The following is a 56796-nucleotide window of genomic DNA, read 5'->3' as shown; positions in this document are numbered from 1 at the left end:
GTCGAGGTGCGCCCACGGCCGCTTGCCCGCGAACTCGCGCAGGAACAGCGCCGCCGTGATGGACCCCGCGCCGTAGGTGGACCCGGCCTCGACGTTGGACAGATCGGCGACCTGCGACTCGAGCGCCGGCGCGTAGTCGTCGATCAGCGGCATCCGCCACAGCCGGTCGTCGCTGTCGCGCCCGGACTCGATGAGCTGGCCGGCGAGCGCGTCGTCGGAGGCGTAGACGGCGCCGATGTTGCGGCCGAGCGCGACGCTGATCGCCCCGGTGAGGGTGGCGATGTCGACGACCGCGTCGGGGTGCAGCTCGGCGTCGGCGTAGGCAAGCGCGTCGGCGAGGACCAGCCGCCCCTCGGCGTCGGTGTTGAGCACCTCGACCGTGCGTCCGCCGTAGTGCGTGATGACGTCGCTGGGCCGCTGCGCCGTTCCGGACGGCATGTTCTCGGCGGCGGCGACCAGGCCGGTGACGCGCACGGGCGCGCCCAGCTCGGCCAGCGCGCCGAGCACCGCGATCACCACGGCGCCGCCCGCCATGTCGGTCTTCTGCGTCTTCATGTTCTCGGTCGGCTTGAGCGACAGGCCGCCCGAGTCGAACGTGATGCCCTTGCCCACCAGCACGACGTGGCGGTCGGTCGGCTCGTCGGGCGTGTAGGAGAGCTGGATGAGCCGCGGCGGGTTGGCCGAGCCCTGCCCGACGGCCAGGATGCCGCCGAATCCGGCGGCCTGGAGCTGCTCCTCGTCCCACACCCGGACCGGGACGCCCTGCTCGGCCGCGCGCTCCGCGAGCCAGGCGGGGTTCTTCGTGGAGGAGGGCATGTTGGCCAGGTCGCGCGCCAGAGCGACCGCCTCGGCCACCCGCTGCGCACGGCGTACGGGCTGCTCGTCGGGGGTCACGAAGGTCAGCTCGCGGACGGGCCTCTTGCCCGGCGCGCCGATCCTGAACGTGTACGCGGCGAGCAGCGCGGCCTCCGCGAAGGCGGCGGCGTCGCCTTCGGGCAGCACCACGACCAGCCCGTCGCGGCCCTTGACCCGGCGGGTGAGCGCGGACGCGGACTTACGCAGGGCGCGCGGCGAGCCGTCGCCGACGCCGTACAGCAGCACCCGGCCGACGCCGCCACCCCGCGCCACGGGGACCTCGACGATCTCGCCGGCCTCCCCCTTGGAGTCGTAGTGTGCGAGCAGGTCGGGCACCGGCACGTGCAGGTGCAGGTCGACGCCGGGGCGCAGGTCGGGGTTGTACGGGACGGCGAGCAGCTCGGCGTCGGCGGGAACCTCTGCGACCACCGATGCAGTGGTCTCAATGGGCACGGAACGTCTCCTCGAACATCTGCGACCCTGGCGCGGACGGAACGCCAGGGTCGTGGAACACCGTTTGTCTCGGGAACTCTCAGCCGACGACGTTCTTCAACGCCTCGCCGAGCGCCTTCGCCTCGTCGGCGGAAATCTCCACGACGAGCCGGCCGCCACCTTCCAGGGGGACCCGCATGACAATGCCGCGCCCTTCCTTGGTGACCTCGAGCGGACCATCGCCGGTCCGCGGCTTCATCGCCGCCATGCGTGCATCCCTTCCTGCCTTGGGCTCCCGCGGCCCGCGATTTCCGACCGCCCGTGGGGGGTGGTCGGCGCATTCACGTCTTCTGTGATGTCCTATTCTCCCGCATCGAGAGCCCTCATGGGTAACGATCTCCTCCCAGAATGCGTTGTCGAGGGGGTCGAAGACGTCCAAACTGGACTTCGTGCATGCTCGTGCCGCTCTGTTCGACCTGTACGGGGACCACCTGCGATCGCGCGGTGGGCAGGCGTCCGTGGCCGCGCTCGTACGTCTGTTGAAAGCGCTGGACATCGCGCCTCCGGCCGTACGGACCGCCGTTTCACGGATGGTCAGGCAGGGCTGGCTGCGTCCGGTGCGGCTGCCGCAGGGGGCCGGCTACGGGCTCACGCCGAAGTGCGTCAGACGGCTGGACGAGGCGGCGCTGAGAATTTACCGAGCCGGAACCCTGGGCTGGCGCGGCAGGTGGCACCTGATCGTGTTCGAGCCCGTCAAGGATCGCCCGCGCAGGGAGCGGATCCGCGCCGACCTGACCTTCCTCGGCTACGCGGCGCTGTCGGAGACGACCTGGATCGGCCCGCGCTCCTCGATCGAGCTCGACAACCTGCTGGAGGCCGAGGACGTGCGCGCCGACAGGTTCGACGCGGCGCTGGAGGGCGACCCACGCGAGCTGGTCGCGCGGGCGTGGGATCTGACGGCCATCGGCGAGGCGTACGAGCTGTGGCTGGCCGAGGCTGTCACGCTGGTCGCCGGGCTGCCGGACGGGGCCCCGCCCGACCAGGTGTTCGCGACCAGGAGCAAGCTCGTGCACGGCTGGCGCAACTTCCTGTTCCGCGACCCCGGCCTGCCGCCAGAACTGCTGCCACCCGGCTGGCCAGGGGAGAAGGCCAGGGCCTACTTCGAGCAGGAGGCCGCCCGCCTGCTGCCCGCCGCCGCCGCGTTCGTCGACAGGGAGTACATGTGATCCGCTATGACGTGACCGATGCCGTCGCCACCATCACGCTCGACCGGCCCGACGCGATGAACTCGCTGACGGCCGAGGTGAAGGCGGCCCTGCTCGACGCGCTGCGCCGCGCGGCGGAGTCGCCGGAGGTCAGGGCCGTGCTGCTCACCGGCTCCGGGCGGGCCTTCTGCGCGGGCCAGGACCTGCGCGAGCACGCCGCCAACCTGGAGGCGGGCCGCGGCCTGGCCAACACCGTGCGTGAGCACTACAACCCGATCGTCGAACTGATCACCACCATGGCCAAGCCGGTCGTGGCCGCGGTCAACGGGGTCGCGGCGGGGGCGGGCGCGTCGCTGGCCTTCGCCTGCGACCTGCGGATCGCCTCGGAGAAGGCCAGGTTCGCGCTGGCGTTCGCCGGGATCGGCCTGGCCCCCGACTCCGGCGCCTCCTGGACCCTGCAGCGGCTGGTCGGCCCCGGCCGCGCGGCCGAGCTGATGCTGCTCGGCGAGCCGCTCGACGCGTCCCGCGCGCTGGAGCTGGGCGTGGTCACCCGCGTGGTGCCCGCCGACGAGGTGCTGAAGACGGCGCAGGAGCTGGCCGTGCGGCTGGCGCAGGGGCCGACGCTGGCCTACGCGGCCACCAAGCGCGCGCTGGCCTTCGCGGCGGCGCACCCGCTGCGGGAGTCGCTGGCCCTGGAGGCGGACCTGCAGGACGCGTGCGCGGCCTCCCAGGACCACCTGGACGCGACCAGGTCCTTCCTGGCCAAGGAGCGCCCGGTCTTCCACGGCCGCTGAGACAGCGCGGGCTTCGCGGCCGGCGAGCCGCCACGGCGGCGCGGCGGCGCGTGCCGCCGTCAGCCCGCGGCCGGGACGACGCCGCCGTCGCGGGCCACGCAGCCCTTGATGTGGTCGTTGACCAGGCCGATGGCCTGCATCAGCGCGTACGCGGTGGTCGGGCCGACGAACCTGAACCCGTGCTTCTTCAGCTCCTTGGCCAGCGCCTTGGACGCCGGGGTGACGGCGGGGATGTCGGCCATGGTCACGGGGACCGGCGAGCCGGGGTCGGCGTACCGCCAGACCAGCTCCGACAGCCCGTCGGCCAGCTCTAGCGCGGCCCTGGCGTTGCTGATCGCGGCCTCCACCTTGGCCCTGTTGCGCACGATGCCAGGGTCGCCGAGCAGCCGCTCGACGTCCTGCTCGGTGTAGGCGGCCACCTTGGAGATGGAGAACCGGTCGAAGGCCGCCCGGAAGTTCTCCCGCTTGCGCAGGATCGTCAGCCACGACAGGCCCGACTGGAACGCCTCCAGGCTGACCCGCTCGAAGACGCGGTCGTCGCCGGTGACCGGCTTGCCCCACTCCTCGTCGTGGTAGGTCATGTAGAGCGGGTCGGTCATGCCGGCCCAGGTGCAGCGGATCATATCCGTCACGAACGCTCGTCCCCGTCCTTGCCCAGCGCGGCGCGCACGGGCTCCGCTTCCTGTTCAGGCTCGACGTCGGCGGCCGCGGGTGTCGCGGGCTCGGGCTCGACGTCGGCGGTCACAGCCGCGGGCTCCGGGTCGCCGTCCTCTGGGAGCTCTCTCGGCGCGGCGGGAGCCTCGGGCTCGTGGTCGGTGCGCGGGCCGCTGCCCGGGGCCGCGTAGACCTCCTGGCGGGCGTACAGCCTGGCGGACAGCAGTTCGGAGACCCGCTGTTCCAGCACGGCGATCCGGGTGTCGCGGGCGCTGATCGCGTTCGCGGCCCTGCGCAGGGCCTCGTCGACGCTCTGCGTGTGATAGCCCACCAGGTTCACCGGCAGCTGCAGCGCCATGAAGTCGACGGCCGTGAGCTGCCCCGGCTCGGGGAGGTCGAGGGGTGGCACGTCCGGCGGGAACTCGGTCAGCTCACCGCCTTTGCCCAGGGAGACCAGGACCACGGCGGCCAGGATGGCGAGCGCGGCGATGGCGAGTACGACCAGCACATTGGCATCGTACTCATACCATCGAGGCACGAGCCCCGCACTTACCGCGACCGGTACCTCTCCGGACCCGTCTCGCCGCTCTGTCAGCCCGCGGCCTCGCCCAGTTCCGCCACGCTCGGACGCACCGGCTGGGCCCGCCGCTCCAGGTGGGTGAACGCGTCGTCGATCGTGGTCGTCCACGAGATCGCGTCGAAGACGTTGGCCCTGGTGAAGCCCTCCTCGTACATGTTCTCCACCAGTTGGCGCAGCGGCGTGTACAGGCCCCACGGGTCGAGGATCACCAGGGGGCGGTCGTGGATGCCGAGGACGCGGGACGTCCACATCTCGAACAGTTCCTCAAGGGTGCCGATGCCGCCGGGCAGCACCAGGAAGGCGTCGGAGCGGGCGTCCATGACGCCCTTGCGCTCGCGCATGTCGGCGGTGACGATCAGCTCGTTGGAGTCCCTGTCGGCGACCTCGATGTCCACCAGCACCTGCGGGATCACGCCGATCGTGCGGCCGCCCGCCCGTCTGGTGGCCGCGGTGACGGCGCCCATGCAGGAGACGGTGGCGCCGCCGCTCACCAGCGTGTGACCACGCCTGGCGAGCTCGGCGCCGACCTCTGCGGCGAGGGTGAGGTACTTCTGGTCGATCTTCAGACTGGAGGCGCAGTAGACGCAGATATTCACGAAATATGAGCCTATTGGGGTTCGGCTTCCTGGGCCGCAGCGGCTTCCAGCTCCTCCAGTTGCTGCTTCGACCGGGCCAGGTCGGCGTCCACGATTATGCGCACGGCCTCGTCGACGTCGTCGGTGAGGGAGATGAGGTCGAGGTCATGGGCGGCGATCTTGCCGGTGCCGAGCAGCGACTCCTTGATCCAGGTCAGCATGCCGCCCCAGAACTCCGAGCCCATCAGCACCACGGGGAAGGAGGTGACCTTGCGCGTCTGCACCAGCGTGAGGGCCTCGAACAGCTCGTCGAGCGTGCCGAAGCCGCCGGGCAGGGCGATGAAACCGCACGAGTACTTCAGGAACATCGTCTTGCGCACGAAGAAGTAGCGGAACTCGATGCCGAGGTCCACGAAGTCGTTCAGGCGCTGCTCGAACGGCAGCTCGATGCCCAGCCCCACCGAGACGGCGCCCTCGACGTCGGAGGCACCCCGGTTCGCCGACTCCATGACGCCGGGCCCGCCACCGGTGATCACCGCGTACCCGGCCTCCGCCAGCGCCCTGCCCAGGCGGCGGCCCATCGCGTAGTCGGACGAGCCCTCGTGGGTGCGGGCCGAGCCGAAGACGGTGACGGCCCTGGGCAGCTCGGCCAGCGCGCCGAAGCCCTCCACGAACTCCGCCTGGATGCGCAGCACCCGCCACGGGTCCTGGTGCACCCAGTCGGCCGGGCCCTGGGTGTCGAGCAGGCGCTGGTCGTAGGTCGATTGGGGCACGAGACTGCCGCGGACCACGGCCTGCCCCTGACGACGCTCAGGACGTGTCTGTTTCATGCCGACACGCTAGCCCGCTTCACCCGCTCCCCGCGTCGAACGGCCGTTTTCCCTGCTCAGCTAACCTTTTCAAGCATCTAAAAATTCTTGAAAAAAGCAGGGAACCGAATTTCGACCTGCCCGCGTCTAACTGCCGAGGGTGCTGCTCGGGACTGAAAGTGGCTTTCCCCGCCAAATGGCCGGCGAGGAAGGCCACTTTCACGTTGTGAGCCAGTCGACCATCGCTCGCTCGCTCTCCACGATCTTGGCGAGCGACACGTACTCCCCCTGCTGATGCGCCAGGTTCGGGTCTCCGGGGCCGTAGTTGACGGCCGGAATCCCCAGGCCCGAGAAGCGGGCGACGTCCGTCCAGCCCAGCTTGGCGCGCGGCTCGCCGCCGACCGCCGCCGTGAAGGCCGCGGCCACCGGATGGGTGAGGCCGGGCCTGGCGGCAGGAGCGGCGTCGACGAAGCGGATCTCGAACCCGTCGAACACCTCGCGCACGTGCTGGCGCGCCTGCTCGGCCGACAGGTCGGGCGCGAAGCGGTAGTTGACCGTGACCACGCACTCGTCCGGGATCACGTTGCCCGCCACGCCGCCGTGCACGGCGACCGCGTTCAGCCCCTCGTGGTACTCCAGCCCGTCGACCACCGGCAGTCTGGCCTCGTAGGCGTTCAGCCTGGCCAGCACCGGCTCGGCGCGGTGGATGGCGTTGAGGCCGAACCACGACCTGGCGCTGTGCGAACGCTTGCCGGTCACCACGATCTCGGCTCTCAGCGTGCCCTGGCAGCCGCCCTCGATCACGCCGTCGGTCGGCTCCATCAGCACCGCGAAGTCGGCGGCCAGCCAGTCTGGGTGGTCGCGGGCGACCCTGGTCAGCCCGTTCCGCTCGGCCTCGATCTCCTCGCAGTCGTAGAAGACATAGGTGACGTCACGGTTCGGCTCGGCGAGGCCGGCCGCGAGCCGCAGCGCGACCGCAACCCCCGCCTTCATGTCGGACGTGCCGCAGCCGTAGAGCCGGTCGCCCTCGACGCGGCTCGGCAGGTTCGCGGCGACCGGCACCGTGTCGAGGTGGCCGGCGATCAGGACGCGCTCACCGCGCCCCAGCTCGGTGCGGGCCACGATCGTCTCGCCCGACCTGTCGACGGTCAGGTGCGGCAGTGTCCGCAGCGCCTCGTCGACCTGGTCGGCCAGCTCCTTCTCCGCGCCGCTCACCGACTCGATGTCCACGATCGCGGCGGTCAGTGTCCGCACGTCCTGCGTCAGGTCAAGCATCAGGTGTTCACTCCGTGTTCGCGCAGCACCTCGTTGAGCGCCGCCTTGTCATGCCGCTGCCCCGGCTCCAGCCGCTTCATCACCAGCACGCAGGGCAGGCCGAACGTGCCGCCGGGGAACTCCTTCTGCCGGGTGCCGCCCACGGCCACGCACCAGTCGGGGACGCGCCCGCGGGCCAGCTCCTCGCCGGTCTGCACGTCGATCACCGGGATGGACGCCGAAAGGATCGTCCCGGCCCCCACGACCGCGCCGCGGCCCACCCGGGCGCCTTCCACGATCATCGCCCGGCTGCCGATCAGCGCGTCGTCCTCCACCACGACCGGCACGGCGTTGGGCGGCTCCAGCACGCCGCCGAGCCCCGCCCCGCCCGACAGGTGGACGTTCTTCCCGACCTGGGCGCAGGACCCCACCGTGGCCCACGTGTCGATCATCGTCCCGGAGTCGACGTACGCGCCGATGTTCGTGAACGACGGCATCAGCACCACACCGGGCGCCAGGTAGGAGCCCCAGCGGGCGATCGCCCCCGGCACCACGCGCACCCCGTCGAACCGGGACTTCAACGGCACTCTGTCGTGGTGGTGGAAGTCGCCGACCTGCGACCTGGCCATGCCGAGCACCTTGAAGGCGAGCAGAATCGCCCGCTTGGCCCGCTCGTCCACGACCACCTCGCCGTCGTCCGACACCCGGGCGACCCGCGCCTTGCCCTCGTCGAGCAGGTCGACCGCGCCGACCACCACGGCCCGCGCGTCGACGTCGCGCGGCGAAAGCTCCGCGCGGCGCTCCCATAGCTCGTCCACGGCGGCGGGCAGCGGTGACGGGACGCTCTGGTGGCTCATGGCCACGGAGCCTATCTGGCCAGGTAGGTTTCTCAGGGTGCACGTGCGCTTCTCTCGCGGGGTCATCACGATCGCGGTCATCGTCATCGTTCTCGCGATCGGCGTGTCCATGGCGCTGTACACCCTGCTCAAGAAGGCGAAGCCGCTGGCCGTCCCCGAAGCCCACTGCATCGTGAAGACGCCCAGGGGAGAGCGCGACCTCGACCCCGAGCAGGCGGAGATCGCGGCGACCATCGCGGCCGTAGCCGAGCGCAGACGGCTGCCCGAGCGGGCCGTGATGATCGCATACGTCACCGGGTTGCAGGAGTCGAAGCTGTACAACCTCGACTACGGCGACCGCGACTCCGTCGGCGTGTTCCAGCAGCGCGAGTCGCAGGGGTGGGGGACGAAGAAGCAGCTGATGGACCCGGTCTACGCGACGAACAAGTTCTTCGCGGCGCTGGTGAAGGTGAAGAACTACCGCAAGCTCAAGCTCGAGGACGCGGCCCAGGCCGTGCAGCGGTCCGCGGCCGGCTACGCCTACGCCCAGCACGAGGAGGACGCGCGGATCCTCGCGGCGGCGTTCACCGGGCGCATCCCCAAGGCCGTGCGGTGCTGGTACCCGCCGAGCAAGACGCAGACCCCGGCTCCGCAGCCGAAGACCGACGAGGCCCGCCGCCAGCTCGCCAGGGCGCTCGGCGACACCTCGGTCACCACGCCGAAGCGCGGCTGGCTGATCGCCGCCTGGTCGGTGGCCCACGCGCAGAAGTACGGCCTGCGCCAGGTCGGCTTCAGCGGCGCGACGTGGTCGAACAGCATCTCGAACAACCTGGAGGCCGACGGCTGGCAGTCGGGCGGCAAGGCGTCCGCCAAGCAGGTGGAGCTGTCCTAGCGGGCGCGGCTGACGATGGCTATCGAGCCGGGCGCCAGCGGCCTGGCGTAGCCGGCGGTCCATGAGCGACCCTGGACGCGTTCGAAGGAGAGCAGCCGCCCGTCGGAGGCGCGGTAGTCGGCGAAGTCGAGCAGCCCCCTTTCGGGGTAGCCGGTGTCACCCTCGGACCTGAAGGCGGCCGTGCCGCGCTCGATCGGGAAGAACTCGACGCCGTCCATGATCAGCATGCTCTTGGCGGGCACCATGCCCTGGGTGGGCACGTCGGTCCAGACCAGCACCTCCAGGTGCGGCGGCTCGCCGGGAGCCTGGCCCTGGTGCACCTGCACCGACAGCCACTCGTGGCGTCGGGTGCGGCGGTCGCGCAGCAGGAACTCGATCCATTCCTGCCCCTGCCAGGAGATGTACAGGGCGCCGAGCGCGCGAAACTGCGAGCCGTGCACCTCGATCCGATCGCCGACCTTGATCGTACGGGGATCGGCGTAGTCGGACCCCGCATGCCCCGGTGCGCTCACCGGCGCCGACAGCGGAGCCTCTCGTGAGGCCGGCTCGACCGGCGGCGCGCTCGGGCGGCCCTTCCTGTCCTGGCGCATGGTGGCCATGAAGGCCCCAAGCAGGAGGAGGACGGTGGCGATGCTCAGCCCGAGTACGACCATGGAGGTCCCGCTCATCGTTCAGCTCGCTCCACTCGCGGTCTGCCCCGGCTAACGCTCTATGTTGCTGTACGTCTGCGTATCTGCCGCGCGATCCTACTGGAGGCGGCGCACCGCCGCAGCGACTCGTTCGTCCGTGGCGGTCACGGCTACGCGAACGTGCAGCTCACCGGCCGTTCCATAGAAATCACCCGGCGCGACCAAAATCCCGATTTCGGAGAGCTTGCTTACCTGGTCCCAGGCGTTCTCCCCGTTGGACGCCCACAGGTACAGCCCCGCGGTCGAGTGGTCGACGCGCCAGCCCGCCCGCTCCAGGGCGGGCCGCAGCAGCGCCCGGCGCGCGGCGTAGCGCTCGCGCTGCTCGACGGCGTGCGCGTCGTCGCCGAGCGCGGCCGTCATCGCGGCCTGGACGGGCGCCGGCATGATCATGCCCGCGTGCTTGCGGATCTCGAGCAGCCGCTTCACCAGGACGGGATCGCCGGTCACGAAGCCGGCGCGGTAGCCCGCCAGGTTCGAGCGCTTGGAGAGCGAGTGGACGGCGAGCAGCCCCTCGTGGGAGCCCTCGCACACGTCGGGGTGCAGGATCGAGACGGGCTGTTCCTCCCAGCCCAGCTCCAGGTAGCACTCGTCGGAGGCGACGACCGCGCCGCGCTCGCGCGCCCAGGCCACCACCTTGCGCAGGTGCTCGACGGGCAGCACCTTGCCCGTCGGGTTGCCCGGCGAGTTCACCCAGACCAGGTCGACCCGCTCCGGGCCGAGCGCCAGCAGCCCGTCGGACGCCACCGCAGAGGCCCCGGCCAGCCGGGCGCCCACGTCGTAGGTCGGGTACGCCAGCTCGGGGAAGACCACCCGCTTGGCGCCCAGGTAGGTGGGCAGCCAGGCGACGAACTCCTTGGAGCCGATCAGCGGCAGCACGTCGCGCTCGTCGACGGTGACGCCGTGCCTGCGCGCGAGCCAGCCCGCGGCGGACTCGCGCAGCGCCCGGGTGCCGTGCGTGAGCGGGTAGCCGGGACTGTCGGCGGCCCCCGCCAGCGCGTCCTGGACGATCGCCGGCACCGGGTCGACGGGCGTGCCGACCGAGAGGTCGACGATGCCGTCGTGGTGCGCTCGCGCGCGTTCCTTGTACGGCTCCAGCCGGTCCCAGGGGAAGTCAGGCAGTGTGTTCACGATTCTCCAGGTTTCGGTGGTGCGAGCCGTACCGGGCGGGGCGCGCCCTGGGGCGGCCCCGCCAGCGGGCTAGTGCTCCTCGGCCTGCGGCGGAAGGGCGGCCACCAGCGGGTGGTCCTTCTCGACCTTGCCGACCTTGGAGGCGCCGCCGGGCGAGCCGAGGTCCTCGAAGAAGTCGACATTGGCCTTGTAGTAGTCCTTCCACTGCTCGGGAAGGTCGTCCTCGTAGAAGATCGCCTCGACGGGGCACACTGGCTCACACGCGCCGCAGTCCACGCACTCGTCGGGGTGGATATAAAGCATGCGTTCGCCCTCGTAGATGCAATCGACAGGGCATTCCTCGATGCACGCCTTGTCCAGGACGTCCACGCAAGGCTGCGCGATGACGTAGGTCACCTCGAGCTCCTTCTCTCCGCACCATGGCATGACTGACCGCGGTTTGCTACGCCCTAGTATTGCCGTGCTTGCCAACAGGCCGAAACGGAGGGTGGCAAACTCGTGGCCGGTCGCCTTGTGATCGCCGTCACACCCGCGGACATCGGCGCCCGGATCACCACGCGCAGGCGGGTTCCCGAAGGGTTTCGCGACGCGGTGGGGATCCTCGAATCCTGGTCCGGCGGCATGCTCAGTCTACGCAAACGCGACGGCACCCTGGTGGAGATCGACGAAGACTCGCTGGTGGCAGCCAGGGTGGTTCCCGCCGCGCCTCCTCGACCTGGGCGCCGGTAGCGGCGAGTATTCACTGTGTGACCGTACGTATCTGTGCCGCCGCAGCAGCCATCCTCGCCAGCGCCGGATGCGGCGCGTCCACCACGGAATCCAAGCCGCCCCCGCCCGTCAACGCCAAGGCCTCGTCGCTGAAGCAGGGCTTCGGCACGATGGACAGGCTCGTCGAGACCGCCAAGCAGGAGGGCGCGCTCAACGTCATCGCGCTGCCCCGCGACTGGGTGAACTTCGGCGAGATCATCGACACCTTCGCCGGCAAGTACGGCATCAAGGTGACCGAGCTGGAGCCCACCGCCAACAGCAGGCGCGAGATCGACGCCGCCGCGCAGCTCAAGCCCGACGTGTTCGACCTGACCCTGGACGTCGCCGTGGCCAACGCCCGCAAGTTCGCGCCGTACAAGGTGCAGGGCTGGCAGGACGTGCCCGACCACGTCAAGGACCTGTCCGGGGCCTGGTACGCGGGCTACGGCAGCTACATGTCCCTCGGGTACGACCCGCGGGCCGTCGCGGCGCCCGCGTCCTTCGCCGACCTGCTCAAGCCCGACTACAAGGTGGCGCTCGACGGCGACCCGCTGCGCTCCGTGGCGGCCTTCGACGGCGTGATGGCCGCCTCCCTGCGCGGCGGCGAGCCGCAGCCCGCACAGGGGGTCGAGCTGTTCACCAAGCTCAAGCGGGAGGGCAGGCTCACCGACCCGGCCAAGGCCAACGTGATCGTCGACTGGGACCACCTCAACGCGGCCCGCAGCGCCAAGAACGCCGAGGCGTGGAAGGTGACGATCCCCCGCGACGCGCCGCTCGGCGGCTACCACATCGAGGCGATCTACAAGGACGCCCCCCATCCGGCCGCCGCGCGGCTCTGGGAGGAGTTCCTCTTCTCGGACGAGGGCCAGAACCTGCTGCAGAAGGGCTATGCCCGTCCGGTGCGTGGCGAGGCGATGCTGATGCGGGGCACCCTCGACACCGAGCAGGCCGCCAAGCTACCGGCCGCGCCCGGCCCGCCCGTGCTGCTCACGATCCCGCAGACAGATGCCGCTAAGTCCTACCTGAAGAGGCAGTGGGCCCAACGTGTGGGATGAGACCATTGTGACTTGATATGTCGTAGAGACTTTCAGCCTCTAAAGTAAACGGACAGCACGGCCACGGGGGCCCGATGTCTGACGAATGAGAGCTGATCGTCTTGCGATACGACACACCGAGCCTGAACCGGTGGCACAGTCGCGTCCACGACAGCAGTTTCGGCTACGTCTCCACCCAGGGCGCGCCGCTGGTGGACCTGCTCGACCCGCGACCGGGCGAGCGCGTGCTCGACCTCGGCTGCGGCACCGGCGTGCTCACCGCCCAGATCGCCGCGCGGGGCGCCGACGTGCTCGGCATCGACGGCTCCTCCGCGATGATCGAGAAGGCGCTCGCCCAGCACCCGGGCATCGACTTCATCGTCGGCGACGGTCATGACTTCACCGTCGCCGACGCCTACGACGCCGTCTTCTCCAACGCCGCGCTGCACTGGATGAACCGCGAGCCCGGCATGGTCATCGCCAACATCCACCAGGCGCTCACCCCCGGCGGGCGCTTCGTGGCGGAGATGGGCGGCGCGGGCAACTGCGCGGAGCTGACCGCCGCGATGCTGACCGCCTGGCGCGAGTACGGCCTGCGCGAGCCCGACCTGCCGTGGTACTTTCCCACGCCGGCCGAGTACGCCCGCCGCCTGGAGCAGGAGGGCTTCGTGGTCCGGGTGCTCGAGTACTTCGACCGGCCGACCCCGCTCGACGAGTGCCCGCGCGGGGCCGCCGACTGGGTGCGGATGTTCGCCTCCTCGGTGCTCGAGGGGCTGCCACCGGAAATCGTCGAGCCGCTGCTCGGACGGGTCAACGAGCTGGCCGCACCGGCTCTACGCAGGGAAACCGGCTGGATGGCCGACTACGTGCGTCTGCGGTTCGCCGCTGTTCGGCGCTGATGCGTAGTCAAGGATGCGTAGGTCAGTTTTGCCAGACTATGGTCTGTTCCGTGGGCGGCGAAGTCATGGCTGCACCGCTACGGCGGCGTGAGGGGCTGGTGAACGGAACGGGATGAACTTCTGCCTGAGCGACCTCGTACCACCGTTGAGGTGGAGCGACGCGTCCACGATCACACTACTCACCGGGCAGCCGGACCTTCCGGACGCCTGGTGGCGCAGCCTGCCCATGCCGCGCGTGCTCGCGGCCATCGGCCCCGAGTCGCTGGGCGAGCTCCTGACGGAGATCGCCCTCGAGCACTGGCCGGCCGCCGCCGTGGGCGACGTCCTGCCTGCGCTGTACGTGCTCGACCCCGACGAGGCGGACGAGCCGCACATCGCGATCGCGCTCGACCGCGCGGGCTCGTGGCCGGGGCTGCTGGCGATGACGGGCAGGGAGCTCAAGGACCAGCCGTTCATCCAGGCCCGCTCGGTGCTCAACACGCTCTTCTCGGCGGTGCTGGTGCGCGTCGCCCCAGGTGTGCGTGCCACGCCGGGCCACGCACACCCCTCGGACCTCGCGCCCGCCCTCCAGCCCGCGACGGACGCGCCCACGCCACAGCCCGCCGTGACAGACGCGCCCGCACCGCAGCCGCCCACCGCCGCCGCAGCCGCCTCTGCCAAGGCCCCCGCGGCCCCCGCGGAGTCCGACAGGGCGGCCGCAGCCGTCCCGGCGGGCGACGCCGTCGTCGCGCCCCCCGCGGAGGCCGATGAGGCCCCGGAGGACCTCCTCGCCGTCGAGCACGCCGAGGGGCCTGTCGGCGAGGAGGCAGCGCCCACCGAGGAGCCCGGCGAGGAGCCCGCCGGGGAGCCCTCTGAGGAGCCCTCTGAGGCGGCCGTCGCGTCCGAGGAGTCCGCACCGGCGCAGGACGCGGCCCCGGAGGGCACGGAGGAAGACGCGCCAGGGAAGGCCGACGAGCCCGAACCAGCGCACCACGCGCACGCGGAGTCGGCGCCCGAGGAGACCCCAGAGTCGGCGCCCGAGGGCTCCCCCGCGCAGGCGCCCGACGGGTCCTCCGCGCAGGCAGTTGAGGAAGGCCCGGTGCTCGACGCGTCCGCCGAGCCGGTGTCGGAGCCCGAGGAGGCCCCGGAGCCGGAGCGGGTACTCGACGCCGTAGCGGCCCCCGCGCCGGATCGGGCCGCGGAAGAGGCATCGGAGCCGGAGGCCGACGACGCCGACCAAGCCCCCGAACCCGCCGCAGGATCGCAGACGCAGGACGAGGAGCCCGCCGACGAGCATGGACAGGCCGCCCCGGAGGGCCTGGAGCTGTTTGAGCTCATCGAGGCGGCGTTCGCCGGGCTGGACGACAAGAGCTGGGCCGTGGCGCAGAACCGGGTCTTCACCGACGAGCCGTCCGCCGTGGACCAGCTCGCGAAGCTGTTCGCCGTCCCGCCCGCGGAGATCTCCGCGACCGAGAACCGGCTGCGGGACAGGCTCGACGAGTGGCTGGCCGACGACAAGGCCGCCCCGTACCGAGCGCACCTGGGCGAGCTGCGCAGCACGATCGGCCCGTCGCCGTCCAGGGAACGCCTGATCGGCGCGGCCGACTGGCACCTCAAGGAGATCCGCGCCCTCGAGGTCCCGGCGTGGCAGTTCGTGCTGGCGACGCTCCCTGAGCGCGAGGCCGCAGGGCGAAGCGCCGAGCCGCAGGCCGCCGGGCAGCGTCCCGAGCCGCCGGCCGCCGAGCAACACTCCGAGGGAGTCGGCGCCCAGCCGCATCCGGAGCGGCACGGCGTCGAGCAGTGGGCGGTGGAGCAGGCGCAGCAGCCGCCGTCGGCGTTCGCCGCCCGGCAGGCGTCGAGCTTCCCGCCGGCCCCCTCTCCGGCCCCCTCTCCGGCGCCGCAACAGCCGGGTGCCCAAGCATCGGGCCCGCAGCCGGCCGACGGGCAGCCGGCGGGCGCGCAGTTCCAGGCGTTCGCCACGGCCACGCCCGCGGTGGAAGAGGCCAACGGGTCGTCCGAGGAGCAGGACGACAAGCCATACCAGCCGCTCAAGGACGTCTCCCAGACCAGGCGCTGCTTCCGCCAGCCCGACGGCAGGTGGTGGCTGCGCGTCGACGTCACCATCGAGCAGTTGTCGGGAGGCGAGTGCGCGCTGCCGACGGGGTTCGCGACCTACCTGGGCCTGTCCCCGGGTGAGAGCAGGACCGTCAGGAGCGCCGCAGGCGAGCTGACCATGACCTGGCACAGCAGGCCGGTGCTGGAGTCGGTGGAGCGGCTGCTGGCGGACGTGGGCGCGAAGGAGGGCGGGCACCTGTTCCTCACCCTCTCCGACGAGGGCGTGCTGCGGGCCAGGCACCTGCCGGTGGCCGCGCAGGGCGCCGAGAAGATCACCAAGGCCCTCCGCCTGGTCGGCTACACCGCCCCCGGAGGCACCAAGGACCAGGCGGCCAGGGTGATCGCCACCAGGATCGGCATGACCGGCCCCGTCGCCCTTCCCGACCTGCTCACCAGGCTCCGCGAACGCGGTGACCGCGACCTGCTCGCCCTCCTGGACTGAGCCCGTGCCGCGGCTCGCGATCGGCCCTGAGTTTCCCAGGGAGCTCAGCGCACTGGCCCAGCCGGTGCGCAGGGACGTCATGGTCGCACTGCGCCGTTTCCTGCTGAACGCGGCGGGCGCCCCGCACCCTGAGCGGGTGCGGGGCAGCAGGGACGCCCGGGTCGCGACCCTGCGCCTGGCCCAGGGGGTCCGGGGGGTGGTGGTACGCCAGCGGGACGTGTACTGGCTGCTCACGGTCTTACCTGACCCGGAGGCGTGGTCGCACGCCCAGCGCCACAGGTACGGGGTCAACCCGGTGATCGGCGTCGTGGAGGAGTGGGACGCGCAGGCGCTGGAGCGGGTCGAGCCCGCGTTACGCAGGTCCGCGGGCGAGACGCGGCTGTTCGACCCGATCTGCGACGGGGACCTGCTCGCGCTGGGCATCGACGTCCGCGCCCTGCCGCTGGTGCGGCTGATCACCACCGAGGCCGACGTGGAGGCGCTCGAACCGCTGCTGCCGCCGTCCCAGCACGTGCCGCTCGCGGTGCTGGCACGTGGCGGCTCGCTGTCGGAGGCGTGGCGCGAGCTGGACGGCTGCCGCGCGTCCGACGAGGACACCGGCCCGATCGACCCGGCCGACTTCCACGCGGCGCTGCGCCGCAGCCCGGACCGGGCGGTGTTCGCCGCGGACAAGGTGGAGCTCGACCAGGTGCTCGGCTCCCCCGACTGGTGCACGTTCCTGCATCCGCCGCAGCACCGGCTGGCCCGCGCGGCCCGCTACGACCATCCCGTCCTGGTGATCGGCGGCGCGGGCACCGGCAAGACGATCATCGCTCTGCACCGGGCCGCCCACCTGGCCAGGCACGGACGCGGCCCGGTACTGCTCGTGACGTTCTCGCAGGGGCTGACCGAGGACCTGTCGAGCCGGCTCGACCTGCTCCTCCCTGACGAGGCGGCGCGCAAGCGGGTGGAGGTGGGCAACGCCGAACGGCTGGCCATGCGCATCGTGGGCGAGGCGGAGGGGCGGCGTCCGACGCTGGTGGGGCCGGGTGCGCGCACACTGGCCGAGCTGACCGACGAGGCGCTCAGGCTGCTGTCGAGGGCCACCGGCGACCTGCTGGACGACGTGGACCCGGACCACAAGCCGTACCGGCACATCGTGGTGGACGAGGCGCAGGACGTCAGCCCCTCGCAGTGGCGGCTGCTGCGGGCGGCGGCGCCGCGCGCGCACGACGACCTGTTCATCGTCGGCGACCCGCACCAGAGGGTGACCGACACGCGGGTCACGCTCGGCGCGGTGGGCATCCCCGCCGACCAGCACTCGCTGCGGATCTCCTACCGGCTGTCGCAGGAGGTCTTGTCGTTCGGCGTCAGGCTGCGCGGCGGTGGCCCCACTGACGGGCTGGTCAAGGGCGTTTCCGGGCTGTACGGCTTCCGCGCGACGCGCAACGGCGAGCGTCCGGTGGTCCTGGCCTACGACTCGCTGGAGGCGGAGCTGGCCGGGCTGGCGCGGCTGGTGTCGTCCTGGCTGGAGAGCGGCGTCCCGAAGGAGGAGATCGCCGTCGGGGCGCGCACGGCGCCGCTGGTGCGCGCCGCCAAGCGGGCGCTGGGAGAGCTGGACGTGCGCGTCTCGACGTTCGCGAACCTCAAGGGGCTGGAGTTCGACCGGGTCGTGCTGGTCGGGGTGGCGGAGGGCGTCGTGCCCGAACCGCCGCCGGACGATCCCGGTGCCCGGGCCAGAGCCCTCCAGAGGGAGCGGAGCATGCTGTTCGTGGCTTGCACCCGAGCGCGTTCAATGCTCTATATATCCCATTCAGGAAGAGGAAGCCCATTTCTTGAACTCTGATCACATAGTCTGAACTGCGGATATCTTCCCTTTGCCGGTTGGACAGCAATGAACCTCAGCCTGAGCGACCTCGCTCCACCCCTGCGCTGGACCCCCCCTGGCCAGATCGCGCCGATCGTGGAAGAGCCCCAGCTGCCCGACGCCTGGTGGCAGGCCATCCCCCTCGACCGGGCGTGCGCCGTCATCGGGACGCAGGCCGTGGCCCGGCACCTCGCCGACCTCGCCGTGGCCTGCTGGAGCCACCTGCTGCTCGGCGACATCCTGCCGCTGCTGCGCTTCTCCGACCCCGCGGAGGCCGAGCGGACGCCGCAGATGCTGGGCAAGGACGTGGTGCAGAAGCTGTTCAGCGGGGTGTTCGAGCGGCTGCTCGAACCCGTCGCCGACGTGCCCGCCACGCAGCCGAAGCCGGACAAGCCGCTGCCCGACCTGATCGACTCCGTGTTCGTCCCCCTGGACGAGCGGCAGCGGGCCATCGCCCGCGACCGCCTCTACGCCGTGCAGCGCGTCACACTGGACGAGCTGGCGCAGCGGTTCTCGGTGACGCGCGAGCGCATCAGGCAGATCGAGCGCGACCTGCGCGACCACATCGAGGCGTGGCTGGCCAGCCCGGAGGCGGCGCCACTGGCGGCGCACGTCACCTGGCTGCGCGGCAGGCTCGGCTCCGCCGTCCCGGCCGACGAGCTGCAGGTGGCGGCGCCCTGGCACCGCGGCGACCTGCGCACGCTGGGCATTGCGGCCTGGCGGTTCGTCCGCACGCTGCTGACCGGCTACGAGCAGACGGACGGCTGGCTGGTCGCGGGCGGCGCCGACGAACTGCGCGAGAAGACCCGCCAGCTGTTCACCGACGGGCCGCGCCCGCTCGGCGAGGCGGTGACCATGGTCACCCAGCTCGGCGTCCGCGAGGACGTGGCCGAACGGTGGATCATGGCCGTACCGCAGCTGCGGGTGCTCGACCAGCACGTGGTGCCGTGGCCGCGCAGCATCAACGAGAAGGCCGAGGCGGTGCTCGCGGTGGTCGGGCGTCCGATGACGCCTGAGGAGATCCAGGAGCGCATCGGCGAGGACTACAGCCTCGTCGGCATCCGCAACCAGCTCACCGCCGACGAGCGCTTCCGCCGGCTCGACCGCAACAAGTACGGGCTGACCAGGTGGGGCGGCGACGAGTACCTGGGGATCAGGGAGATGATCGCCAGGGAGATCGAGCGGGCCGGCGGCGAGGCGTCCGTCAGCACCATCGTCACGAACCTGACCTCCCGCTACGACGTCAGCGAGAGCTCGGTGCGCGCCTACTCGGGCGGGCCCGGGTTTGAGCGGACCCAGCGGGGGTGGATCAGGGTCGCCGGGACGTCCCCCACCGGCGAGGCGGAGCCGTACCAGCCGCGCAAGGACGTCTCGGAGACCCGGCGCAGCTTCCGCAGCCGCGACGGGCGCTGGTGGCACCGCGTGGACGTCAACGCCGAGCACCTGCGCGGCTCCGGCTCGCCGCTGCCGACGGGGTTCGCGGCCTACCTGGGCATGGCGCCGGGCGGGCAGCTCACCGCGGCCACGCCGTCCGGCGACGTGGTGATCTCCTGGCACAACCAGCCGACGATGGGCTCGATCAGGAACGTCCTGGCGGAGTGCAAGGCGTCCGAGGGGGACCACATCTTCCTGACGGTGTCCGACGGCGGCGAGCTGCTGACCCGCTACCTGCCTGCCGCCCCCGCCCAGATGCCACCGCTGAACCGCGCGCTCTACCTCATCGGCTACACCGCGCCCGTCACGTCCGAGCTGGAGGGGCTGCGGCTGATCGGCGCGCGCATGGGGCTGCCCGACACGGCCACGCGCGAGGAGGTGCTGGGCAGGCTGCGCGAACGCGGCGACCGCGACATCCTCACGTTCCTGGGAGGTTCGGCCTAGGCTCAGAGGATGTTGCGGATCTACGACACGCGCACGAGGCAGGTCGAGGAGATCGCGTCCGGCCGCGTGCTGCGCATGTACACCTGCGGGCCGACCGTCTACCGTCACGCGCACGTCGGCAACCTGCGCTCCTACCTGCTCGCCGACCTGATCCGCCGGGTGCTGGAGCGCCGGCGGACACGCGTGCTGGTCTGCCGGAACGTCACCGACGTCGGCCATCTGGTCGACGACGCCGAGGCTGGCGAGGACAAGGTCCTCATGCAGGCGCGGGCGGAGGGCCGCTCGGTGTGGGAGCTGGCCCGCTTCTACGAGGACGCGTTCAACCAGGACGCCGCAGCGCTGAACCTGCGGCCTCCGGAGCACACGCCGCGGGCGAGCGAGTCGATCGACCTGATGGTCGAGCTGATCGCCAAGCTGATCGAGCAGGGGCACGCGTACGCGACGCCTGACGGCTCGGTCTTCTTCGACGTCCGAACCTTCCCCACTTACGGCGAAATTTCCGGAAATCGACTCGACGCGCTCAAGCCCGGCCCGGTGGACCCGCGCAAGCGCTTCCACGCCGACTGGGCCCTGTGGAAGGCCGCCCAGGGAGAGCTGTCCTGGGACACCCCGTGGGGGCGCGGCTTCCCCGGCTGGCACGTCGAGTGCTCGGCCATGTCGCTGCGCTTCCTCGGCGAGCGCATCGACGTCCACACCGGCGGCATCGACCTGCGCTTCCCCCACCACGAGGACGAGCGCGCCCAGTCCGACGCGGCGGTCGGGCACGAGGTCGTGCGCCACTGGGTGCATGGGGAGCACCTGCTGTTCGACGGGCGCAAGATGGCCAAGTCGACGGGGAACGTGGTGCTGCTCTCGGACGTCGCCGAGGCCGGTCTCGACCCGCTCGCCGTGCGGCTGGCCTTCCTGGAGCACCGCTACCGCCACCAGATGAACCTCAACTGGGACACCCTGCACGCCGCCGACCGCACCGTCCGCCGGTGGCGCGGCCGGGTGGCGGAGTGGTCGGAGTCGCCGAGCGCCCCGATGGCGGCCGAGTACGTCCGGCGCGCCGAGGCCGCGTTCTACGACGACCTCGACACCCCGGCGGCGCTGCGCGTCCTGCGGGAGCTGGAGCGCGACGACTCGATCGCGCCCGGGGCCAAGTTCGAGTCGTTCCTGCACCTGGACCACCTGCTGGCCCTGGATCTGTCGGCGGAGATCGGCAGACCGCGCGTGCTCCCGGCGGGCGCGGCCGAGCTCCTGGAGCAGCGGGCCCGCGCCCGCGAGTCCCACGACTGGCCCGCCTCGGACCGGCTCCGCGACGACCTCGCCGCGCTCGGCGTCCGCGTCTCCGACACCCCCGACGGGCAGAGCTGGGCGGTGTAGCTCGCTCACGGTGTTCAGAGGGGCGGACGGGTTCAGAGGGGCGGACGGTGTGGCAGGGGACCGTCCGCCCGGGTGCCGTCCTTTCGCGGGGGTGTGGACGAGAGCACCAGGGGACAGCTAGCCAGGTCCGAGGTTGCAATCGCGTTGCGCCCGGTCAGCGCCTGTGCGGCCAACCGGCGGGAAGGGCCCCGCGGAGGGGGCCGAAGACGTCAGCCCAGGACAAGATCGAAAATAGTGGGATCTACGGCGATGGCAGTGGTGAGGGGGTGCCACACTTGTTGCCGAGCATGGGGAGAGGGAGGGGTAAGTGAGGTTGAGGCCCTTTGCGTGGATGCCGTGGCCGCTGCGATGGCTCGCGCGGGTGTTGACCGTCCTTCTCGTGCTCGCTCTGGTGCTGGCCGGGGTCCTCGTCTACACCGTCCGCCGGTCGTTCCCGCAAGTGGACGGGACGGTGCGCCTGCCGGGATTAGCGGGGAATGTGGAGATTTATCGCGATAAATCGGGGATTCCGCAGATCTACGCTGACTCGGCCGAGGACCTCTTCATGGCCCAGGGCTTCGTCCACGCCCAGGACCGGTTCTGGGAGATGGACCTGCGCCGGCACATCACGTCCGGACGCCTCTCGGAGCTGTTCGGCAAGGCGACGCTCGACAACGACAAGGCCATCAGGACCATGGGCTGGCGCAGGGTCGCCGAGCAGGAGCTGCCCGAGCTGAGCGCCCGCACCCGCCGCTACCTCGACGCGTACGCCAAGGGCGTGAACGCCTGGCTCGGGGCCAACCCCAACGCGTCCGACCGCAGCCTGGAGTACTCGATACTCAAGCTGCAGAACGGCGGCTACAAGCCCGAGCCGTGGACCGCACTCGACTCGATCTCCTGGCTCAAGGCCATGGCCTGGGACCTGCGCTCCAACATGGAGGACGAGATCGACAGGGCGCTCGCCCTCACCACCCTCTCCCGGGAACGGGTCGAGCAGCTGTACCCGCGCTACCCGTTCGACAAGCACCAGCCGATCGTCACCCAGGGCGCGGTCGAGCACGGCCGGTTCGACCAGCAGGCCGCGCCGAGGATCAGGCGGAACGGCAGCCGCGCGCTCACCCAGGCGGCCAAGACGCTCGACGCGGTACCCAGCACCATGAGCACCGCCGACCGGGAGGGCATCGGGTCCAACTCGTGGGTGGTCTCGGGCGAGCACACGGTCACCGGCAAGCCGCTGCTGGCCAACGACCCGCACCTGTCGGCCTCGATGCCGTCCGTCTGGTACCAGATCGGACTGCACTGCCGGAAGATCTCGATCGACTGCTCGTACGACGTGACGGGCTTCTCGTTCTCCGGCGTGCCCGGCGTCATCATCGGGCACACCGACAAGATCGCGTGGGGGTTCACCAACCTGGGCCCCGACGTGGCCGACCTCTTCATGGAGCAGGTGAAGGACGACACGTACCTGTACCGGGGCCAGTGGACCAGCCTGGAGACCAGGCAGGAGCAGATCAAGGTGGCGGGCGGCGCCACGGTCACCCTGAACGTCAGGAGCACCCGGCACGGGCCGCTGATCAACGAGGTGATGGGCGACGTCAAACCGGGTGAGGGCGCGAACGCGGTCGCCCTGCAGTGGACCGCGCTCATGCCCGGCCGCACCGCCGACGCGATCTTCGCGCTCAACGAGGCCACCGACTGGCATGAGTTCCGGGCGGCTGCGGCACTGTTCGAGGTCCCGGCGCAGAACCTGGTCTACGCCGACACCAACGGCAAGATCGGCTACCAGGCGCCCGGGCGCATCCCGGTGCGCCAGAAGGGCGACGGCACCTGGCCGGTGCCCGGCTGGACCGGCGAGTACGACTGGAAGACCGCGCCCATCCCCTACGACCAGCTCCCCTCGGTGGAGGACCCCGCCTCCGGCTACATCGTCACCGCCAACAACGCGGTGGCCGACCCCAGGCGCTACAAGCCGCTTCTGACCAGGGACTGGGCGTACGGATACCGTTCCGAGCGCATCATCGACCGGCTCAAGCAGGAGATCAACAAGGGCAAGATCGACACGGCGGCCATGTCCAGGATCCAGCAGGACAGCCGCAACGGCTTCGCCGAGACGCTGGTGCCCGCGTTGCAGAAGGTCAGCCTGGCCGGGCCGAGCGTCCAGGCGAGAGACCTCCTCAAGGGCTGGGACGGCCCGCAGGGCCCCGACTCGGCCCCCGCCGCGTACTTCAACGCCGTCTGGCGCCACCTGCTCAAGCTGACGTTCGACGACGACCTCCCCGAGGGCGCCAGGCCGGGCGGCGGCGACCGCTGGTATGAGGTGGTGGGGCGGCTGCTCGACCTCCCGAACGACCCCTTCTGGGACGACACCAGGACCAAGGACCAGACCGAGACCCGCGACGACATCCTCCGCCAGGCGATGGCCTCGGCCTACCAGGAACTGTCCGACCGGCTGGGCGACGACGTCCGCACCTGGCGGTGGGGCGACCTGCACCAGCTCACGCTGACCAACGGCTCGCTCGGCACGTCCGGCATCGCGCCCGTCGAGGCCCTGCTCAACCGCGGCCCGTTCGCGGTGCCGGGCAGCAAGGACGCCGTGGACGCGACGGGCTGGAACGTGCAGAAGGGGTACGAGGTCACGTCCGTGCCGTCGATGCGGATGGTCGTCGACCTGAGCGACCTGGACAAGTCCCGCTGGATCAACCTCACGGGCGCCTCGGGCCACGCCTTCCACGACAACTACTGGGACCAGTCGCCCCTGTGGGCCAAGGGGGAGCTGCTGCCGATGTACTCCAAGCTGGAGTCGGTCAAACAGGCCGCAACCCACACCCTCCGCCTGACCCCCTGACCCCCTGGCCCGCTGACCCTACGGACCCGGCTCGGCGAGGAGGCGCAGATCCTGGAAGTACGTCCGCGGGCGTACTCCGACTCCAGACCCTGGGCTGACGCCAGAACGCAGCGCCTTCGCGACCATGGGCGCATGGTTCGTCTCTGGTATGCGATCGGGCTGGCGCTGATCCTCATCGGGCTCTTCCACCTGGGAGTGCTCGCGATCGACGGCGGCCCGTGGGAGGGCCCGGTGTCGTGGCGCAAACCGTTCACGTTCGGGGTCTCGTTCGGGCTGAGCGTCCTCACGCTGGCGTGGGTCGCGCAGTTCGTCCCGCTGCGCGGGCGCGCCAGGAACGTGCTGCTCGGGGTGTTCACGGGGGCGGCGGTGACGGAGTGCGCGCTCATCACGCTCCAGGCGTGGCGCGGCGTCCCGTCCCACTTCAACATGGCCTCCACCGTCGACTCCCTGGTGTCCCGCGCGCTGGCGGCCGGGGGCGGCGCCCTGGTCGTGGTGGCGATCTGGCTGACGGTGGCGTCGTTCCGTCCCAACCCGGGGGTCTCGCCCAGCATGCGGCTCGCCGTGCGGGCAGGCTTCGCCACCCTGCTGGCCTCGATGCTGTCCGGCGCCGTCATGATCGCCCGTGGCGTGATCGAGGTGTACTCGGGCGACCAGCAACTGGCCTACACCGTGGCGACGTCCCTCAAGCCCGCCCACGCCGTGCTGATGCACGGCGTGCTCCTCCTGCCCGCACTGGCGTGGCTGTCAGAGCGCCTGTTGACCACCGAAGCCGCCCGCCTCCGCCTGGTACGGCTGGCGACCTGCACGTACGTGGCCATCGCCGCCCTGGTCTCCGCCCTGACGGTGACCGGGATCACCCTCGTGGGCCCCTCGACGGCGTCGGTCCTGTGCGCGGGCGCGATATCAACGCTGGCCATCACCGCCCTCGCCCTGCGCAGGGTCGAAGCGCGACCTCCGGGCGGAAGCCGCCGCACCAGGTGACGCTCAGCAGCGCGACACACACCTCCTCCTCACCTGCGCCCTCTCCACCACAGGGGTGCGCGGGGGTAGCCGCCGTCGTCCAGACCGGCCAGCCGTTCGAACACGTTGTAGGAGGCCTGATGCCCGCAGAGCAGCACCGAGACCAGCATGGCGAGCAGGTAGAGCGGGAGCATCGGCAGCCCCGCGCACCAGGCCCACTGGGTGGCGTGCCGCCCCTCGTGCTGGATGAGGCGGTCGTCGAGCGAGCTCTGCCTGGTCAGCACCACATTGCCGACGGTGAACGCCCCCGCGATGGGGAACCGGTAACGGTAGCCGTAGGCGAGCACGAGCCCGTCAGGCCCAGGCTGCCGGGAGGCTCCGCCGACGACGGAGACCAACAGTCCGAGCGGCGTGGCCAGGTTCAGCCAGTTCGCCATCCGGCGGAACCGGTAGCGCCTCTCCATGCGTCTCAGCCTTGACCAATCTTGACAAGTCGGAATAATGATCTGCGTCCTGAAATCTCCCCAAAGAGCAGGATTATGAGATTCACCATCCTGGGAGCGCTGATCGGCACCATGGCTCTGGCCGGAGCCGGCGGATTCGCGATCACCCAGACGTCAGCGTCCGATCCCCTACGGTCCACTACTCCTCCCGACGCGCAGGTGGCCTTCCCAGCCGCGGCGACCACGACCCCGAAGCCGACGGCCAGCCCCACGATCGGGAAGTACACCGCGAAGACGAAAATCGTCAAGAAGAAGGGCGTCTCCTACCTGGACGTCTCCATCACGTACGACGGAGCCGCCAGGTTCACCGTCAAGCAGAAGGTCTGCAAGAGCAAGTCCTGCAAGACGACCTCCACCGACCTCCCCGTGACCACCGGGGCCGGCAAGTCCAGCAAGAAGGTCGGCAAGGGCAGCTACAAGGTGAAGGGCAAGCCGTCGATCAAGGTCAAGGCCCTCCCCTGGCCCACCAGGACGGTCACGGCCACCCCCACGGCGACCAGCACGGTCACCGCGTCCAGCAGCGCCTCCCCGGCCGCGACGGTGACGGTGACCCAGGCGGCGACGGTGACGGCCACGCAGTCCGTGCCCGGACCGACCACGACGGTGACGGAGGCCGTGGCGGGCCCCACCACGACGGTGACGGAGGCCGTGGCGGGCCCCACCACGACGGTCACGGCCACGGTCACCTGCCAGCCCGCCACCGGGCAGCCAGAGGGCACTCCAGAGGCGAGCACCACGGTGCCGGAGACGCCGAGCACGTCCGAAACACCCAGCGTGTCTGAGACGCCCAGCGTGTCCGATACGCCCAGCGTTTCTGGGACGCCGACCCCGACGGTCACGGCGCCCACGGACACGCCGACCCCATCCGTCACGGTCACGGACACCGGGACCCCGTCCGCGTCCGACGGAGAGCCGATTCCCACGTGCGCGACCCCGTCGGAGACCCCGACGACGGACGGCAGCACGCCGTCGGCCACTCCCAACACGACACCGTCGACCGAGTAGGGCCGCCGCCCACGGTGGCCCGGCGCCTTCAGCGAGCCGGGCCACCACGGCCTCCCTCTGGCAGGGTGTCCCCTTCGCAGGGCCTCCCCTTGCAGTGCACGCACCGTGGTGACCGCTGCCCAGAGCTGCGCGGCCTCGCCCTCGATCGGCCCGTCCAGGCCGCCGAAGCGGGTCCAGGTGAGAAGCTCCGCCGGCGGGCGCGAGCCGGTCCCGGCTGTTTTCGGATGCGGAGGCCGCGGGAGGCGTCCGGATCAGGGGTCAGAGCGTCTTGTAGTCGCCGTCGTGGTACATCAGCGGCACCCCGTCCGACGGCATGCCCAGTGAATGGACGGAGCCCACCACGATCGAGTGGTCGCCGCCGGGATGCACCGCGGTCGTGGTGGCCTCGAGGGTGGCGAGGGCGTCCTTGAACAGCGCCACGCCGAGTTCGCCCCGATAGTGCGGCCACCGGGCGACCTGCCCGTCGATGGGACGTCCGCGGCGGGCAAAGAAGCGCGAAGCCTCCTGCATGGACGCCGGAAGCACCGACACGCCCCAGACACCGGACTCCAGCACGGCGTCGTGGAAGCGCGCGAGTTTCTCCGCGCAGAACAGCACGAGCAGCGGGTCCAGCGACACCGAGGTGAACGAGTTGACGGTCATGGCGTAGTCGATGCTGCCGAGCCTGGTCGTCACGACCGCCACCCCGGTGGCGAACCGTCCGACGGCCTTGCGGTAGGTCTGCTCGTCAATGTGCCGCTCTGCGGGACCTTGGTGCACGAAAGATACTTTATGCGCCTATGTCGAATTCCCTGGAGCCTGCCCACGCAGCAACCACGAACCCCCCGAGGACGGCGACTTCAGGATGGCCACCACGACGGCCGCCATCCCGCCGTACAGGTACACGTACCCGGCGGGCCCGCCAGAGATCACCAGATCGCCCTGGGCGAGCTGGAACGAGAACGGCATCGACACCAGCAGCCACCCGATCGCCGTCACCGACGCCCCGAGCCGCGACCGCATCAGCTTGCCCGCCCCGAGGCAGACCCCGAAGAGCGCGGCCAGCCACCCGATCGCCGCGACCGGGACCGGCCCGACCTGCCATGCCTGAGTGAACCCGCCCACGACGCCCATGACCAGGCCCAGCACGAACAGCATGCCGTAGGCGGCTCCGCCGAGCGCTGACTCGCCCTGGCTGCGTTGCTCCATGCCGCTGAGGTTAGTGGATGCCGGAGAACAGATCGTTCTCGCGGTCAGCTGGTCCGCCGATGCCGCCCGACTCGGCCGGTGGCCCCGGCATCGCGGGCCCTGGCACGCCGCTGGCCAGGATGAAGTGCTCCACGCCCAGCGCCTCCTGGCCGATGTTGTTGGACAGGGCGAACCAGGGCGCGTCGACGGTGATCTGGGTGGCGTGCGCCCGCATGGCCTCCAGCTTGTTGCCGACCCAGGAGCGCGCGTCGACCTCCGTGGTGATCTCCCTGTCGTGGCTGCCGAACGGCACGTCGTCGACGTCCTCGGCGATGAACGTGACGTCCGCCTCGCGCAGCGCCTCGGCGGTGCGCGACATCACGGAGCGGGCGACGGCCGTGTGGTAGAACTTCGCGATCTGCCACGGTTCGCCCTCGCCGAAGCCGGGGGCGGCCGCCAGCTCGAACGCCCGCCGCGCGACGCGATGCGCCTGGATGTGGTCGGGATGCCCGTAGAAACCGTTCTGGTCGTAGGTGACCAGGACCTGGGGACGCACCTCGCGGATCACCTTGACCAGCTCGCCCGCGGCCTCGTCCAGGTCGGCCTGCCAGAAGGCGTTGGGACGGTCGTTGGAGGCGACTCCCATCATGCCCGAATCGCGCCAGCGCCCGGGGCCGCCGAGAAAGCGGTGGTCCTCCACGCCGAGCGCCTGGCACGCGGCGGCCAGCTCGCCGATGCGATACTGGCCGAGGGTGTCGTCGTGATCGGCGGCCAGGTGCGCGAGGTCCGCGGGGATGACCTCGCCCTCCTCGCCGAGCGTGCAGGTCACGAGCGTGACGTGGGCGCCCTCGGCGACGTACTTCGCCATGGTCGCTCCGGTGCCGATCGACTCGTCGTCCGGATGAGCGTGCACGAGCAGCAGCCGTCGGTCCGTCATGAGTCAGAGCGTAACCAATCCCTGGCTGCTGGCAGGATTGGGGCCATGAGTGAGAGTTTCCCGCGCCTGTCTGCCAGGACCCGCCGGTTCACCCTCGGGGTGCCCAGGGGCTTCACGATCTCTCCCGACGGTGGCAGGGTCGTCTTCCTGCGGACACGGTCCGGCTCCGACCCGGTGACCTGCTTGTGGGAACTCGACACGGAAACGCACGTCGAGCGCCTGGTCGTCGATCCGCGCACACTCGACGCCGACGAGGAGAACCTGCCCCCGGAGGAGCGGGCCCGGCGCGAGCGCAGCCGCGAGCAGGCGGGCGGCGTGGTCGGCTACTCCACCGACTCGGCGGTGAGCACGGCCGTGTTCGCCCTGTCAGGCAGCCTGTACGTGACGGAGCTGGCGAGCGGCCTGACGCGGCGGCTGGAGACCGCGGGCGCGGTCATCGACCCCCGCATCTCCCCCGACGGGCGACAGGTCGCCTATGTCACTGATGGCGCGTTCCACGTACAGGGCCTCACGTCCGGCGACGACCGGGCCCTGGCCACGCCCGAGTCCTCCACCGTCACCTACGGGCTGGCCGAGTTCATCGCCTCCGAGGAGATGGACCGGATGCGCGGCCACTGGTGGTCGCCGTCGAGCGACGCGCTCCTGGTCGAGCGGGCCGACGAGGCTCCCGTCCGCACCTGGTACATCGCCGACCCTGCCAACCCCGACCGCCCGGCCTCCGCCCAGCGCTACCCGGCCGCGGGCACGCCGAACGCGGTGACGGAGCTGTTCGTGCTCGGGCTCGACGGGTCGCGGGTGGCCGTCCCGTTCGAGGACGACTACCTCACGACGGCGTCCTGGGACTCGCACGCGCTGTCGATCGTGACCATGTCCCGCGACCAGAAGCGGCTGCGCCTGTTCTCCGTCGATCCGGAGACGGGGGCGTCCACGCTGGTCCGCGAGGACACCGACCCTGCTTGGGTGGACGTCGTCACCGGCGTCCCCGCCCACCTCGACGACGGCTCGCTGGTCTGGGTGGCCTCCGCCGACGGCGGCAACCGCCTGTTCGTCGGCGACCGCGCGGTCACCCCGCCGACCCTGCAGGTGCGCGACGTGCTGGACGTCGACCACGACAGCGTGCTGTTCAGGGCGAGCGGCGACCCCACCGAGATCCAGCTCTGGACCTGGGACGGCAACTCGCTGCTGCCCGTGTCCACCCGGTCCGGGGTGTTCTCGGGGCGGATGTCCGGCGGCGTCGGAGTCCTGACCGAGCAGACGCTCGACGACGAGGGCGTGTCCACCACCGTGGTGCGCCGCGACGGCATGGCGATCCCGATCCCGTCGCTGGCCGAACGGCCCGGCCTCGACCTGCGGGTCTCACTCGGCCGTTCCGGGCGCCGCGAGCTGGCCACGGCCGTGGTGCTCCCGTCCTGGCACGAGCAGGGCTCGCGCAAGCTGCCCGTCCTCATGGACCCGTACGGCGGGCCGCACGCGCAGCGGGTGCTGGCCAGGCGCGGCGGCTACCTGGAGAGCCAGTGGTTCGCTGAGCAGGGCTTCGCGGTCATCGTCGCCGACGGGCGCGGCACCCCAGGCAGGGGCCCCGCGTTCGAGCGGGCCGTGCTGAACGACCTGGCCACCCCCGCCCTGGAGGACCAGATCGACGCCCTGCACGGCGTGGCCGAGCAGTACCCCGACGACCTCGACCTGTCCAGGGTGGCCATCCGCGGCTGGTCGTTCGGCGGCTTCCTGGCCGCGCTGGCGGTGCTGCGCAGGCCGGACGTCTTCCACGCCGCCGTCGCGGGCGCGCCGGTGACCGACTGGCGGCTGTACGACACCTGCTACACCGAGCGCTACCTGGGCCACCCCGACGAGCAGCCGGACGTCTACGACAACTCCTCGCTGTTCGGCGACGCGGCCAAGCTGGAGCGTCCGCTGCTGCTGATCCATGGCCTGGCCGACGACAACGTGGTGGCGGCGCACACGCTGCGGCTGTCGTCCGCGCTGCTGGCGGCGGGGCGTCAGCACAGCGTGCTGCCGCTGTCGGGCGTCACCCACATGACGCCGCAGGAGGTCGTGGCGGAGAACCTGCTGCTGCTCCAGGTCGACTTCCTGAAGCGCTCCCTCGGGGAGTAGGCGGCACGCCGAGCCGGAGTCGCGGGCCGAGCGGGGGCGCGCCGTGCCCCCGCTGCCCGTACCCCCGCTGCCCGTGACGGCCGCGGCTCCCGTGACGGCTGTCCTGCGCCGGTGCTCTCGGACCGTGGGCTGACATCCCCTGGTCTGATCATCGGCCGCGCAGATCCAGACCGTGGGCCGATGTGCGCGGGCACCCCGTTCCGGGATCGTTGCGGCCATGCTCAAGTCAATCGCTCTGGCGCTGGCCCTCGTGAGCTCGGGCGTCCACGCGCAGCAGGCTGCCGGTCCCGACTGGGGCACCTGCCCCGACGACAAGATCGGCATGCAGTGCGCCGATCTCCAGGTGCCGTTGAACTGGCAGAAGCCCGACGGCCGCAAGATCACTCTGAAGCTGGGCCGGCTGAAGTCGACCGGCACCAGCGAGGGGTCCGTCCTGGTGGCGTACGGCGGCCCTGGCGCGCCCGGCATCGGCATGACCCAGCGGCTCGGAGACTGGTGGGCCAAGCTGCGCGAACACATGGACATCGTCACCTGGGACACTCGCGGCTACGGCGAGCAGTTCGGCGGCACCAGCACCGGCCTGCCGTGCACCTGGACCCGCGTCCCCCTGCCCGACTTCCCCGCCGACGACGCCGACTTCGGCAGGCTCTCCGACACCAACCGCGGCTACGCCGAGGCCTGCCGTAACAAAGACCCCGAACTCTTCGCCAACATGAGCTCCGCCGACCACGCCAGAGACATGGAGGCGATCAGGAAGGCGCTCGGCGACGCCGAGCTCAACTTCTACGGCGCCTCCTACGCCGGCTTCTACGCCCAGGCCTATGCGGGCCTCTTCCCCGGCCAGGTCCGCACCATGGTCCTCGACGGCACCTGGAACCACAGCGCGTCCGACTGGAACGCCGAACTGGAGGCGATGGCCAAGAGCAACGAGCAGTTCATCGACCGCTTCTTCACCTGGTGCGCCTCCCACGACTGCCAGGACGTGCCCCGCCTCTGGCGCGGCCTGGTCGCCAGGGCCGACCGCGCGCCGATCCCCGCCAAGTCGGCCGGTATCGCTTACACGGGCCGCGACCTGCAGTCCTTCGTGGTGGCCTCGTCCCGGCAGGGCCCTGACGCGTGGCCGGCCCTGGCCGAGTCGATCCGCAAGGCGAGCAAGGGCGACGCCTCCGGCTTCGTCCCCGCGCGCGGCGCCCGCTACCCCGACCAGACGACGGGCGTCACCGAGTGCGTCGACTGGCCCCGCCCCGCCAAGCGCGCAGACCTTGACGCGACCGTCGCCCGCCTCCGCAAGGTCGCCCCGAACGCGGGCACGGCCAACACCCTGGCAACGGCCGGCCTGGGCTGCATCGGCTGGCCCACCCCGGTCACCAATCCGCCGGCGGCCCTGCCCAAGGGCCTGCCACCGCTGCTCGGCGCAGGGGCCTGGGGCGAGTCCGACGCCGTCGGCCGCGTCGTCGCCCAGGTTCCCGGAAGTTCGGTGGTGTCGTTCGACGGCCCCGGCCACACCCTCTACGGCACCAACCTCTGCGCCCGCGACCACATCAACCGCTACTTCACCGACCGAACTCTCCCCAAGCCGGGCACCAAGTGCTGACCCCAGTCCCTGACCGCTTCGCCGGGGGCTCGGACGGCACGGCGCCGGGGGCGGCAGGGGCGGCAGGGCCTCGACGGTGTCAGGTGCGGGTGGAGGTCGGGGTGCCGTGCCAGCTGCTCCACAGGGCGGCGTAGGAGCCGCCCTCAGCAACCAGCTCGTCGTGCGACCCGAGCTCGCTGATCCGCCCGTCCTCCACCACGGCGACCCGGTCGGCGTCGTGGGCGGTGTACAGGCGGTGGGCGATGGCGATCACCGTGCGGCCGTCGAGCACCGCCGCGAGCGAGCGTTCCAGGTTCCTGGCCGCGCGGGGGTCGATGAGCGAGGTGGCCTCGTCCAGGACGAGCGTGTGCGGGTCGGCCAGCACCAGGCGGGCCAGCGCCAGCTGCTGCGCGTGTGCCGGGGAGATCGTCACGTTGCCCGAGCCGACGACGGTGTCGAGGCCGTCGGGCAGGGCGGCCACCCAGTCGAGGGCGTCCACCGCTTCGAGCGCCTTGCGGACGGCCGCGTCGTCGGCGTCCGGACGGGCGATCAGCAGGTTGTCGCGGAGCGTGCCCTTGAAGACATGGTGCTCCTGGGTGACGAGGGCGACGTGGCCGCGCAGGTCGTCCAGGGGCAGGTCCACGAGGGGCACGCCGCCCACCGACACCACGCCGGTGCGCGGGCCGTGAATGCCGGCGAGCAGCCGTCCGAGCGTCGACTTGCCCGCGCCGGACGGGCCGACCATCGCCAGGCGCTCCCCCGGCCTGACCGTCAGCGACACGCCGTGCAGCACGTCGTGGCCCGCCCGGTAGGCGTAGCGGACGTCGTCGGCCTCCAGCATCTCGCCGGAGGGCCGGTCGGCGGTCGCCTCGCGGTCGTCGGGAACGTTGGCGACGCCGAGCAGCCGCGCCATGGCCGCGCCGCCCACCTGGAGCTCATCGATCCACATGAGGAACCGGTCGAGCGGGTCGATGAGCTGCTGCGCGTACAACGTGGCGGCGGTGACCTGGGCGAGCGTCACCCAGCTGCTGCTGTAGAGCAGGCCGCCGACCAGCAGGGTCGACACGACCGGGATCACGTAGCCGAGCTCCACGGCGGGGTACCACCGCGTGCGCAGCCCGAGCGTGTACCGTTCGGCGGCGTAGGAGCGGCCGATGTCGCGGTCGGTGCGCTCCCTGCGCCGCCGCTGGAGGCCGAGCGCCTCGACGGTTCTGGCACCTTCAACGGTTTCGGCCAGGCCCTCCGTCATGTCGGCGTAGGCGGCGTTCTCGCGCAGGTAGCCGTCGCGGGCCCGGTTCAGGTACCAGCGGCTGGAGATCCAGATGATCGGCGCGGCGATCAGCATGGGCAGCATGAGCAGCGGCCCGACCAGCAGCAGCGCACCGATGGTGATCGCGAAGGTGACCATCGCGATCAGCGTCTCCGGCACGGCGTGCCGGACGGTCCGCGACAGCGAGTCGACGTCGCGGGACGTCCTGGTGATCAGGTCACCCGACCCTGCCCGTTCGACGGTGGAGAGCGGCAGCCCGAGCACCCGGTCCACGAACTCCTCACGCAGCTCGGCGAGCACCTGCTCGCCGAGCGTCGCGGAGGCGAGCACCGCGTACCGGATGAGCACGGACTGGAGCAGCAGGAAGCCGCCGATGCCGAGGATGACGAGGGCGACGTTCACCTGGCCGCCGTCCTGGACGTTCTGCACCAGCGCGCCGAGCTGCCACGGCACGGCCAGCCCGGCGATCGCCGCGAGCCCGTGCAGGGCGAGGGCGAAGGTGAGCTGGCGCGGGTACTTCAGCGTCAGCCGCCTGGCGTAGGCGCGTACCTGCTTCTCGTCTGCGACCGGCAGGATCTCACGAGCCATTCGTCAGTCCTCCCCTCGTGTCACGGTGGCGGCGTATTCGGGCGTGGAGTCCAGCAGGTCGCGGTGCGTGCCTTCGGCGAGCACCCTGCCGTCCTCCACGTAGATCACGTGCTCGGTGCGGTCGAGCACGAGCGGGCTGGTGGTGCAGACCAGCGTCGTACGTCCGGCGCGGGCCTTGGCCAGCCGCTCGGCGACGCGCGCCTCGGTGTGGGCGTCGACGGCGCTGGTGGGCTCGACCAGGATGAGCACCTCGGGGTCGGCGAGCAGGGCGCGGGCCAGCCGCAGCCGCTGCTGCTGGCCGCCGGAGAACTCGCGCCCGGCCTCGGCCACCTCGGCGTCGAGGCCGTCGGGCAGCGCTTCGACGATGTCCTCGGCGCAGGCGTTCCGCAGCGCCTGGCGCAGCTGCTCGTCGGAGGAGCCGCCGCGGACGTCCAGCTCGTCGCGGAGCGCGCCGGTGAACAGGCGGGCGGCGTTGTCGGCGACCAGGATGCGCGAGCGGACCTCGTCGATCGGCAGCGTGGCCAGGTCGACGGGGCCGAAGGTGACGTCGCCGTCGGCGTAGCGGCCGAGCCGGTCGGCGATGGCGATGGCGTCCTCGGGGGCACTGGCGGCGACGGCGGTCAGCATGCCGGGCTGGACGGTGACACCGCTGTAGGAGTCGCGCAGCACCCCGCCCTCGCTGGCGCCGGCGCCGCCGGAGACCTCGGGCTCGATCGTCAGGATGCGCACCACGCGGCGGGCGGCCACGTGCCCCTTGGTCAGCTTGTCGGCCACCTCGGTGAGCGTGCGCATCGGGCCGATCAGGAAGACCGCGTAGCCGTAGAAGGCGACGAGCTGGCCCGCAGTGATCTCGCCCCCGATGGCGAAGGACGCGCCGATGCCGGTGACGACCGCGATGAGCACGCCGGGCAGCAGGATCTGCGCCCCTTCGAGCATCGACTCGACCCTCGACACGCCGACGCCCGCGAACCGCACCCGCTGCGACTCCTCGCGGTAGCGGTCGGCGAACACCTGCTCGCCGCCGATGCCGCGGAGCACCCGCAGCCCGGCGACGATGTCGGCGGACCTGGTGGACAGGTCTCCGGTCAGATCACGCTGTTCCTTCTGCCGCTTGTGCAGGGGTTTGAGGAGCGGCGCGATGGCGACGGCCATGAGCGGGACACCGAACAGCACCATCAGCCCGAGCGGCAGCGACGTCGAGATGAGGATCACGGTGACGACGATGATCGCTACCACGGAGCCGGTGCCGCGCAGCAGGACGTCCATGGAGCTGCCGATGTGCGCGATGTCGGAGTTGCCGACGCTGACGACCTCGCCGGTCGACAGCCGCTTGGGCAGCGTCGCGCCGAGCCGGGCGGCCTGCCGCGTGGTGACCTGGACGGTCCGGTACGCGGCGGACAGCCAGTTGAAGACGGCCATCCGGTGCCGCAGGATCCCGGTGGCGGCCTGCACCAGGCCGAGCGCGAACAGGATCGCCGACCAGGTGATCAGCGCCCGGGTGTCCTTGGCGGTGACGGCGTCGACGCCCTTCCCCAGCACGGCCGGCACCAGCGCCTGCACCAGCCACCACACGGTCGCGTAGCCGATGCCCATCAGGAGGGCGGGCGCCTGGCTGCGGGCATTCCACCACAAATAGCGCAGCGGGCTGCGGATGTCGGGCACGCCGGGATCGGCTTCAGGAAGGGAGCGCATAGCTCGTCAAGGTTGACTGAGCGCTGACTGGCCGGGCAAATGATTTTCCGGCCTGAAGGCGCGCCCGACGGATCCATCCGCGTGCCGCGTCTGACGGCCGTCCGGCGGGTGTACGGCCTGTTCACCATGGGTCGCGACGGCCCGGACCGCCCGTCAGGGCGACGCGGCCCGCGCCCGGCCGCGCGGCCCACTGGACGCGGGCGGTCAGACCTTCGTAGCCGCAGAGGAAGCCCATCCCGATCACCCCCGGAACGCGACCTTGGCCCCGAGGGGTGACTCACCCCGATGGCGTCCGGAACGCGGCCTCTGCACCGATCGGATGCTGTTTCCGCATGCACCGCGCGTCAGGTAACGTCCGGCTCTCCGGTGCGCCAGAATCGGTCTCTGTGGAGCACGGGTACACCAACAGCACGGTCGGCGACGGCGCTCTGGTCGTCAAGTGTTACCAGGGCCCCGACGCGGCGACGCGGCTGCGCACCGAGAGCAGGTTCCTGCGCAGGCTGCGCGGGCGGCTGCCGGTGCCGCGCGTGCACGAGGTCACCGCGACCAGCGTGACCACCCGCTTCGTCCGCGGCGCGCACGGCCAGGACCTCCTGGACGAGGGCCGCGCGGTCGAGGTCCTGGAAGGCTGTGGTCGTACCCTGGCCCGCATCCACAGGCTGGGGATCGTCCACGGCGACTACGGCCCCCAGAACCTTCTCTTCGATCCGGCCACCTTCGAGACGGCCGCCATCCTCGACTGGGAGTGGGCCCACCCCGGCACGCCGGTCGAGGATCTCGCCTGGTGCGAGTGGATCGTCCGCACCCATCACCCCGGACACGTGCCGCTGCTGCCGCGCTTCTTCAGCGCCTACGGCGACCCCGTCCCCGGGTGGCCGGAGCGCCACGCCGCGATGCTCGCCCGCTGCCGCGCCCTCCTCGACTTCACCAGCAGCTGGGAGCCAGGCGGCGAGGGCGAGAAACTCTGGCGCGGACGTCTCGACGCGACCGCCGCCTGGGCGTCCACACCCGACGACCACACCTGACGACACCCGCGCACCGACCCCTGCGAAGCACCCGAGCCTGACGGAACCCGCACGCCGCACCCGACCTGCCTGAGCCCGGCGAAACCCGTGACGCCGCATCCAACCCGCACCAAACCCGACAAAACAGCCGAACCGGCCCCGGCAGACCGCGTGCACCGGATCTCCACATCGGCGCCGCAGGACCTGCACACCGATCTGTTTGACTGCCCGCATGGCCACCATCGACTACCTCGACCAGCTCGCCGCCAGCGCCCCCGGACGGGCCTACAAGCAGGACGTCCTCGCAGCCCTGGACCTCCAGCCGGGTCAGACCGCGCTCGACATCGGCTGCGGCCCGGGAACCGACCTGGCCGACCTCGCGGCGGGCGTCACCCCGACCGGTTCGGTGATCGGGCTCGACCACGACCTGGTCATGGTCGACCAGGCCCGTGCCCGGCTGGCCGCGTCCCCGAACGTCGAGGTGCGGGTCGGGGACGCGCACGCCATGCCGCTCGACGACGGGACCGTGGACCGGGCGCGCGTGGACCGGGTGTTGCAGCATCTGGCCGATCCGGTGCGGGTGATGGCCGAGTTCGGCAGGGTCGCGCGTCCCGGCGCCAGGATCGTGATGGCGGAACCCGACTGGGACGGCCTGCTCATCGACTCCCCCGACCTGTCGCGCAGCCGGGCCCTCACCCGGTACGTCACCACCGAGGTGATCAGGAACCCCGACATCGGCCGCAGCCTCGCCCGGCTGGCCACCCGGGCAGGTCTGACCGTCCGGTCCGTCACCGCAGTGACCCCCGTGATCAGCGACTTCGACACGGCCGACCAGCTCTTCGGGCTCCGCCGCACGACGGCCAGAGCCGTGGACGCCGGCTACCTGGACACCAACGCGCCCGCCTGGCTGGACAGACTCGCCTCGGAGCCGTTCCTGGCCAGCTGCACGATCTTCATCGCCGTCGCCGAAGCCTTCTGATGGCGCACGCTGGGATGCCCAGTGGATATCCTCCACGGCTCGGCGCGTTAGTGATAGCTGCAACGATCATAGTTGTAGCTATCATTCCGACGGGGTGACCAGGGGCTCCCCGAGGTCGAGCAGTGTGGGCAGTTCGACCAGCAGGACGTCCCCTCTGCGGCGAGCGGCGCTGACCAGCTCGGGTTGAAAGCCCTCCATCGAGAAGAGCGCCAGGATGGCGCGGCTTGTCTCGTGTCCGTGCTGGTCGAGAAGCGCCTTGAGGCCGTCGAGCCGGTCGAGGTCCGCTACTCCGCGCCTGGTGAGCGTCGCTTTGGCCTCGCCGATGAGGCTGATGACCCCGCGCCCCGACCTGATGTCCAGGGCGACGACGTCGATCTCGTGCTTGGCCTGCCCGTTCCTGTCGTTGACCACGGTGGAGGTGACCTGCCCGGCGCTTCCTCGAAGGGACGGGTTCGCCTGACTGCGCAACCAGTCGCGGGCACACTCCTCGAAGTGCGGACCGAGGACGCGGGAGACGAACGTGGCCTGGGCGCGGCGCCACGCCTCTGCGGACCGCCCCGTTTCGACCAGATCTCGCTGCGGGACGGTGATCAGGTTGTGGAACCGCACGATGGGATCAGCGACTGTGATCACTGGTCGCCGCTCCCACAGCGGGTCGCTCTCGTAGCGCAGGTACCCAGCGCTGACCAGTGCGTTGATGGGACGGACCAGTGCCGACCGTCCTTGCTCCAGCAGCGCACCGATCTTCGCGGGGCTGGTCGCGCCGTTCGCGACGGCGTTGATGATCGCGTAATGCAGCGCGCTTCCGGTGAAACGCGGGTCTTCACGCAGGAGATACTCCGCCTCACTCCCGGAGTAGAGCGCCTGACTCAGGTCCAGGGCGGTGGCGGCCACCCAGGAGTCCAGCTCTGCCAGCCTCCGCGGCGCGGGCACGTTGGCCAGGTTGCGATAACCGGGAGAGCCTCCATAGATCGCGTGTACCCGCAGAGCGACCGACGGATCGCCGATCCCCCAGTGGATCGCCGTGGTGGCCAGGTCGAACGGGTGCAGGTGAAGATCGATCGCAGCCCGGCCACGCAACGCCTTGGTGCCTGACAGCAGCTCGTTCATCACCGACATCGCCGACCCGCACACGATCACCCGCCCACCTTCGTGCCCGTGCCCGGCCTGCGACTGGTCGTAGAGCAACTGCAGCAGACCGGGGATCTCGGGCGAATGAGCCATCCAGTACGGCAGCTCGTCGATCACCAGTAGCCCAGACGTCCCACTATGGCGGGCGGTCAGCTCGATGGCCGTGGCCAGAAGGGTTTCCCAGTCGGAGTCGCCGACGAGCTCGGCGCCGATGCCCGCGTAACGCGCTATGTCCGCAGCGAAGCGGCGCCTCGCGGCGACCACTCCCTCCTCGGCCACCGCCGACACGTAGAGACCCCCTCTGGCTTCGGCGAGCGCGCGCAGCAGGTAGCTCTTGCCCACCCGACGGCGTCCGGACACGACACCAAGGCGCAGGTGCGGATCCGGATGCTCCACGAACTGGGCAAGCGCGCTCCACTCAGCGTCGCGGGCCAACACTCGACTAGGTTTGCGCACGGATGACTCCTCATTAGTACGTTGACAAACATACTAATCAGGTAACGCCCGGCAGCTTGCGCGCATGTGCGGCCCCGGACATCATGCGCACGGACTGTCAGCCGCGCCAGCCGACCTTGTCGACGATGACGGCCTTGAGCAGGCTGCCCCAGCCGATGATCTGGCCGCCGTAGCCCGGTGGCACCCCGGCACCAGCGGTGCGTATCGGAGGCACCACAATGGCGCGCCTGATCATCGACCGCTCGTGGCGAGCACCCGGGGACCCGGCGCGCCGAAACGCGTTCCGGCGCGCCGGGGGACGATCCAGTAGTAGACCCAGGTGCCGCGCACAGTCGACCAGACCGGCCTGGGCGCAGCGGTTTCAGGTGGTAGGAGATCGTCGAGCGGTGCTGCGTGCAGTTGCTATGCGGGATGCTCGTGCTCGGAGGACGGATGCGGCGCACTCCAGATGCTGCGCAGTGGTCGCATGCCGTCCTCGACGTAGTCGGCGATAGGGCGGTTGGCGCCGTCGAGGTACCACTGCTCGAGTGCGGCGAAGTAGCCGAAGGCGAGGGCGTTCGCGATCACGCGAGCCTGCGTTTCGTTCACCTCTCCAGTCGCCGCGATCAGCGGTGCGATCCGCTGGCCGGCGCGGTCGAGGGTGGCGCAGACGGCCATGCGCACCGATGGCTCGGCGAAGAAGTAACGGACCCTGCGCCACGGGCTCCTCTCGGCCTGAGGGCCTTCGCCTGCGTCGTCCGGGCCGGATCTGCCCTTTGACGGGGATTCGTAGGCACGGACGGCCTGCAGCAGGCTGCCGACGGGATCGCCGGGGTCCAGGATGCTTTCGAGCGCCTCCGGGCTCATGCTGTCGAACTCGACGTCGGTGACCACGATCCCTTCCTTCGTGCCGAAGATGCGGTACACCGACGACGGCGAGACCTCGGCCGCCGCCGCGATCTCCTCGATCGTGACTGCGCCGAACCCTCTCTCGTCGAACAGGTCGAGGGCGCGTTCCTGGATGGCGCGCATGGCCTTGAGTCGCCAGCGCTCACGAAGCCCGCTCATGCGGAGCATCGTATCAGAAAGTCACTCTCTCAAGCATGTTGCTGCCGTTGAGGCATTGACTGTCTGAAAACAGGACCCTAGAGTCACCTGCTAGAGACAGTGACTGTCTCGTTTGGTGGCGGCAAGCGGGCGATCTTGACCTGCGGCCGTGCACGCACGCCCGCGGGCCCGATGACGCGCTGACGCCTCCCCCCTGCCACCGGCCCCGACCTGACCTGGAAGGACTCATGCCATGACGACGCTGAAGCAGAGATCGCGCAACCGGACCGTGTTGGCGATGATGTACATCGGAGCAGGACTCACCGCGATCGCCGCCCTGTTTCCGTTCATCGACCGAGCAACCACGACCGTCTTGGCGGACCACATCAAGGCGGGCTATCCGGCCTACGAGCCCGGCGCGATCGAGGCCGCTGTCACCGCGTATCTGATCATCCTGTCCGCGGTCGGGGTGCTGGGGCTCCTCGGCTGGACGGGCACGATCTGGGCGGCCCGCTCCGGCAAGCGCTGGACTTCCTGGCTGGCGATCGGGCTGCTCGCGATCGCGCTCTGCATCGCGATCGCCGCGTTGACGATCCAGGACACCTCGGGTGATGTCGGTCTGGCGCCGCTGCTGGGCTGGCTGCTGGTCCTTCCGTGCGTTCCCGGTCTCGTCGCGGTCGCGCTGTGGAGAAGGGCGGGATGACCAACGGCTCCATGGTGGCGCGGAGCATCGGCCGCGCCGTGGCACGCGCAGTCGCGGCGCTCAAGCGTGCGATGTATCGAGGAGGGCGGCCGAACGCGCCCATGCGGCTGATGAACCGGCTTGACGTCCTGGTGTATGGGGCTCGGTGGCTGTCACCACGCCATGCCGCCGTCTTGAAGGTGGTGGGGCGCCGCAGCGGGAACATCACATCGGTCCCGGTCGCGGTCACCCACTACCGCGGCGCCGAGTTCCTCGTCTCGATGCTCGGGCCGGACGTGAGCTGGGTGCGCAACGTCCAGGCCGCGGGCGGCAAGGCCGCGCTCCACCGCCAGGGGCGCGAGTTTCCCATCCTGCTCGAGGAGATCCCGTCCGAGCATCGGGCCGAGATCCTGCGCCGCTACCTTGCCGCCGCGCCTGGTGCGCGGCCCCACCTGAGGCTGGGGCCGACGGCGCCGCTGTCGGAGTTCCACCGGATCGCGCCCTGGCACCCCGTCTTCCGTATCCATGAGCGCCCCGTTCACGTCCACACGTGAGAGGTTCAGGCCGGACCGGCATCCTCTGCGAAGTACGGCAGGACCATCTCGACCAGCGCGGTAACGTCGGCGTCGACCATCGGCTCGCCGGTCATGCCCATCCGGTGGAGCAGGGTTCCGACGACGACGTCGATGAAGAACAGGACCCGGTTCTCCGGCTCGCCGAGCGCGTCCTGGAGCGCGATCCGGTAGGGGTCCTGCAACCGCGTGGACAGGATCTCGCGCAGCTCGGGGTCGCTGACGGCGTCACTGAAGACGCCGGCGAACGCGTCACCCACCCCGGGCTCGCCGATCTTGGCCGCGATCCACCGAATGGCCGAGGACATGAGCTCGGCCCGGCTGGCGCCCTCCAGCGGCACCGGGCCGAACGCGTCCAGGAGGCAGGCCACGATCAGCGCGCCCTTGGACGGCCAGCGACGGTAGATCGTCGTCTTGGCGATGCCGGTCGCGGCGGCGATGCGGTCGACGGTGGCACGCGCGTAGCCGAGCTCGTGGACAGTGCTCAGCGTCGCGGCGAACACCACGGCGTCGACGCCGGAGCGCGGGCGACCGGGCGGCCGGGCGGATGCGGTCGAAGTCATACCCTCACGATACCGATTTGCGCTACCTTGAGTATCGAAACCTCTAGTAGCGAAACTGGTCGAGCAAGGAGAAGACGTGAGTGACATCACCGGTACGGCGTTCCCGCAGGTGGCTCCGGGAGGGGTGCCGGACTGGTCGGCGATGAAGGCTGAGGACCTGCTCGCCTACCGCGAGGCAGAGAACCGCAGGCGGTCCTCCCCCCAGGCGCGGGCGATCACCGGAGAGCCGGATCCCGGCGCCACGATCGAGTGGCAGGAAGTGGCGCTGCCCGACCGCGACCTCCCGGTCCGGGTCTACCGGCCGGTGGGCGCCGACCGGGCCGACCTGCCGCTCGTGCTCCACGTGCACGGCGGCGGCTTCGTCGGTACGGCGGTGCAGTGCGACTGGGTCAACAGCCACCTCGCCGCCCAACTGCCCGCGCTCGTCGTCTCCGTCGAGCACCGCCTCCTCGCCCCGGACACCCCGCTGTCGGCCGCCGCCGCCGACGGCTGGGACGCACTGCAGCACATGCTGCAGCACGCCGCTCAGTGGGGCATCGACCCGGCACGGACCGCCGTCTTCGGCGAGAGCTGCGGCGCGCTGATCAGCGCCCTGTCCGCCATCCGGGCCAGAGACGCCGGCCTGCACCTGCGGGCGCAGGTGCTGGTCAACCCCGCCGTCGACGTGACCGAGACGATGTTCGACCACGCCTCGATCACCCAACACGCCGACACCCCGACCCTCGCCGTGCCGCAGCTACGGCTCTTCCACCGGCTCGCCGTACCGCCGGGCGCCGATGCTCGCGCGCTGTCGCCCCTGTACGCCGACGACCTGAACGGGCTGGCCCCAGCGCTCGTGGTGCTGCCGACCGACGACCCGGTGGCCGACCACGGGCGCCGTTACGCCGAACGACTGCAAGCGGCCGGGACGCCCGTACGGCTCGCCGAATACCCCGAAACGGGCCACGCCTTCCTCAGCATGCCGGGCCTGGTGCCGCAGGCCAAGGCCGCAGGGGCGGAGATCCTGGAATTCCTCCGAGAAGCCCTCACCGCCTGACGGCCCCGGCCTGCCGGCTCCGTGGACGACGGCGCGCCCGGATGCGCCGTAGGCGTGAACGGGCGCAGGTTGGCGCCGGGGGCGGGAGTGCCCATGGATGAAAGTTTCGGGGCCGCACAGCGTGGCTGCGCGGCCCCGGGAAGGCTACTTGGCGTTGGCCTTGAGGTAGTCGCTGTTCATCTGGGCGATGGCGTCCAGGGGGATGCCCTTGGGGCAGACGGCGGTGCACTCGCCGGTGTTCGTGCAGCCGCCGAAGCCTTCCAGGTCCATCTGGTCCACCATGGCCTTGGCGCGGGTGAGGCGCTCGGGCTGGCCCTGCGGCAGCAGGCTGAGGTGGGTGATCTTGGCCGCGGTGAAGAGGGACGCCGAGCCGTTGGGGCAGGCGGCGACGCAGGCTCCGCAGCCGATGCAGGTGGCCGCGTCGAAGGCGTCGTCCGCGTCCTCCTTGCGCACGGGGACGCTGTGCGCGTCGGGGGCCGAGCCGGCGGGGACGGAGATGAAGCCGCCCGCCTGGATGATGCGGTCGAAGGAGCTGCGGTCGACCACGAGGTCCTTGACGACGGGGAAGGGCGCGGCTCTCCAGGGTTCGATGGTGACGGTGGCGCCGTCCTCGAAGTGGCGCATGTGGAGCTGGCAGGTCGTGGTGGCCCGCTGCTCGCCGTGCGCGACGCCGTTGATGACCATGCCGCACATGCCGCAGATGCCTTCGCGGCAGTCGTGGTCGAAGGCGACGGGGTCGTCGCCTTCGAGGATGAGCCGCTCGTTCAGCACGTCGAGCATCTCCAGGAAGGACATGTCAGGCGACACTTCCTCAACCTGATAAGTCACCATTCGTCCGGAATCTGTCGGACCGCTCTGGCGCCAGACCTTAAGGGTCAGGTTCACTTGTAACTCCGCTGGGTCATCTTGACGTACTCGTACTCGAGCGGTTCCTTGTGCAGCACCGTCTCACCGGACTCCGTGCGCTCCCACGCCGAGACGTGCGCGAAGTGCTCGTCGTCGCGCAGGGCCTCGCCGTCGGCGTCCTGCGACTCGGCGCGGAAGTGGCCGCCGCAGGACTCGGTGCGCACCAGCGCGTCCAGGCACATGAGCTCGGCCAGGTCGAAGAAGTCCGCGACCCGCCCGGCCTTCTCCAGGACCTGGTTGAGCTCCTCGGCCGTCCCGGAGACCTTGACGTTCTGCCAGAACTCCTCGCGCAGCTCGGGGATGCGCTCCAGGGCCTTGCGCAGCGACTCCTCGGTGCGCTCCATGCCGCAGTAGTCCCACATGAGCTTGCCCAGCTCGCGGTGGAAGGAGTCGGGGGTGCGGGTGCCGTTGACGGCCATCAGCCGGTCGATCTTGGACCGCACCTTGATCTCGGCCTCGGCCACGGCCTCCTCGTCGACCTCCCCGAACGGCCCGGCCGCCAGGTAGTCGCCGAGCGTGGTGGGCAGCACGAAGTAGCCGTCGGCCAGGCCCTGCATCAGCGCGGACGCGCCCAGCCTGTTGGCGCCGTGGTCGGAGAAGTTGGCCTCGCCGATGACGAACAGCCCGGGGATCGTGGACTGCAGGTCGTAGTCCACCCACAGCCCGCCCATCGTGTAGTGGACGGCCGGGTAGATGCGCATCGGCAGCTCGTACGGGTTCTCGCCGGTGATGCGCTCGTACATCTCGAAGAGGTTGCCGTACTTCTTCTCGACGGCGTCCCTGCCCAGGCGGTTGATGGCGTCGGCGAAGTCGAGGTACACGCCGAGCCCGCCGGGGCCGACGCCGCGGCCCTCGTCGCAGACGTTCTTGGCGGCGCGGGACGCGATGTCCCGGGGAACCAGGTTCCCGAAAGCCGGATAAATCCGCTCCAAGTAGTAGTCGCGCTCGTCTTCCGGAATGTCCCCGGGAGCGCGGTCGTCGCCCTTGCGCAGCGGCACCCACACGCGTCCGTCGTTGCGCAGCGACTCCGACATCAGCGTCAGCTTCGACTGGTACTCGCCGGAGACCGGGATGCAGGTCGGGTGGATCTGCGTGTAGCACGGGTTGGCGAAGTACGCGCCGCGCTCGTGGGCCCGCCAGATCGCCGTGGTGTTGCACCCCTTGGCGTTCGTCGACAGGTAGAACACGTTGCCGTACCCGCCGGACGCGAGCACGACCGCGTCGGCCATGTGCCGCTCGATCTCGCCGGTCACCATGTCGCGGACGATGATCCCGCGAGCCCGCCCGTCGGAGACGATCAGGTCGAGCATCTCGTGCCGGGTGTGCATGGTCACGGTCCCGGCCGCGATCTGCCGCTCCAGCGCCTGGTACGCGCCGAGCAGCAGCTGCTGGCCCGTCTGGCCGCGGGCGTAGAACGTCCGCGACACCTGCGCGCCGCCGAAGGAGCGCGTGTCGAGCAGCCCGCCGTACTCACGGGCGAACGGGACGCCCTGCGCGACGGCCTGGTCGATGATGTTCACCGAGACCTCGGCCAGCCGGTAGACGTTGGACTCGCGGGCGCGGAAGTCCCCGCCCTTGACCGTGTCGTAGAACAGGCGGTAGACGCTGTCGCCGTCGCCGCGGTAGTTCTTCGCGGCGTTGATCCCGCCCTGCGCGGCGATCGAGTGCGCGCGCCGGGGCGTGTCCTGGTAGCAGAAGGACGTGACGTTGTATCCCAGCTCGCCCAGGGTCGCGGCGGCGGACCCGCCCGCGAGCCCGGTGCCGACCACGATCACGTGCAGCTTGCGCTTGTTGGCCGGGTTCACCAGTTTGGCGCCGAACTTCCGCTTCTCCCAGCGCTCCTCGATGGGTCCGGCGGGAGCCTTGGCGTCGTGGATCTCCGACCCCTCGGTGTACTTCACTTGACCACTCCGAACGTGATGGCGAGAGGCGGGGCGAGGAACCCGATGACCAGGACGGCGGAGACCAGCGCGGCGGTCCCCTTCAGCACCCGGTACCGGTTGCGGTTGGCCCAGCCGAGCGTCTGGAAGGCGCTCCAGATGCCGTGCCGCAGGTGCAGGCCGACCATGACGACGGCCACGAGGTAGATGACCGTCACCCACCAGCGCGACGCGGCGAACCCGGCGATCATGCGGTCTGCCGGGGCCGAGTCGAACCCCTTCGGGTTCACCACGCCGAAGGTGAGGTCGAGCAGGTGCCAGATCAGGTAGAGCAGGATGGTGATGCCGCCGAACCGCATGATGTGCGTCACGTAGCCGGTGGCCTGCGACTTCTTGGCCACGTACTTGACCGGCCTGGCGTGGTGGGCGCGGCGCGCGAGCGAGATCGCCGCCCACATGTGCAGGACGACCGAGGCGACCAAGACGATCTCCACGATCGTCAGCACGGTCCGGTAGGGCGCGATGGGCTCAAGGAGGGTCCGCAGCGCTTCGGCGTACTCGTTGAACGAGTCGCGTCCCAGGAAGATCTTGAGGTTGCCCAGCATGTGGAGGACGAGGAAGAGCACCATCACGGCGCCCGTGACCGCCATGAGGGCTTTCTTGCCGTTCGACGAGCCCAGGAACCTGTCCGGCTTCTTGGGCGTTGGCACCTTCGCCGGAGAAGGCCCCTTGGGGGTGGAAACAGGTGCGGTCGAGGCACCGCGCTCTATCGTGGCTGTCACATCTCTCGACGCTAGATATACAGCGATGATCCGTCCAAGTCATGACGGGCCTGGTTTCCATAGCCATCAGCTATGATGCTTGGTTTGTACGGCTGGCATAAAGAAAACCAGTCAGCCAGTGCGAGGAAAATCACATGCAGTTGCAGCAACTTTCCTACTTCGTCGCAGTGGCGGAGACCAGGCACTTCACCCAGGCGGCCGAGCGGATGCGGGTCGCGCAGCCGTCCCTGAGCAAGCAGGTCAAGGCGCTGGAGACCGAGCTGGGCGCGCGGCTGTTCTCCCGCGCGCGCGGGAACGTGACGCTCACGCCCGCCGGCGAGGCCCTGCTGCCGCTGGCCCGCCGGATGCTGGCCGACGCCGACACGGCCAGGCAGGAGGTCGCCGAGCTGGCCGGGCTGCGCAAGGGCAGGGTCCGGCTCGGCGCGACGCCGTCGCTCTGCGCCGGGCTGCTGGCCGACGCCCTGGCCCGCTTCCACCGCGACTATCCGGGCGTCGAGCTGCTGGTGGAGGAGGGCGGCTCCCGCGACCTGGTGCGCGCCCTGGCCCGTGGCCAGCTCGACATGTCGCTGATCATCATGCCGCTGCAGAGCGACGACCCCTCGCTGGTGACCGAGGAGATCCTGCGCGAGAACCTCGTCGTGGTGGCCCCCTCGCACGAGCGGCTCCGCAAGCCGTACCTGCGCATCGAGGACCTGCGCGGCAGGCCGATGGTGATGTTCAGGCGCGGCTACGACCTGCGCGAGGCGACTCTGGCCGCCTGCCGCCAGGCCGGGTTCGAGCCGACGCTCGCGGTGCAGGGCGGCGAGATGGACGCGGTGCTGCGGTTCGTGGAGGCGGGCCTGGGCGTGGCCGTGGTGCCGTCCATGGTGCTCGACGGGCGTCCGGGGCTGACCGGCACGCCGCTCGCGCCGCCCGGCCTGAGCCGGACGATCGCGCTGGCCCACCGCAAGGACGTGGAGCCGACCAGGGCGGCGCAGGCGTTCCGGGCCACCCTGCTGGCCTTCACGGTCGAAGCCGGTCACGAGGGCACGCTTCCCCAGGGGGTCGAGCTCATCGCAGAATGAGCGACCAAGGTCTGAGAGGCCCTAGGTGACGGCGAACCTCTCCGGACGAGCCACCACCCGCTGCACGCCAACGCGTACGTCGCCAAACCGGTGGATTTCGAGCAGTTCATCCGAGTTGTACGACAGATAGATGATTTTTTCGTAACCATTGTCAAACGTCCAAGTCAAGGACTGCCCTTCTGATTGGCGGACGTGACAGGAATCACATGCAGTCCTCGAAAAAGTGAGTGACCCGGCTCACAAATCCGGATGCGGTCGTCGTAACGTATCCCCCACCAAAGCGCGCGCCTGAGCGGAGACGACACCCGCCGCACGCGCACCCAAGCGAACGACCCGGACCCCGAGCGAGCAGGGTCCGCGGGAGGTGGAGAGGTCCGCGATGACCCAGACGACGCCCGACGCTCCGGCCAGAAGGCAGCGCGCGCAAGTCAAGGTGCGAACGCTGCGCACCGACAGATGGTGGCTGGCCCCGCTGCTCACGTTTCTCGGGCTCAGCTCGTTCCTCGTCTACGGCGTGTGGGCGATCATCGACAAGAGCTTCTATATCGATCCGTACATCGCCCCGTTCTCGTCGCCCTGCCTGGCAGAGGCGACCTGCCCCGAGGGGGCCAGGCTGTTCGGCTGGGCGCCGCTCGGCGACTGGTACACGCTGCCGCCGGGGCTGCTGATCCTGGGGCTGCCCGGCGGGTTCCGGCTGACCTGCTACTACTACCGCAAGTCCTACTACCGGTCGTTCTGGCTGTCGCCGCCCGCCTGCGCCGTACAGGAGCCGCACGGCAAGTACTCCGGTGAGACCCGGTTCCCGCTGATCATCCAGAACATCCACCGCTACTTCTTCTACGCGGCGATCGTGATCGGCGCCATCCTCAGCTACGACGCGATCCTGGCGCTCGTCCACAAGCCGCTCGGGCTGGGCAGCTGGATCCTGCTGCTGAACGCCGTCCTGATCGTCGCCTACACGCTGTCGTGCCACTCGTGCCGGCACATCACGGCCGGACGGCTCAACCACTTCTCGCGCCACCCGCTCCGCTACCGGGCCTGGACGTTCGTCTCGAAGCTCAACGCCAAGCACCAGCCCCTCGCGTGGGCGTCGATGTTCTCCGTGATGGGCGCCGACCTCTACGTCCGCCTGGTCGCCAAGGGCATCATCGCCTTCCCGTACGCGTAAGGACCACCTTCAGTGTCAGTGGAAAATCTCAACACAGAGCGTCACGAATACGACGTCGTCGTCATCGGCGCCGGCGGAGCCGGGCTGCGGGCCGCGATCGAGGCCAGGCAGCAGGGCAAGCGCACCGCCATCGTCTGCAAGTCGCTGTTCGGCAAGGCCCACACGGTCATGGCCGAGGGCGGCGCCGCCGCGGCGATGGGCAACGTCAACCCCGACGACAACTGGATGGTGCACTTCCGTGACACCATGCGGGGCGGCAAGTTCCTCAACAACTGGCGGATGGCCGAGCTGCACGCCAAGGAGGCTCCCGACCGGGTCTGGGAGCTGGAGGCCTGGGGCGCGCTGTTCGACCGCACCAAGGACGGCAAGATCAGCCAGCGGAACTTCGGCGGCCACGAGTACCCACGGCTGGCGCACGTGGGCGACCGCACCGGGCTGGAGCTGATCCGCACGCTCCAGCAGCGCGTCGTCGCGCTCCAGCAGGAGGACTACGAGACGCACGGCGACTACGAGGCCTACATCAAGGTCTTCGCCGAGTGCACGATCACCAGGCTGCTCAAGGACGGCGACCGGATCGCGGGCGCGTTCGGCTACTGGCGCGAGTCCGGAAATTTCGTGCTTTTCGACTCGCCGACCGTGGTGCTGGCCACCGGCGGCATCGGCAAGTCCTACGTCGTCACCTCGAACTCCTGGGAGTACACCGGCGACGGCCACGCCCTGGCCCTGCTGGCCGGCGCGAACCTGATCAACATGGAGTTCATCCAGTTCCACCCCACCGGGATGGTCTGGCCGCCGTCCGTGCGCGGCATCCTCGTCACCGAGTCGGTACGCGGCGACGGCGGCGTCCTGCGCAACTCCGAGGGCGAGCGCTTCATGTTCAAGTACATCCCCGAGGTGTTCAAGGACAAGTACGCCACCACCGAGGAGGAGGGCGACCGCTGGTACACCGACCAGGCCAACAACCGCCGCCCTCCGGAGCTGCTGCCGCGTGACGAGGTGGCCCGCGCGATCAACGCCGAGGTCAAGGCCGGGCGCGGCTCACCGCAGGGCGGCGTCTTCCTGGACGTCTCCACCCGCCTCCCCGCCGAGGAGATCAAGAAGCGGCTGCCGTCCATGCACCACCAGTTCAAGGAGCTGGCCGACGTCGACATCACCGCCGAGCCCATGCAGGTCGGGCCGACCTGCCACTACATCATGGGCGGTGTCGAGGTCGACGCCGACACCGGCGCGGCGGCCGTGCCGGGCCTGTTCGCGGCGGGCGAGGTCTCCGGCGGCATGCACGGCTCCAACCGGCTGGGCGGCAACTCCCTGTCCGACCTGCTGGTCTTCGGACGGCGCGCCGGCGCGGGCGCGGCGGCCTACGTCGACGGCCTCGCCTCCCGCCCCCAGGTGGCCCAGGACTCCGTGGACGAGGCCAAGGCCGAGGCGCTGGCGCCGCTCGACCGTTCCGGTGAGAACCCCTACGAGGTCCACCACGAGCTCCAGCGGACGATGAACGACCTGGTCGGCATCATCCGCAGGGCGACGGAGGTGTCCGAGGCCCTGGAAGTGGTGGAGAAGCTCAAGGAAAGGGTCAAACTGGTCGGCGCGGCCGGCTCGCGCATCTACAACCCGGGTTGGCATCTGGCTCTCGACCTGCGCAACATGGTGTTGGTCTCGGAGTGCGTGGCCCGCGCAGCGCTGCTGCGCGAGGAGAGCCGCGGCGGGCACACCCGCGACGACTTCCCGGGCATGAACCCCGAGTGGCGGCGCAAGCTGCTTGTCTGCTCCACCGCCGACGGCTCGTCCGTCACCGTCGAGGAGAAGGTCCAGTCGTCGATGCGCGGCGACCTGATCACCCTGTTCGACAGGGACGAGCTGAAGAAGTACCTCACCGACGAAGAGATGGCCGAGTTCGACGGGATAGCGAAGTCATGAGCTACAAGGCAAAGTTCAAGGTCTGGCGCGGTGAGGGCGGCGAAGGCAAGCTCGAGGACTTCACCGTCGAGGTGAACGAGGGCGAGGTCGTCCTCGACATCATCCACCGCCTCCAGGCCACGCAGGCGCCCGACCTGGCGGTCCGCTGGAACTGCAAGGCGGGCAAGTGCGGCTCCTGCTCGATGGAGATCAACGGCAAGCCTCGGCTGGGCTGCATGACCCGTATGTCCACCTTCAGCGAGGACGAGACGATCACGGTCACGCCGATGCGGACCTTCCCCGTCATCAAGGACCTCGTCACCGACGTCTCGTTCAACTACCAGAAGGCGCGCGAGGTGCCGTCCTTCACGCCGCCGTCGGACGTCCGGCCCGGCGAGTACCGCATGCAGCAGGTCGACGTCGAGCGGTCGCAGGAGTTCCGCAAGTGCATCGAGTGCTTCATGTGCAACAACGTCTGCCACGTGATCCGTGACCACGAGGAGAACAAGCCGGCCTTCTCCGGCCCCCGCTTCCTCATGCGGATCGCCGAGCTCGACATGCACCCGTACGACGTGGCGGACCGCCAGGAGTCGGCCCAGCAGGACCACGGGCTCGGCTACTGCAACATCACCAAGTGCTGCACCGAGGTCTGCCCCGAGCACATCAAGATCACCGACAACGCGCTGATCCCGATGAAGGAGCGCGTCGTCGACCGGAAGTACGACCCGCTGGTCTGGCTCGGCAACAAGATCTTCAAGCGCGCGAAGTGATCCCGCCCCAGCGCTAGCCTGCGGCCGGTGGAGCTCAGCTCCACCGGCCGCCGCATTTTCCGGAGAACCGCCGTCAACCCGCTGGGAAACGCGTGAACGGCGCGCTCGGAAGACCCGCGAGCCGTCACTCACGAGGAAAGGCCGCCCTACGAGGGCGCGCCCTTCGCCCTCGTCATTCGGGGAGGGTCACTCGGGGAGGCGACGCCACGGTGGGCGCTTCGAGCCGTCCTCCGAAGGAAGGGGCTGGATCCGGGTCACGTCCTCCCCTGGCGGGGGGATCGGGATCTCCTGCTGCCAGGGCTCCGAGTCGCCCGATTCGGCGGCGGACGCGGGGCCGAGCGGCTGCTCCGGCGAGCCTTCGTAGGGGCTGGCGCCGCCGGGCGGGATGTCCGCCGGAGGCTCCGCCGGGACCAGGGGCTCGAACGGGGCCCGGTACGTCTGGCCCGCCGGCTCGTGGCTGTAGGAGGCGAACTCGTCCGGATGCAGGACGACGGGGTCCGGGGTCGTCGCCGGGTGCTGCTCGGCCGGCGGGGCAGGCTGCGTGTACGCGTTCGGGTCGCCGTAGACGGGCCCGTACTGGACCTGCCCGCTCGGGTACGTCTGCACCGGGACGAAGCTGATGATCGGCGCGTACGCGGTGCCGCCCGGGTAACCGGGGGCGGGGAACCCTCCGGCGGCGTAGCCGGGGCCTGCCGGGTAGCCGTGCGAGTCGGGCGCTCCCGGCCAACCCGGGCCTCCCGCGGCTCCCTGTGGCGGGCCCGCCTTGCGTACCGCCGCCGCGTGGGCCATCCGGCGCAGCCGTCCCTCGAAGACGAGGACGGCGAAGAGCGCGAGCAGGACCAGGACGAGCGCCGGGATGCTGAGCTTCTGCGTCAGCGTGCGCTGGTCGAACTCGGGGGCCGCGTTGCGCAGCTCCAGCTGGACCGAGTCGCTCGGCGTGGTGTCCGTCGCCTCCGTGCTGGGGAGCGGCGCCGACGGGGTGGTCTCCTGCGGCGCCACGCTCGGGAGCTGGAAGGTCGGCTCCTGCGACGGCGAGTCGCTGGTCGTCGGGAGCACCGGGATGCTCTGCGACGGTAACGGCTGGAGGTTCTCCGTGGACTCGCTCTGGACCGGGGTCTGCGGCTTCGGCGTGGGTGTCGAGGACTTCTTCGGCGTGGGAGTCGACGTCTTCTTCGGCGACTGGGTGACAGTCTTGGTGATCGTCGTTTCCGGCTGCTCGGGCGTGGGCGTGTCGAGCGTGGTGGTCACCGTGACGGTGACCTCCGGCGTGGTGTCGCACTGACCCGCGTCACACGGCTCGACCGGGTCGAACGCCGAGGCGGACGCGCTCGCGCTCTGCGCGACGAAGGGCGCGGCCCCGATGCCGGCCAGTCCGAGCGCTAACACCAGGGCGGACACAGCCGTCGCTCGGGTGCGTGCCACCTGTGCCCTCCGCGGAGTCCCGGAACTTGGTCAAGGGAATACTAGTCCGGTAAAAGTAACAGTAAAGGTACTACACCACCTTTCTCCGCAGCTTTCTTCGCTGCACCCCCGCGACCACCCACAACGCGGCGAGCAGCACCGCGATCCCGGCGCCCACCACCGGAACCCCGCGCGCTCCCGCGAGCATGGCGGACATGTGCGCCGGCTCGGCGATCCTGGGCCGCTCGCCGGACGCGGTGACCTCCAGAGGCAGCGGCGCCCCCACGGCCTCGCCCTCCTCCGACGGGACGACCGTGGGCAGCACCGGCCCAGCCCCCGCCACCAGCCCGGACGTCCCCTGGGGCGCGCCGAACACGGGATGGGGACTGCCCACCACGACAGGAGCCTGCTGCGGGAGCGTCTGGCCGAGCCGCTGAGCCTGTTCGGACGCCCCGCGCACGGCGCTCCCCTCAGGCCGGGAGGCCGTCACGGAGTTCCCCAGGCGGAGAGGCGTGGCGCCCTGATCAGGAACGGGACGTGACGCGCGCTCGCCGCCCTTCCCGGGAGCGACAGGTGTCACCCACCCAGAGGTCACCTTGGGACCGACAGGCGTACCGAGCGGCCGGGCGCGCTCGGAGCTCTCCCTCTGGGCGGGACGTGTCACGCGCTCGGCGGCCTCCTTGACACCGGCAGCTGTCGCCCGCCGGGAGTTCTTCGCCTCTTCCGCCCGGCCGGGCACCGCGGGACGCACCTCGGCCAAGGGCAGACCGGCGCGGTGGTGATCGCTGTGAGCTCGGTGCGCCTTCTCGCCTTGGACAGGCAGGTTCGCCGCCGGGAGACGTGGCGAGTCTTCGCCGGTCGCGGCGGTGTCGGGCGCGACCCCGGCGGGCGCGACCCCGGCGGGCGCCGCCTCCACGACCGAATCGCCGACCGGCAACCGCGTCGCCCTGGAGACGATCGCCATGCCGGGCCCGGTCGGCTCGCGCAGCTGCGCGACCGCGGACAACCCGACCTCCTTCGCCCCCTCCGGCACGCTGACGAGCACGTCCGCGGTCCGCTCCCCCGACACCTCGCCCAGCGGGCACACCCGCGCTCCCGCCTGGGCCGGCGTCACCTCGGCCGGCGGGATCCCGGCCTGAGGCGCCGGAGTGGCGGCCTGCGCGGGAGCGCACGTCACGGTGGAGAGCGCCGCCGCGGGGCTGGCGCTGACGGTCAGGCTGGCTTCGCGGGCCACCCCCTCGAACCGCACCCGGAACCGCATCACGTCCCCGGGACGCAACCGCGCCCCCAGCCCGTCAAGCCGCTCCAGCGCGAGGCGCACGTCGCCCTCGGCGGCCGACGGCGCCCCGTACGCCACGTCGGACCCGCTCGACGGCGGCGGGCACGCCCCCGGCCCGGCAGACGCCACGGTGGACGTCATCGCCGCAGCCACCCCTCCAGCCGCGATCCAGCCACGTTTGAACACAGCGCTCCCCCCGATGCGCGTGACACACAGTAACTGTTATGTCACACCAGGGAGCCTACTAACCACCTTGCAATGTCTTCGCCACGGCTCGCATGACTTCCAGGTCCGCGCCGAGCCAGGCCACGTCCTCGTACTCGCCCGGGCCCAGCCAGCGCAGCGCCTGGTGCTCCTTGGCCTCGGGAGTGCCGGACGCCAGGGAGGCCAGCCACACGCGCAGCACGTACCCCTCGGCCAGCGGCCAGTCTCCGCCGATGCGCTCACCGACGGAGATCTCCACCCCGAGTTCCTCGCGGCACTCCCTGACCAGCGCCTCGACCTCGCTCTCCCCCGGGTCCACCTTGCCGCCGGGGAACTCCCAGCCGCCCGCGAGCGCGGGCGGCTCCGCCCGCTGCGCGGCCAGCACCCGCCTTCCGGACGCGACGATCACCGCGGCCACCACGATCACTGTCATAGGGACGCATTCTGCAACTTCTGCAGCTGGTCGAGAACGTCGGGGTTCTGCAACGGCCGGGTGAAGCCCATGATGTTGTCGCGATCCTGGTAGGTGGTGACCTTGATCGGCCCGCACAGCCGGCAGCGTGCCTCCACCATCTTCCCCTTCGACACGACCATCCCGACATGCCCGGGACGGTCCGGCCCGGTACCGGGACCGGCGTTGAAGAACACCAGGTCACCCGCCTGCTCGGAGCCCGCGGAGATCTTCACGCCGAACGGCCACTGCCCGAACGTGGTGCGCGGGATCGACAGCCCTGCGGCCCGGTAGGCGGCGTAGATGATCCCGGAGCAGTCGAACGCGTCGGGCCCAGTGGCGCCCCACAGGTACGGCTTACCGCGCTGGGCCAGCGCGTACTCCAGGATCCGGGCCACGACCTGGCTCGGCGCGGCCTCGACCAGCGGCTCATCACACGCCTCCTCGGCCTGCGGCGGCACCTCCACGGCGCCCGACTTGGCGTACCCCTTGGCGATCTCCACCACCTGGTCGACGTACCACCAGGCCCGGTTGTAGACGAACAGCGCCTGCCGGACGTTCTCCGGGGCGCCGTTGCGCTTGAGCATCTTCGCCGCGCCGAGAATGGCGTCGGCCGGGTTGTAGATGTCGGCGATCCCGTCGCCATCGCCGTCGGAGGCGTACCCGTTGACCGGCGAGGACGTCGGGATCCTGGCCTTGCCGCCCCAGGTGCTGATCAGGAACTGCATCGGGCCCGCCGCGCCCGCGTAGTTCGTGCCGCTCTTCACGCCGGGCAGGTTGGACCGTCCGTGGTCGGTCTCCCGCTTGCCCACGGCGGCGAGGATCGTCCACTGCACGCCGATCTTCTTGCCGAACTTCTTGTACAGCTCCAGATAGTCGGCGGGGATGTCGGCGGAGCCCTTGTCGGAGACCTCCTGCACCCGGGCCCCGCTGTCGGTGCAGTCGGGCGGCTGGCCGTCGCCGCTGATGAAGGCCGGCAGCGAGGTCATGAGCAGCGGGGACACGACGATGGCGGCCAGCAGCAGCACTCCGGCGACGCCGACCGCCCAACCGATGCGTGCCTGGGACGTGTTCACCCCTGCGTGTCCCCGTCCTGGCCGTCGCCCGCGGGCTGTAAGTCGAAGACCCGCCAGTCGGAGCCGAACCGGCTGACCGTGACCGCGTAGTCGGCCACGAGCTGCTTGCCGCCGCTCTTGGCGGTGATCTGCTGCGTCCCGCCGACCACGAACACGACCGAGCTCTTGTCGATCTGCCTGATCTCCTTCATCTTGGCCGTCGCCGTGGAGACCACCTGGTCGTCGCGGTTGCGGCTGACAGTGCCCGGCGAGGTGAGGGTCCTCGCCAGGACGTTGCCGAACTCGCCGGTCGTGAACGCCTTCATCCGCTCGGCGTAGGTGGCGGGGTCCTCGTCGTACTTGAACGTCCCGTACGCGGCGGTGAAGCGCTCGGCCAGGTCGGCGGCGGCGGCGAGCTCCTGCTTGGTCATCGGCAGGAAGGCGTAGATGTCGAACGGCGCGCCGCTGGCGGTCGCCAGCGGCTTGCTCGACGTCGCCGCGGGCACGCTGCCGCTCGGACGGCCCGCGCTCTCCGGCTCGGCGGACGGTGTGCCGGAGTCGGGCCACATCGTCAGATAGAGCCCGACGGCGGCCACGACCACCACGATGGCGGCGAAGACGACCCCCCGCCTGTCACGCGCCATGGTCAGTCCCTGTCGGAGTTACGAGATCTGAGCCAGAACGGCGCGGCCTCGTCGCCGCGCGACTCGCCGCTCGCACCGCGGGGCCTGATCCAGAACGGCGGCGCCGCGGAGTCCTCGCGTCCGGAGCCGCGGTCGTGCCGCCGGGGCAGCGACAGCGGCGGCGGTTCCGCCGCGCGCGGCCTGGGCGCCCGCGCGGGACGCGGCGCGG

General features: G+C 70.7%; 54 protein-coding genes (1 of these 54 only partly in view). 24 read left to right on the top strand and 30 right to left on the bottom strand.

Annotation, left to right across the window (positions count from 1 at the left end):
- Both ABZ297_RS11040 and ABZ297_RS11035 read right to left on the bottom strand, forming a co-directional pair.
- Window positions 1-1308 carry the 5' portion of a leucyl aminopeptidase gene (locus ABZ297_RS11040; RefSeq protein ID WP_355342908.1) on the bottom strand. The gene continues 102 nt to the left of window position 1, outside the view, so 1308 of the gene's 1410 nt are visible here — the first part of the coding sequence; the start codon lies at window positions 1306-1308; its stop codon lies beyond the left edge, outside the window.
- A gap of 79 nt (window positions 1309-1387) precedes the next feature.
- Entirely contained in the window at window positions 1388-1555 is a 168-nt protein-coding gene (locus ABZ297_RS11035; RefSeq protein ID WP_020545024.1) for a DUF3117 domain-containing protein, read from the bottom strand.
- Window positions 1556-1736: 181 nt separating this feature from the next.
- Here ABZ297_RS11035 and ABZ297_RS11030 point away from each other — a divergent pair, with 181 nt between their 5' ends.
- Entirely contained in the window at window positions 1737-2513 is a 777-nt protein-coding gene (locus ABZ297_RS11030) for a PaaX family transcriptional regulator C-terminal domain-containing protein (RefSeq protein ID WP_355342904.1), read from the top strand.
- Window positions 2510-3286, top strand: coding sequence for an enoyl-CoA hydratase-related protein (locus tag ABZ297_RS11025; protein WP_355342901.1), 777 nt, complete (start codon window positions 2510-2512; stop codon window positions 3284-3286). Before ABZ297_RS11030 ends, ABZ297_RS11025 begins: the two co-directional genes overlap by 4 nt.
- Before the next feature lie 59 nt (window positions 3287-3345).
- Here ABZ297_RS11025 and ABZ297_RS11020 read toward each other — a convergent pair whose 3' ends face one another.
- From ABZ297_RS11020 to ABZ297_RS10995, 6 genes are all read right to left on the bottom strand, one after another.
- Window positions 3346-3909, bottom strand: a complete 564-nt coding sequence (locus ABZ297_RS11020; protein ID WP_355343025.1) for a DNA-3-methyladenine glycosylase I — start codon at window positions 3907-3909, stop codon at window positions 3346-3348.
- 5 nt (window positions 3910-3914) lie between these two features.
- The gene (locus ABZ297_RS11015; protein ID WP_355342898.1) at window positions 3915-4448 is read right to left on the bottom strand and encodes a hypothetical protein; all 534 of its coding nucleotides are present in this window, start codon (window positions 4446-4448) and stop codon (window positions 3915-3917) included.
- A gap of 83 nt (window positions 4449-4531) precedes the next feature.
- The gene (locus ABZ297_RS11010) at window positions 4532-5116 is read right to left on the bottom strand and encodes a TIGR00730 family Rossman fold protein (protein WP_355342895.1); all 585 of its coding nucleotides are present in this window, start codon (window positions 5114-5116) and stop codon (window positions 4532-4534) included.
- A gap of 11 nt (window positions 5117-5127) precedes the next feature.
- Window positions 5128-5925 (bottom strand): TIGR00730 family Rossman fold protein, encoded by a 798-nt coding sequence (locus ABZ297_RS11005; RefSeq protein ID WP_355342893.1) that lies wholly within the window; start codon window positions 5923-5925, stop codon window positions 5128-5130.
- A 198-nt stretch (window positions 5926-6123) separates the two neighbouring features.
- Window positions 6124-7179 carry a succinyl-diaminopimelate desuccinylase gene (gene dapE, locus ABZ297_RS11000; RefSeq protein WP_355342890.1) on the bottom strand — a complete coding sequence of 352 codons (1056 nt, stop codon included), beginning with the start codon at window positions 7177-7179 and terminating at the stop codon, window positions 6124-6126.
- Window positions 7179-8015 (bottom strand): 2,3,4,5-tetrahydropyridine-2,6-dicarboxylate N-succinyltransferase, encoded by an 837-nt coding sequence (locus ABZ297_RS10995; RefSeq protein ID WP_355342887.1) that lies wholly within the window; start codon window positions 8013-8015, stop codon window positions 7179-7181. The genes dapE and ABZ297_RS10995 overlap by 1 nt, the downstream gene beginning before the upstream one ends.
- 43 nt (window positions 8016-8058) lie before the next feature.
- Here ABZ297_RS10995 and ABZ297_RS10990 point away from each other — a divergent pair, with 43 nt between their 5' ends.
- Window positions 8059-8886, top strand: a complete 828-nt coding sequence (locus ABZ297_RS10990; RefSeq protein WP_355342884.1) for a hypothetical protein — start codon at window positions 8059-8061, stop codon at window positions 8884-8886.
- Here ABZ297_RS10990 and ABZ297_RS10985 read toward each other — a convergent pair.
- The 3 genes from ABZ297_RS10985 to fdxA all read right to left on the bottom strand — a co-directional run bounded on the left by ABZ297_RS10985 (window position 8883) and on the right by fdxA (window position 11099).
- Window positions 8883-9554, bottom strand: coding sequence for a DUF4178 domain-containing protein (locus ABZ297_RS10985; RefSeq protein WP_355342881.1), 672 nt, complete (start codon window positions 9552-9554; stop codon window positions 8883-8885). The genes ABZ297_RS10990 and ABZ297_RS10985 overlap by 4 nt on opposite strands.
- 78 nt (window positions 9555-9632) lie before the next feature.
- Window positions 9633-10703 (bottom strand): succinyldiaminopimelate transaminase, encoded by a 1071-nt coding sequence (gene dapC / locus ABZ297_RS10980; RefSeq protein ID WP_355342878.1) that lies wholly within the window; start codon window positions 10701-10703, stop codon window positions 9633-9635.
- Between the two features lie 69 nt (window positions 10704-10772).
- On the bottom strand, window positions 10773-11099 hold the full coding sequence (fdxA, locus tag ABZ297_RS10975) for a ferredoxin (protein ID WP_355342875.1): 327 nt from the start codon (window positions 11097-11099) through the stop codon (window positions 10773-10775).
- Between the two features lie 102 nt (window positions 11100-11201).
- Between fdxA and ABZ297_RS10970 the strand changes: the two genes are divergently transcribed.
- From ABZ297_RS10970 to ABZ297_RS10930, 9 genes are all read left to right on the top strand, one after another.
- Window positions 11202-11432 (top strand): hypothetical protein, encoded by a 231-nt coding sequence (locus ABZ297_RS10970; RefSeq protein ID WP_355342872.1) that lies wholly within the window; start codon window positions 11202-11204, stop codon window positions 11430-11432.
- Between the two features lie 17 nt (window positions 11433-11449).
- On the top strand, window positions 11450-12505 hold the full coding sequence (locus ABZ297_RS10965) for an ABC transporter substrate-binding protein (RefSeq protein WP_355342869.1): 1056 nt from the start codon (window positions 11450-11452) through the stop codon (window positions 12503-12505).
- A 101-nt stretch (window positions 12506-12606) separates the two neighbouring features.
- Window positions 12607-13383: a class I SAM-dependent methyltransferase gene (locus ABZ297_RS10960; protein ID WP_355342866.1), complete on the top strand. Its 777-nt coding sequence runs from the start codon at window positions 12607-12609 to the stop codon at window positions 13381-13383.
- A gap of 112 nt (window positions 13384-13495) precedes the next feature.
- Window positions 13496-15919 (top strand): hypothetical protein, encoded by a 2424-nt coding sequence (locus ABZ297_RS10955; protein WP_355342863.1) that lies wholly within the window; start codon window positions 13496-13498, stop codon window positions 15917-15919.
- Between the two features lie 4 nt (window positions 15920-15923).
- Entirely contained in the window at window positions 15924-17744 is a 1821-nt protein-coding gene (locus ABZ297_RS10950; RefSeq protein WP_355342860.1) for a UvrD-helicase domain-containing protein, read from the top strand.
- Window positions 17745-17792: 48 nt separating this feature from the next.
- The gene (locus ABZ297_RS10945; RefSeq protein WP_355342857.1) at window positions 17793-19643 is read left to right on the top strand and encodes a sigma factor-like helix-turn-helix DNA-binding protein; all 1851 of its coding nucleotides are present in this window, start codon (window positions 17793-17795) and stop codon (window positions 19641-19643) included.
- A 9-nt stretch (window positions 19644-19652) separates the two neighbouring features.
- Window positions 19653-21008 (top strand): cysteine--tRNA ligase, encoded by a 1356-nt coding sequence (cysS, locus tag ABZ297_RS10940; RefSeq protein ID WP_355342854.1) that lies wholly within the window; start codon window positions 19653-19655, stop codon window positions 21006-21008.
- Window positions 21009-21339: 331 nt separating this feature from the next.
- Window positions 21340-23832 (top strand): penicillin acylase family protein, encoded by a 2493-nt coding sequence (locus tag ABZ297_RS10935; RefSeq protein ID WP_355343022.1) that lies wholly within the window; start codon window positions 21340-21342, stop codon window positions 23830-23832.
- Window positions 23833-23964: 132 nt separating this feature from the next.
- Window positions 23965-24813, top strand: a complete 849-nt coding sequence (locus tag ABZ297_RS10930; RefSeq protein WP_355342851.1) for a hypothetical protein — start codon at window positions 23965-23967, stop codon at window positions 24811-24813.
- Between the two features lie 29 nt (window positions 24814-24842).
- Here the strand turns inward: ABZ297_RS10930 and ABZ297_RS10925 are convergent, their stop codons facing one another.
- Window positions 24843-25256: a hypothetical protein gene (locus ABZ297_RS10925; protein ID WP_355342848.1), complete on the bottom strand. Its 414-nt coding sequence runs from the start codon at window positions 25254-25256 to the stop codon at window positions 24843-24845.
- 75 nt (window positions 25257-25331) lie between these two features.
- Here ABZ297_RS10925 and ABZ297_RS10920 point away from each other — a divergent pair, with 75 nt between their 5' ends.
- Window positions 25332-26300 carry a hypothetical protein gene (locus ABZ297_RS10920; protein ID WP_355342845.1) on the top strand — a complete coding sequence of 323 codons (969 nt, stop codon included), beginning with the start codon at window positions 25332-25334 and terminating at the stop codon, window positions 26298-26300.
- A 258-nt stretch (window positions 26301-26558) separates the two neighbouring features.
- Here ABZ297_RS10920 and ABZ297_RS10915 read toward each other — a convergent pair whose 3' ends face one another.
- From ABZ297_RS10915 to mshB, 3 genes are read right to left on the bottom strand one after another with little or no spacing between them, the layout of a single operon-like run.
- Window positions 26559-27059 carry a flavin reductase family protein gene (locus ABZ297_RS10915; protein ID WP_355342842.1) on the bottom strand — a complete coding sequence of 167 codons (501 nt, stop codon included), beginning with the start codon at window positions 27057-27059 and terminating at the stop codon, window positions 26559-26561.
- Between the two features lie 18 nt (window positions 27060-27077).
- The gene (locus ABZ297_RS10910; protein WP_355342839.1) at window positions 27078-27488 is read right to left on the bottom strand and encodes a DUF6113 family protein; all 411 of its coding nucleotides are present in this window, start codon (window positions 27486-27488) and stop codon (window positions 27078-27080) included.
- Window positions 27489-27498: 10 nt separating this feature from the next.
- Window positions 27499-28404, bottom strand: coding sequence for an N-acetyl-1-D-myo-inositol-2-amino-2-deoxy-alpha-D-glucopyranoside deacetylase (gene mshB, locus ABZ297_RS10905; RefSeq protein ID WP_355342837.1), 906 nt, complete (start codon window positions 28402-28404; stop codon window positions 27499-27501).
- 45 nt (window positions 28405-28449) lie between these two features.
- Between mshB and ABZ297_RS10900 the strand changes: the two genes are divergently transcribed.
- Both ABZ297_RS10900 and ABZ297_RS10895 read left to right on the top strand, forming a co-directional pair.
- The gene (locus ABZ297_RS10900; protein ID WP_355342834.1) at window positions 28450-30516 is read left to right on the top strand and encodes a prolyl oligopeptidase family serine peptidase; all 2067 of its coding nucleotides are present in this window, start codon (window positions 28450-28452) and stop codon (window positions 30514-30516) included.
- A gap of 217 nt (window positions 30517-30733) precedes the next feature.
- Window positions 30734-32110 carry an alpha/beta fold hydrolase gene (locus ABZ297_RS10895; RefSeq protein ID WP_355342831.1) on the top strand — a complete coding sequence of 459 codons (1377 nt, stop codon included), beginning with the start codon at window positions 30734-30736 and terminating at the stop codon, window positions 32108-32110.
- 79 nt (window positions 32111-32189) lie between these two features.
- Here ABZ297_RS10895 and ABZ297_RS10890 read toward each other — a convergent pair whose 3' ends face one another.
- A complete protein-coding gene (locus ABZ297_RS10890; RefSeq protein WP_355342828.1) occupies window positions 32190-33947 on the bottom strand; it encodes an ABC transporter ATP-binding protein in 1758 nt (585 codons plus the stop codon).
- A 3-nt stretch (window positions 33948-33950) separates the two neighbouring features.
- Window positions 33951-35639, bottom strand: coding sequence for an ABC transporter ATP-binding protein (locus ABZ297_RS10885; RefSeq protein WP_355342825.1), 1689 nt, complete (start codon window positions 35637-35639; stop codon window positions 33951-33953).
- 386 nt (window positions 35640-36025) lie between these two features.
- Here ABZ297_RS10885 and ABZ297_RS10880 point away from each other — a divergent pair, with 386 nt between their 5' ends.
- Together ABZ297_RS10880 and ABZ297_RS10875 are read left to right on the top strand one after the other, a co-directional pair.
- A complete protein-coding gene (locus tag ABZ297_RS10880; RefSeq protein WP_355342822.1) occupies window positions 36026-36664 on the top strand; it encodes a phosphotransferase in 639 nt (212 codons plus the stop codon).
- Between the two features lie 211 nt (window positions 36665-36875).
- A complete protein-coding gene (locus ABZ297_RS10875; RefSeq protein ID WP_355342819.1) occupies window positions 36876-37622 on the top strand; it encodes a methyltransferase domain-containing protein in 747 nt (248 codons plus the stop codon).
- An 81-nt stretch (window positions 37623-37703) separates the two neighbouring features.
- On the opposite strand, the gene ABZ297_RS10870 is transcribed toward ABZ297_RS10875, so the two are convergent.
- The 3 genes from ABZ297_RS10870 to ABZ297_RS10860 all read right to left on the bottom strand — a co-directional run bounded on the left by ABZ297_RS10870 (window position 37704) and on the right by ABZ297_RS10860 (window position 40256).
- Window positions 37704-39209, bottom strand: coding sequence for an ATP-binding protein (locus tag ABZ297_RS10870; RefSeq protein ID WP_355342816.1), 1506 nt, complete (start codon window positions 39207-39209; stop codon window positions 37704-37706).
- A gap of 97 nt (window positions 39210-39306) precedes the next feature.
- Complete coding sequence (locus ABZ297_RS10865; RefSeq protein ID WP_355342813.1) at window positions 39307-39444, bottom strand: hypothetical protein; 138 nt, start codon at window positions 39442-39444, stop codon at window positions 39307-39309.
- A 167-nt stretch (window positions 39445-39611) separates the two neighbouring features.
- The gene (locus tag ABZ297_RS10860) at window positions 39612-40256 is read right to left on the bottom strand and encodes a helix-turn-helix domain-containing protein (RefSeq protein ID WP_355342810.1); all 645 of its coding nucleotides are present in this window, start codon (window positions 40254-40256) and stop codon (window positions 39612-39614) included.
- Between the two features lie 232 nt (window positions 40257-40488).
- On the opposite strand from ABZ297_RS10860, the gene ABZ297_RS10855 reads away from it, so the two are divergent.
- Together ABZ297_RS10855 and ABZ297_RS10850 are read left to right on the top strand one after the other, a co-directional pair.
- Window positions 40489-40938 (top strand): hypothetical protein, encoded by a 450-nt coding sequence (locus ABZ297_RS10855; protein ID WP_355342807.1) that lies wholly within the window; start codon window positions 40489-40491, stop codon window positions 40936-40938.
- Window positions 40935-41471 (top strand): nitroreductase/quinone reductase family protein, encoded by a 537-nt coding sequence (locus tag ABZ297_RS10850; RefSeq protein WP_355342804.1) that lies wholly within the window; start codon window positions 40935-40937, stop codon window positions 41469-41471. The genes ABZ297_RS10855 and ABZ297_RS10850 overlap by 4 nt, the downstream gene beginning before the upstream one ends.
- 5 nt (window positions 41472-41476) lie before the next feature.
- On the opposite strand, the gene ABZ297_RS10845 is transcribed toward ABZ297_RS10850, so the two are convergent.
- Window positions 41477-42052: a TetR/AcrR family transcriptional regulator gene (locus ABZ297_RS10845; protein ID WP_355342801.1), complete on the bottom strand. Its 576-nt coding sequence runs from the start codon at window positions 42050-42052 to the stop codon at window positions 41477-41479.
- A gap of 76 nt (window positions 42053-42128) precedes the next feature.
- Between ABZ297_RS10845 and ABZ297_RS10840 the strand changes: the two genes are divergently transcribed.
- The gene (locus ABZ297_RS10840; protein ID WP_355342798.1) at window positions 42129-43088 is read left to right on the top strand and encodes an alpha/beta hydrolase; all 960 of its coding nucleotides are present in this window, start codon (window positions 42129-42131) and stop codon (window positions 43086-43088) included.
- Between the two features lie 144 nt (window positions 43089-43232).
- Here the strand turns inward: ABZ297_RS10840 and ABZ297_RS10835 are convergent, their stop codons facing one another.
- From ABZ297_RS10835 to ABZ297_RS10825, 3 genes are read right to left on the bottom strand one after another with little or no spacing between them, the layout of a single operon-like run.
- A complete protein-coding gene (locus ABZ297_RS10835) occupies window positions 43233-43973 on the bottom strand; it encodes a succinate dehydrogenase/fumarate reductase iron-sulfur subunit (RefSeq protein ID WP_355342795.1) in 741 nt (246 codons plus the stop codon).
- The gene (locus ABZ297_RS10830) at window positions 43970-45895 is read right to left on the bottom strand and encodes a fumarate reductase/succinate dehydrogenase flavoprotein subunit (RefSeq protein WP_355342792.1); all 1926 of its coding nucleotides are present in this window, start codon (window positions 45893-45895) and stop codon (window positions 43970-43972) included. The genes ABZ297_RS10835 and ABZ297_RS10830 overlap by 4 nt, the downstream gene beginning before the upstream one ends.
- Window positions 45892-46656, bottom strand: a complete 765-nt coding sequence (locus ABZ297_RS10825; RefSeq protein WP_355342789.1) for a succinate dehydrogenase cytochrome b subunit — start codon at window positions 46654-46656, stop codon at window positions 45892-45894. Before ABZ297_RS10825 ends, ABZ297_RS10830 begins: the two co-directional genes overlap by 4 nt.
- 134 nt (window positions 46657-46790) lie before the next feature.
- Here ABZ297_RS10825 and ABZ297_RS10820 point away from each other — a divergent pair, with 134 nt between their 5' ends.
- The 4 genes from ABZ297_RS10820 to ABZ297_RS10805 all read left to right on the top strand — a co-directional run bounded on the left by ABZ297_RS10820 (window position 46791) and on the right by ABZ297_RS10805 (window position 51554).
- Entirely contained in the window at window positions 46791-47720 is a 930-nt protein-coding gene (locus ABZ297_RS10820) for a LysR substrate-binding domain-containing protein (protein WP_355342786.1), read from the top strand.
- Between the two features lie 379 nt (window positions 47721-48099).
- Complete coding sequence (locus ABZ297_RS10815) at window positions 48100-48888, top strand: hypothetical protein (RefSeq protein WP_350811131.1); 789 nt, start codon at window positions 48100-48102, stop codon at window positions 48886-48888.
- Window positions 48889-48906: 18 nt separating this feature from the next.
- Entirely contained in the window at window positions 48907-50805 is a 1899-nt protein-coding gene (locus tag ABZ297_RS10810; RefSeq protein ID WP_355342782.1) for a fumarate reductase/succinate dehydrogenase flavoprotein subunit, read from the top strand.
- Complete coding sequence (locus ABZ297_RS10805; protein ID WP_355342779.1) at window positions 50802-51554, top strand: succinate dehydrogenase/fumarate reductase iron-sulfur subunit; 753 nt, start codon at window positions 50802-50804, stop codon at window positions 51552-51554. Before ABZ297_RS10810 ends, ABZ297_RS10805 begins: the two co-directional genes overlap by 4 nt.
- Before the next feature lie 186 nt (window positions 51555-51740).
- On the opposite strand, the gene ABZ297_RS10800 is transcribed toward ABZ297_RS10805, so the two are convergent.
- The 6 genes from ABZ297_RS10800 to ABZ297_RS10775 form a co-directional block, all read right to left on the bottom strand.
- Entirely contained in the window at window positions 51741-52976 is a 1236-nt protein-coding gene (locus ABZ297_RS10800) for a hypothetical protein (protein ID WP_355342776.1), read from the bottom strand.
- A gap of 70 nt (window positions 52977-53046) precedes the next feature.
- Complete coding sequence (locus ABZ297_RS10795) at window positions 53047-54375, bottom strand: hypothetical protein (protein ID WP_355342773.1); 1329 nt, start codon at window positions 54373-54375, stop codon at window positions 53047-53049.
- A 103-nt stretch (window positions 54376-54478) separates the two neighbouring features.
- The gene (locus tag ABZ297_RS10790; protein WP_355342770.1) at window positions 54479-54871 is read right to left on the bottom strand and encodes a (deoxy)nucleoside triphosphate pyrophosphohydrolase; all 393 of its coding nucleotides are present in this window, start codon (window positions 54869-54871) and stop codon (window positions 54479-54481) included.
- Entirely contained in the window at window positions 54868-55965 is a 1098-nt protein-coding gene (locus ABZ297_RS10785) for a bifunctional lytic transglycosylase/C40 family peptidase (protein ID WP_355342767.1), read from the bottom strand. Before ABZ297_RS10785 ends, ABZ297_RS10790 begins: the two co-directional genes overlap by 4 nt.
- A complete protein-coding gene (locus ABZ297_RS10780) occupies window positions 55962-56588 on the bottom strand; it encodes a hypothetical protein (RefSeq protein ID WP_355342764.1) in 627 nt (208 codons plus the stop codon). Before ABZ297_RS10780 ends, ABZ297_RS10785 begins: the two co-directional genes overlap by 4 nt.
- Window positions 56589-56590: 2 nt before the next feature.
- Window positions 56591-56796 (bottom strand): hypothetical protein (locus ABZ297_RS10775; RefSeq protein WP_355342761.1); only part of this gene is annotated, 206 nt, incomplete at its 5' end.

Source organism: Nonomuraea sp. NPDC005983, assembly GCF_040614375.1.
Classification (GTDB): Bacteria; Actinomycetota; Actinomycetes; order Streptosporangiales; family Streptosporangiaceae; genus Nonomuraea.
Note: the sequence above shows the minus strand (reverse complement) of the source record. Positions and strands in the feature narration are given on the sequence as shown.

Coding starts and splice junctions, on each gene's coding strand:
- ABZ297_RS10995 (WP_355342887.1), bottom strand. CDS start 8,015: ATGAGCCACCAGAGCGTCCCGTCACCGCTGCCCGCCGCCGTGGACGAG.
- ABZ297_RS10795 (WP_355342773.1), bottom strand. CDS start 54,375: ATGACGTCCACCGTGGCGTCTGCCGGGCCGGGGGCGTGCCCGCCGCCG.
- ABZ297_RS10920 (WP_355342845.1), top strand. CDS start 25,332: ATGAGATTCACCATCCTGGGAGCGCTGATCGGCACCATGGCTCTGGCC.
- ABZ297_RS10845 (WP_355342801.1), bottom strand. CDS start 42,052: ATGACTTCGACCGCATCCGCCCGGCCGCCCGGTCGCCCGCGCTCCGGC.
- ABZ297_RS10855 (WP_355342807.1), top strand. CDS start 40,489: ATGACGACGCTGAAGCAGAGATCGCGCAACCGGACCGTGTTGGCGATG.
- ABZ297_RS10850 (WP_355342804.1), top strand. CDS start 40,935: ATGACCAACGGCTCCATGGTGGCGCGGAGCATCGGCCGCGCCGTGGCA.
- ABZ297_RS11005 (WP_355342893.1), bottom strand. CDS start 5,925: ATGAAACAGACACGTCCTGAGCGTCGTCAGGGGCAGGCCGTGGTCCGC.
- ABZ297_RS10780 (WP_355342764.1), bottom strand. CDS start 56,588: ATGGCGCGTGACAGGCGGGGGGTCGTCTTCGCCGCCATCGTGGTGGTC.
- ABZ297_RS10930 (WP_355342851.1), top strand. CDS start 23,965: ATGGTTCGTCTCTGGTATGCGATCGGGCTGGCGCTGATCCTCATCGGG.
- ABZ297_RS10865 (WP_355342813.1), bottom strand. CDS start 39,444: ATGATCAGGCGCGCCATTGTGGTGCCTCCGATACGCACCGCTGGTGCC.
- ABZ297_RS10790 (WP_355342770.1), bottom strand. CDS start 54,871: ATGACAGTGATCGTGGTGGCCGCGGTGATCGTCGCGTCCGGAAGGCGG.
- ABZ297_RS10925 (WP_355342848.1), bottom strand. CDS start 25,256: ATGGAGAGGCGCTACCGGTTCCGCCGGATGGCGAACTGGCTGAACCTG.
- ABZ297_RS10820 (WP_355342786.1), top strand. CDS start 46,791: ATGCAGTTGCAGCAACTTTCCTACTTCGTCGCAGTGGCGGAGACCAGG.
- ABZ297_RS10805 (WP_355342779.1), top strand. CDS start 50,802: ATGAGCTACAAGGCAAAGTTCAAGGTCTGGCGCGGTGAGGGCGGCGAA.
- ABZ297_RS10910 (WP_355342839.1), bottom strand. CDS start 27,488: ATGGAGCAACGCAGCCAGGGCGAGTCAGCGCTCGGCGGAGCCGCCTAC.
- ABZ297_RS11020 (WP_355343025.1), bottom strand. CDS start 3,909: ATGATCCGCTGCACCTGGGCCGGCATGACCGACCCGCTCTACATGACC.
- ABZ297_RS10935 (WP_355343022.1), top strand. CDS start 21,340: ATGCCGTGGCCGCTGCGATGGCTCGCGCGGGTGTTGACCGTCCTTCTC.
- mshB (WP_355342837.1), bottom strand. CDS start 28,404: ATGACGGACCGACGGCTGCTGCTCGTGCACGCTCATCCGGACGACGAG.
- ABZ297_RS10885 (WP_355342825.1), bottom strand. CDS start 35,639: ATGCGCTCCCTTCCTGAAGCCGATCCCGGCGTGCCCGACATCCGCAGC.
- ABZ297_RS10815 (WP_350811131.1), top strand. CDS start 48,100: ATGACCCAGACGACGCCCGACGCTCCGGCCAGAAGGCAGCGCGCGCAA.
- ABZ297_RS10985 (WP_355342881.1), bottom strand. CDS start 9,554: ATGAGCGGGACCTCCATGGTCGTACTCGGGCTGAGCATCGCCACCGTC.
- dapE (WP_355342890.1), bottom strand. CDS start 7,179: ATGCTTGACCTGACGCAGGACGTGCGGACACTGACCGCCGCGATCGTG.
- ABZ297_RS10890 (WP_355342828.1), bottom strand. CDS start 33,947: ATGGCTCGTGAGATCCTGCCGGTCGCAGACGAGAAGCAGGTACGCGCC.
- ABZ297_RS11035 (WP_020545024.1), bottom strand. CDS start 1,555: ATGGCGGCGATGAAGCCGCGGACCGGCGATGGTCCGCTCGAGGTCACC.
- ABZ297_RS10900 (WP_355342834.1), top strand. CDS start 28,450: ATGAGTGAGAGTTTCCCGCGCCTGTCTGCCAGGACCCGCCGGTTCACC.
- ABZ297_RS10895 (WP_355342831.1), top strand. CDS start 30,734: ATGCTCAAGTCAATCGCTCTGGCGCTGGCCCTCGTGAGCTCGGGCGTC.
- ABZ297_RS10955 (WP_355342863.1), top strand. CDS start 13,496: ATGAACTTCTGCCTGAGCGACCTCGTACCACCGTTGAGGTGGAGCGAC.
- ABZ297_RS10860 (WP_355342810.1), bottom strand. CDS start 40,256: ATGAGCGGGCTTCGTGAGCGCTGGCGACTCAAGGCCATGCGCGCCATC.
- ABZ297_RS10945 (WP_355342857.1), top strand. CDS start 17,793: ATGAACCTCAGCCTGAGCGACCTCGCTCCACCCCTGCGCTGGACCCCC.
- cysS (WP_355342854.1), top strand. CDS start 19,653: ATGTTGCGGATCTACGACACGCGCACGAGGCAGGTCGAGGAGATCGCG.
- ABZ297_RS10875 (WP_355342819.1), top strand. CDS start 36,876: ATGGCCACCATCGACTACCTCGACCAGCTCGCCGCCAGCGCCCCCGGA.